This is a genomic window from Salipiger bermudensis HTCC2601, from assembly GCF_000153725.1.
Lineage (GTDB): Bacteria > Pseudomonadota > Alphaproteobacteria > Rhodobacterales > Rhodobacteraceae > Salipiger > Salipiger bermudensis.
Genome location: NZ_DS022276.1, coordinates 1902432 through 1957038 on the forward strand (window position 1 = coordinate 1902432; position 54607 = coordinate 1957038).

Sequence of the window (54607 nt, forward strand, 5' to 3'; positions counted from 1 at the left end):
CCGCCGGAGCCCGCGCCGATCACCAGAAGATCCGTCTTCATCACTATTTCCCCTTCAAATCTCGGTCTTGCCGCGCACCGCCTTGATCACCATCGGCAGCGCGGCCAGAGCCGCGAGGCCCAACAGCGGCAGGATGATATGCGGCGCCCAGAGCAGGCTCAGGTCCGGCGCTTCGCCGCGGTCGAAGACCTCGCCCACGCCGACCCCGATCGAGGTAAAGACCAGTGCGCCGGGGATGATTCCCAGCGCCGTGGTCAGCACGAAGTTGCGGAACTGTACGCCGACCAGCGCCGGCAGAAGGTTGGCCACGAAGAACGGCACCACCGGCACCAGCCGCAGCAGGAACATCACGCTGATCTCGTTCTCGCGCAGCCGTTCCCGCAGTTTCGAAAGCTTGCCCTCCGAGGCGTCCATCTTCTCCGAGAGCGTGGCGCCAAGCCCGGCCCGGGCGGCGAGGAAGATCAGCACCGCGCCCACGGTGGCGGCCAGCACGTTGAACACGGTGCCGGCGGCAAGCCCGAAGAGGAAGCCGCCGGTGACCGAGGCCACCGCGGCGCCGGGCAGAGAGAAGGCGACGATGGCGACATAGGCCAGCACGAATCCCCCGGCGATCAGCAGGTAATGCTGGTCTCGCAAGGCCAGCAGCGCCTCGCGATTGTCGCTCAGCGTGTCAAAGCTGAGGTAATCCCGCAGCGTGAAGAAGCCGGTGACGGCGACGATCAGGATGATCGCCAGCGGCAGGTGACGGGTCAGGCTGCGCTTCGGCGTCTCGGCCATGTCAGCCTCTCGGGTCTGGTGCGTGTCGGTCATGCCATCCAAGATGCGTCAGGCGTTCGCATCGCAACAGCCCTCTCACGTCGCCTTGATCGGCGGTGACGGGAAACCCGGGGTTTTGACCTCCCCCTGCCCAAACTGTAACATACGGTGAGGTCCCCGCCCTGCCCCGCGCCGGAATGTTGCAATCCTGCGAGATAGAGGTTTGACACGCGCCCCTCACCTCCCTATAGGACGGGCTTCGAATGACATGGCCCGGCGAATCCGTCCTGGGCTGCCCGAGAAACGGAGTAGAGCGCGATGAAACGCACCTTTCAGCCGTCGAACCTGGTTCGCAAGCGCCGTCACGGCTTCCGCGCCCGCATGGCGACCAAGGCCGGCCGTCAGATTCTGAACGCGCGCCGTGCCCGCGGCCGCAAGAAGCTGAGCGCCTGAGTCGCACGCTTCGCCTTGACGAAGCGGGACGCATGGATCGACAGAAAAGCCGCTTTGGATACGTCCGAAGCGGCTTTTCGTCGTGATCTGAGGGCGCTGGAATGAGCGAAGACATCAAGGTCAGGATCGAAACCCTGCGCAAGCGGCCCGAATTCCTCGCGGCCGCCCGCGCCCGGCGTCAGCCGGCCAACGCGATGCTGGTACAGGCGCGCGAGCGCGATGACGGCTCCGACACGGTGCGCGTGGGCTTCACCTGTTCCAAGAAGGTCGGCAACGCCGTGGCCCGCAACCGTGCCAAGCGCCGGATGCGCGAGGTGGCGCGGCTCACCCTGCCCACGAAGGGCGTTCCGGGTTGGGACTACGTGCTGATCGGCCGCCGCGATGCCACCGCCGAGCGGCCCTTCGAGCTGCTGATCAAGGATCTGGAATACGCCCTGCGCAAGATCCACGGCCCGTCGAAGTGAGTCCACTGGCCCATATCGTGGCCTTGCCGGTGCGATTCTACCGCCTCGTGTTCTCGCCTTGGGTCGGTCATGGCTGCCGATTCCAGCCGACCTGCTCGGCCTATGCGATGGAGGCGCTGGAAAAGCACGGCGCGTTCAAGGGCAGCTGGCTCGCCGCCTGTCGCATCCTGCGATGCCACCCGTGGGGCGGCTCGGGGATCGACAATGTCCCCGAACCGCGAAAGCGCGACTAGCGCCTCAGGATGCGGCCTCAACCACGCCGCAGGCGATGCGCGATCCGGCACCAGCTTCTTCTCCGTAGCTGTCGGGCCCTTCATGGATGATGAAGGCCGAGCCATCGTCGTCGAGGATCGGAGCGCTGTCGCCGTCGAGCGTCAGCGCGGTGCTCGTGACCTCTGCCGCGACGTCGCCATCTGCCGTCGCGTAGACGTTCGGCAGGTCGCCCGGATGCGGCTCATTGCCCGAAAGCATGCCATGCGCCTTGCCGTCCGGCGCATAGTGGCCGCCGGCCGAGGTGAAATCCGAGGCCGAACAGTCGCCGGTCTCGTGCAAGTGGAAGCCGTGCCAGCCTTCTGGGATCCCGTCGGCCTCGACATGGATCAGAACGCCCTCGGCGGTCTCGTAGATTTCGGCCATGCCGACGGTGGCGCCTTCGGCGTCCTTGAGCATGGCCATCGCGGCGGGCGACTGGCCGCCCATGGCGTCCTGGGCGTGGGCGCCCGCGGCGAGGCCGGTGGCGGTGACCGCTGCGAGAAGCAGGGATGCGGTTTTCATGGGATCCTCCTTGGCTGATCTCGTGCACAACGCCCGCCGCGCCCGCGGCGTTCCCGCAGAGCTCTTGCCTGACGCGCATTCCCCGCGTATCTGCCAGCGCATGTTCGATGAAGCCGACGATATTCACCCGCTGTTCTACGGCGCTCCCAAGAGCACCGAGTTCAAGAAGCTGCGCAAGCGCATCGTGCAGAACGCGCGCGAGGCGGTGGAGCAGTATGGCATGGTCGAACGCCGCGAGGATGGCGGCATGCCGAAGTGGCTGGTCTGCCTGTCCGGCGGCAAGGACAGCTACACCCTGCTCGCGGTGCTGCACGAGCTGAAATGGCGCGGCCTGCTGCCGGTCGAGCTTCTGGCCTGCAACCTCGACCAGGGCCAGCCGGGCTTTCCCGCGACAGTGCTGCCGAAGTTCCTCGAAGACATGCAGGTGCCGCACCGTATCGAGTACCAGGACACCTACTCGATCGTCGTCGACAAGGTGCCGCAGGGCCGCACCTTCTGCGCGCTGTGCTCACGCCTGCGCCGCGGCAACCTCTACCGAATCGCCCGCGAAGAGGGTTGCTCGGCGGTGGTGCTGGGCCACCACCGCGATGACATCCTCGAGACCTTCTTCATGAACCTGTTCCACGGCGGGCGGCTGGCCACCATGCCGCCGAAGCTGGTCAACGAAGAGGGCGACCTCTTCGTCTATCGCCCGCTGGCGCATGTGGCCGAGGTCGATTGCGAAAAGTTCGCCCGCGCGATGAATTACCCGATCATCCCCTGCGATCTCTGCGGCAGCCAGGACGGGCTGCAGCGCCAGCAGGTGAAGCAGATCCTCGACCAGTGGGAAAAGAACAGCCCCGGCCGCCGGCAGGTGATGTTCCGCTCGCTGATGAACATCCGGCCCTCGCACATGCTCGACCCCAAGCTCTTCGATTTCGCCGGGCTGATGCGCGATGCGGCCGAGCCGAGCGGCGACGATCCCGATATTCCCGATTTGCGTTGAGTCCGGAGTTACTTCCGTGCGCTAGTCCTGCCCCCGCCGTCCACGGCAAGAGGGAGGCTGGCCATGAGACCGATGCTCCGGGTCGCACTGATGCGGCACCACGCGCGGATCGCGCGCTGGCTTCATGGCAGCCACATGCTGGCCTTCCTGCCGGCGCTGGCACTGGCCGGCTTCTGGATCGGGGGCGAGGTCCTGCTGATCTTCATCGCCATCGGGGTGCCTTTGACCTACGCGCTGACCGGGCAGGATGCCCCCGGCACGCTCGACCCAGACCGGCCCCTGCCCGATCTCGTTGATCTGGCCACGGCCACCGCGCTGGCCGATCACATGATCGCTCGCGCCACCGGGGCAAAGCTCGGCACCGCCTGCTTCCTGGTCGAGGCCGAGGGGCTCGACGTCATCCGCCGCCGTGCCGGTGACATGGTCGCGCAGGACCTGCAGGAAACCCTGCTGCAGCGGCTGCGCGGCCAGCTGCGCCGCGGTGACAGGGTGGCGCGGATCGGCGACTCACGCTTCCTGGTGCTGCTCTCGCCCTCGCTGCGGCTCGACCTCGAAGCGCTGCTCCTGATGGCCAATCGCATGCAGCGCGCGCTCGAGGAACCTGCCGAAACCGAAGGCGGAACGCATTTCCTTTCGGTCGCCGTCGGCTTCTGCGCCTCGTCGCGCCTGCGCGACCATGCCGGCGGCGCCCAGCTGATTGATGCCGCAGCCACCGCCCTGACCGAGGCGCTGGCCAACGGCCCCTCCGCGGTGCGTGCCTGGTCCGAGAGCATGCGGGTCCAGCGCCGCGCCCGCAAGACGCTGCTCGAAGAGGTCGAGCGCGCGCTGGCCAAGGGCCAGATCCGGCCATGGTTCCAGCCCCAGCTCTGCACCTCCACCGGCGCGATCAGCGGCGTCGAGGCGCTGGCGCGCTGGCTGCACCCGGAACGCGGCATCGTACCGCCGGTCGAATTTCTCACTGCGCTCGAAGAGGCCGGCCAGCTCGACCGGCTGAGCGAGGTGATGCTCGACCACAGCCTCTCGGCGCTGCGCCGCTGGGACGAGACCGGGCTCGCCATCCCCCGGGTCAGCGTGAACTTTTCCGATGTCGAGCTGCGCAACCCCCGGCTGGTCACCCGCCTGAAATGGGAGCTCGACCGCTTCGGCCTGCCCGCCTCGCGGCTCGGGGTCGAGGTGCTGGAAACGGTGATCGCCGACGCGCCCGAAGGCGTGGTCGCCCGCAACATCACCGCGCTGTCGCAGCTTGGCTGCCAGATCGACCTCGACGATTTCGGCACCGGCCACGCCTCGATCACCGCGCTGCGCCGCTTTGCCGTGCACCGGCTCAAGATCGACCGCAGCTTCGTCACCCGGGTCGACCGCGACGAGGAACAGCGCCGGATGCTGGCCGCCGTGCTCGGCCTCGCAGACCGGCTCGGCCTCGAGACCGTGGCCGAAGGGGTCGAGAGCGTGGCCGAGCACGCGCTGCTGGCGCAGCTCGGCTGCGACCACGTGCAGGGCTTCGGCATCGCCCGCCCGATGCCCGCCGACCAGCTCGCCGACTGGGCCCGCGGCTATGCCGAGCGGGTCGCGGCGGCGCAGAACATCGGGCGCAGCACCGGCACCGCCTAGCCCTGCCCACCGTCGCGTATCTGGTCACAAAACCCGCCCCACACCCGGAATCGGCTTGACCTTTGGGGGTCCTGCCTGTTGAACCCGGCGTGACTTTTCCAAGGACAGGGCGGCGCCTTCGCATGGACGATCAGAACAAGAACCTGCTCATCGCAACCGGTCTGAGCTTCGTGGTGATCCTCGTCTGGTTCCTGCTCTTCCCACCCCCGGAAGAGCAGCTGCAGGACCAGGCCGGCCCCAACGCCGTCGAAACCGTCGAAGGCGACACCGCCACGACGCCGTCCGCCGCGCCGTCCGCGACCACCGGCGGCGGCGACACCGCTGCGGCACCCGCGCAGGCCGAAACCGTCGACGCGCCGCGCGTCGCGATCGACACCGACCGCCTCGGCGGCTCGATCTCGCTCACCGGCGGTCGCATCGACGAGCTGATCCTGAAGGACTACACCGTCACCCTCGACGAGGACTCGCCCAACGTGCAGATCCTCGAGCCGGTGGGCGGCGGCAACCCCTATTACGCACTTTACGGCTGGGCCCCGGGCTCGGGCCTCGGGCTCGACGACGTGCCCGGCGCCAACACCGCGTGGGAGCTCGAGAGCGGCGACAGCCTGAGCGTCGACAGCCCCGTGACCCTGCGCTGGGACAGCCCCGCCGGCCTCGTGTTCCGCCGCACCATCTCGATCGACGAGGACTTCATGTTCTCGGTCACCCAGTCTGTCGAGAATGCCGGCGAGGGCACCGTCTCGGCCGCGCCCTACGGCATCATCGCCCGCCATGGGGAGCCCGCGGACCTGAAGAACTTCTTCGTCCTGCACGAGGGCGTGGTGGCGATTGCCGACGGCAAGCTGTCCGAGATCGGCTATTCCGACATGCCCGACATGGACGTGAACCAGAGCGAAGGCGCCCGCGCCGAGGTCACGCAAGTGACCGAGAACGGCTGGATCGGCTTCACCGACCACTACTGGATGACCACGCTGATCCCCCAGCAGGGCGCGCCGTTCAAGCAGGCCGCCAAGTATGACGAGCGCCGCGACATCTACCAGACCGAGGCGGTGCTGCCGACCATGACCCTCGCCCCCGGCGAGACCCAGGAGGTCACCACCCAGCTCTTCGCCGGCGCCAAGGAATACGAGACCATCCGCGACTACGAGGATGCCGGCGTCGTGCGCTTCATTGACTCGATCGACTGGGGCTGGTTCTTCTTCCTCACCAAGCCGATCTTCTGGATGCTGCACCAGATCCACCTGCTGATCGGCAACATGGGTTGGTCGATCATCGGCCTGACGCTGATCATCAAGGCGATCCTGTTCCCGCTGGCCTACAAGTCCTACGTCTCGATGGCGAAGATGAAAGAGCTTCAGCCGGAGATGGAGAAGCTCAAGGAGAAGGCCGGCGACGACCGCCAGAAGCTCCAGCAGGAGATGATGGCGCTCTACAAGAAGGAAAAGGTCAACCCGGCCTCGGGCTGCCTGCCGATCCTGCTGCAGATCCCGATCTTCTTCTCGCTCTACAAGGTGATCTTCGTGGCGTTCGAGCTGCGCCATGCGCCCTGGTTCGGCCCGTTCCAGGATCTCTCCACGCCGGATCCGACCTCGCTGTTCAACCTCTTCGGCCTGCTGCCCTGGGCGGCCCCGGCCCCGGGCACCACGCTGGCGCTGGTGTTCATCGGCATCCTGCCGCTGCTGCTCGGCATCTCGATGTGGCTGCAGCAGAAGCTGAACCCGGCGCCCGCCGACCCGACGCAGAAGATGATCTTTGCCTGGATGCCGTGGGTCTTCATGTTCATGCTCGGCGGCTTCGCCAGCGGGCTCGTGGTCTACTGGATCACCAACAACACGATCACCTTCACCCAGCAGTACCTGATCATGCGTAGCCAGGGCTACAAGCCCGACGTGTTCGGCAACATCGTCTCGGGCTTCAAGCGCAAGCCCAAGGCCGACGGCGACGCCAAGGGCAAATGACCGCAAGGCTCGCCCAGATCGCGCGCTACCCTATCAAGGGGATCGGAACCGAACCCCTTGAGACGGTGATCCTGGACCAGGATGCGCCCATGCCCGGAGACCGGGCATGGGCGCTTCGCCACGAGACCGCCCCCGAAGAGCTCGGCTGGCTGCCGCGCAAGAACTTCCTGGTGGTCGCAAGCGGCCCGGCACTCGCCCCGGTCCGGGCCCGCACCGAGACCGACGGCCGCATCGCGCTCTCCCACCCCGACCGGCCGGACATCGCCATCGCGCCGAGCAGCGACGGCCCGGCGCTGATCGACTGGGTGCGCCCTCTCTGGCCGGACACCGCGCCGGCGCCGCGCCTGCTGGTCCCCGCCCCCCCGCAAGGGATGGGGGACAATGGCCGCGCCGAGCTGTCGATCCTCAGCCTTGCCAGCCTGCGCGCGCTCGAGGAGCGCATCGGCCAGCCACTGCAGATCGCGCGTTTCCGCGGCAACCTGATCCTCGACGGGCTCGCGCCATGGGCCGAGTTCGACTGGATCGGCCAGCGCCTGCGCATCGGCGATGTCGAGCTTGAGATCACCGAGCGCATCACCCGCTGCCGCGCCACCGAGGCCAGTCCCGAGACCGGCCAGCGCGATGCCGAGCCGGTGCGCGCGCTGCACACCGGCTGGGGGCATCGCGATTTCGGGGTCTATGCGCGGGTCACGAAGGGCGGCATGATCGCCACAGGCAACGAGGTTACCCCGATATGACATCGCTCCCCTTCCCGCTCGCCGAAGAGCCCGAGGACGACGCCCGCGAGGCCGCGCGCAAGCTGTTTGCCGGCGAGGTCGATTTCCTCAAGGGCGTGGTCGGCATGGACGGCCTGCCCCCGGACGACCGGGTCGAGGTCTGCTTCGCCGGCCGTTCCAATGTCGGCAAGTCGAGCCTGATCAACGCCCTGACCGGCCGGAAGGGGATTGCCCGGGCGTCGAACACGCCGGGCCGCACCCAGGAGATCAACTTCTTCACACTCGGCGAGGAGCGTTACCTCGTCGACCTGCCGGGTTACGGCTTTGCCAACGCGCCGGTGGCGGTGGTCGAGAAGTGGCAGCGGTTGCTCAAGCAGTATCTCTCGGGGAGGGTCTCGCTGCGACGGGCCTTCGTGCTGATCGACGCGCGCCACGGCGTCAAACCGGTCGACGAGGAGATCATGACCCTGCTTGATCGCTCGGCGGTGACCTTCCAGGCGGTGCTGACCAAGGCCGACAAGGTCAAGGAAAAGGGCCGCGAAAAGGTTCTGGCCCAGGTGCGCGAGAAGCTCGCCAAGCATCCGGCAGCGTTTCCCGAGCTGGTCCTGACAAGTTCCGAGAAAGGCGACGGCATCGCCCTTCTGCGCGCCATCATCGCAGGGCTCGACTGAGAAAACTCTTCGCAGAAGAGTTTTTGCCCGCCCGCCGCGCCCAGAGATTTTTCGTACGAAAAATCTTGCGTCCTGCGCGGTCATCCCGGACACAGGAAGGCAAATCGACCGCATCGGAAGGATGCCTTCTAGACATGAAGCAGCAAAAGATGAACCGAGACTGGATCGCCACAGCCCGCACGCTCAACGAAGCCCTCCCCTACATGCAGCGCTATACCGGTGCCGTGGTGGTGGTGAAATTCGGCGGAAACGCCATGGGCGACGACGAGGCCATGGCCGAGTTCGCCCGGGACATCGTGCTGATGCGGCAGGTCGGCGTGAACCCGGTGGTCGTGCATGGCGGCGGTCCGATGATCAACGACATGCTCAAGCGGCTCAACATCGAGAGCCGCTTCGTGCGCGGAAAGCGGGTCACCGACAAGGCCACCGTCGAGGTGGTCGAGATGGTGCTCACCGGGCTCGTCAACAAGCGCATCGTGCAGGCCATCATGGACGAGGGCGGCCGCGCGGTGGGCCTTTCGGGCAAGGATGACGATCTCATCGTCTGCGAACCCGACGATCCCGAACTGGGCTTTGTCGGTCGCCCGATCGAGATGAACGTGCAGGTGTTGCGCGACCTCTTCGACGCCGGGATCATCCCGGTTGTCGCTCCGGTGGCCACCGGCACCGAGGTCACCGAGACCTACAACGTCAACGGCGACACCGCCGCCGGCGCCATTGCCGGCGCTCTCAAGGCCGACCGGCTGCTGCTGCTCACCGACGTCTCGGGCGTCAAGAACGCCAGCGGCGAGGTCGTCACCGCCATGACCCCCGAGGACGTGCGCGCGATGACCGCCGATGGCACCATCGCCGGCGGCATGATCCCCAAGACCGAGACCGCGCTGAAGGCGATCGAGGAAGGCGTGCGCGCGGTGGTGATCCTCGATGGTCGGGTGCCCAATGCCTGCCTGCTGGAGCTTTTCACCGAGCACGGTGCCGGCTCGCTGATCCGCTCGGCCGACCTGCCACCGGTGCGCGAGCGCGAGTGAGCCTCGCGGCGCTGTCCGGCGCCGCCCGCGCCTGCGGCCTCGCCATGCGCGGGGCGTTTCACCCCCTGCCCGACGATCACGCCCCCGAGGGCACTGGCACGCTGGTGCTGCTTGGGCCCGACGAGCCGGGCCTCTGGACTCTGTTCGAGGCCTCGCCCGAGTACGAGGACGGTCGGCCAGACCCGCTTGACCGATGGTCGGCACGGGTTCTGGGCGGGCTGGCGCAGCGCTTCGGCGGCACAGCGGTGCTGCCATCGGACGGGCCGCCTTGGCCGCCCTTCCTGCGTTGGGCCGAGCGCAGCGGACAAGCCTTCCCCTCGCCCATCGGGCTCTCTGCGCACGCGGAGGTCGGGCTGATGATCAGCTATCGCGGCGCCATCGCCCTGCCCGAGCGTCTGCCCCTCCCGGCCGCCAGCCCCTCCCCGTGTGAGACCTGCGCCACCCGTCCCTGCACCACCGCCTGCCCGATCGGTGCGCTCGGCACCGGCGCACCCTACGACGTGCCCGCCTGCCAGCGCTTTCTGCATAGCGCGGAGGGTCAGAGCTGCCGGACGCGAGGCTGCCGCGCCCGCTGCGCCTGCCCGCTGTCGCAAAACCTTCAAAGGCAGAACCAACAGGCGGCTTTTCACATGGCCGCCTTCATGGGAAACTGGGACGACAACAAGGGAGAGAGCGCATGAAACGACTGATCCTCATGCGACATGCAAAGTCGGACTGGTCGACCGGCGGCGCCGATCATCAGCGTCCGCTCAACAAGCGCGGCCGCAACAGCGCCAAGGCGCTCGGGGACTGGCTGCGCGCGCAGGGACTGGCCCCGGATCAGGCGCTCTGTTCGAGCGCCACGCGCACCCGCGAAACCCTCGCCCTGCTCGACCTGGAGGTCGGGACGCGCTACGAGGACCGGCTCTATCACGCCGGCCCGGTGGCAATGCTCAAATGCCTTTCCGAGGCCGAAGGCGACACGGTGATCATGGTCGGCCACAACCCCGGCATCGCCGAGTTCGCCGACGAGCTGATGGCCACTCCGCCGCGCCACCCCCGCTTTGCCGACTACCCGACCGGCGCAACACTGGTGGCCGATTTCGAGATCGACGACTGGTCAGCGCTCGAACCCGGCACCGGCACCGCGACGGGCTTTGTCATCCCGCGCGAACTGCTCGAAGAAAGCGAGGCCTGAACAAGCGGGGCCGAAACGGCCTCACTTGCTCTCGTCGGTCATCTCGGGCGGGTGATCGTAAAGCGCCCAGCCGTACTCGCGGCCCGACTCCGGCAGGTCCTTGCGGCGGATCTTGTCCTGCATGTAGGTCTTGGCGATGAAATTCGCGGTGATCGGCGCGGTCAGGAACAGGAACAGCGTGATCAGCAGTTCGTGGAACGACAGCTGGTTCTCGATCAGCAGGAAATAGAGCATCGAGCTGATCAACGCACCGCCGACTCCCACGGTGGTCGCCTTGGTCGGCGCGTGCAGGCGCTGCATGGTGTCCTTCAGCCGGATCAGGCCAATCGAGCCCACCAGAGCGAAGAAGCCGCCGACAACGAGAAAGAAGGCCACCAGAAGCTCGGCCAGCAGGGACAGGTCTTGATCCATCGGATCCTCCTCACTCGATGATGTCGCCGCGCAGCACGAAGCGGCACAAGGCGACGGTTGAGACGAAGCCGACCATGGCGATCAGCATCGAAGCCTCGAAGTAGAGCGCGGTGCCCTGCCAGATGCCGTAGAGCACGATCAGCGCGATGAAGTTGATCACCATGGTGTCGAGGGCAAGGATGCGGTCGGCCTGGGTCGGCCCCACCAGCATGCGCCACATGGTCGAGAGCAGGCCGAAGCCGAAACAGGCGAAGGCGAAGATTAGGGCGTAGGTGACGATCATCGGAAGATCTCCATCAGGCGGCGCTCGTAGCGGGTCTTGATCTCATCCCGGACCGCGTCCGGGTCATCGGTGTCGAGCGCGTGCACCAGCAGGCTGCCGCCGTCGGCGGCCAGTGTCGCCGAGACGGTGCCCGGCGTCATTGTGATGGTGCCCGCGAGAACGGTGATCGCCTCGGGCGAACGCAGCTCGAGCGGCACGACGACCCATTGCGAGCGGATCTTGTCGTGGCGCTTGAAGAGCACGATCGCAGCAACCTCGAAATTGGCCACGATGATGTCCCAGAGCACCACGAGCGCATATTCGGCGGCCATCAGCGGTGCGCGCAAGGCCGGGCGATTGGGCCAGTAGGGCGCGGTCATCACCGGGATGACGATGCCGAACACCACGCCGAGGAACAGGTTGCCCGGCGTGACCTTGTTGACCAGCATGAGCCAGACGATCACCAGCGTCAGCGACAGAATCGGGTGCGGAAAGACGCGTCGCAACATGGTCAGTAGCCCTCCTCAGACGCTGCGCCGGTCTCGGCGCCATCCTCGTCATAGGCCCCCGCTTCAGTCTCATCGTCATAGGATGACTTGGACGACGGGTCCTTGGTGCCCTCCTGGTCGACCAGCACCGCGGTCACATAGGCGCTGGGATCGAAGAGCTGCTCGGCGGTGGCCTCCATGTGGCGCGAGACCGGTCCCGCAAAGATCGTCAGCGCCGCCAGCGAAGCCAGCGCAAGGATGCTCGGCGCGGCCAGCATCGGTCCGATGGTGTTGGCGGGCGGGCGCTCTTCCTCCGGCTCGGGCTCCGGCGCGGCGAATTCCGCCGAGGTCGATTTCCAAAACAGCAGGCTGCCGGCGCGGGCGAAGCCCACGATGGTCAGCAGCGAGCCCACCAGCACCACGGCCCAGACCAGCCAAGTGTAGTCCGACACCCGGAGCGCATCGAGCACCAGCAGCTTGCCGAGGAAGCCGCTCAGCGGCGGCATGCCGGCGATGCCGATGGCGGCGGCAAAGAACAGCGCCGCAAGGAAGCCGTTCTGAACCGTTGCGGGCGCCGCTTTGAGCAGGTCGCCGCTCTCGCGCCGCGCCAGCAGCAGATCGGCCACGAGGAACAGCGCCGCGGTCGCCATGGTCGAGTGCAGCAGGTAATAAAGCGCCGCAGTGGCGGCATAGGGCGTGAAGGCCGAGACCGCCAGCATCAGCGTGCCGGTCGAGCCCAGCACCGCGAAGGCGATGAGCGGCATCAGCCGCCGCGACCCCAGCACGCCGAAGCCACCGATGGCCACGGTGATCAGCGCCGCCGGCAGCAGCCAGTCCTGCGACAGGCTGCCGATGGCGTCGGCATCGGGTCCGAAGACCACGGTGTGCATGCGCAGGATGGCATAGGCGCCGACCTTGGTCATGATCGCGAACAGCGCCGCCACCGGAGCAGGAGCATTGGCATAGGTGCCCGGCAGCCAGAACTGCACCGGGAACATCGCCGCCTTCACCGCGAAGACGATCATCAGCAGCATCGCCGCCACCCGCACCAGCGCCGCCTCCTCGACCGGGATCTCGCGCACCTTCACCGACAGGTCGGCGATGTTGAGCGTGCCGGTGGTGGCGTAAAGCGTGCCGAGCGCGATCAAAAACAGGCTCGAGCCGGCGAGGTTCATGATGACGTATTGCAGGCCGGATTTCAGCCGCGCCTTGCCGCCGCTGTGGATCGCCAGCCCGTAGGAGGCGATGAGCAGGATCTCGAACAGCACGAAGAGGTTGAAGGCGTCGCCGGTCAGGAAAGCACCACAGATGCCCATCAGCTGGAACTGCATCAGGGCGTGGAAATGGCGGCCCCGCGTGTCCCAGCCGCTGGCGGCGGAGTGCATCAGCACGATCAGCCCCAGCACAGAGGTTAGCAGGATCAGCAGCGCCGACAGCCGGTCGAGCACCAGCACGATGCCAAAGGGCGCGGGCCACGCGCCGAGGCGGTAGACATGCACGCTGCCATCGGCCGAAAGCATGAACAGCCCCGCGGCGATGGCGGTCAGCATCACCGCCCCGGCCAGCGAGGCCGCGCGCTGCAGGGTGATGTCGTGCCGCATGACGAAGGCGATGATCGGCGCGAGAAGCGCCGGCAGCACCACGGGGGCGATGATCCAGTGATTCACGTGTCACCCTCCCCGTTCGCGTCCTCGGAGAGGTCGACCCGGTCATCGCCGGATTCCAGCGCCGCGCCCAGCGCGATCAGCACCAGCACCGCGGTCATGCCGAAGGAGATCACGATCGCCGTCAGCACCAGCGCCTGCGGCAGCGGATCGGTATAGGCCGAGGCGGCGTCGTTGAGGACCGGCGGCACGCCCACGGCCAGACGACCGGTGGCGAAGACGAAGACGTTGACCGCATAGGTCAGCAGCGTCAGTCCGAGGATGACGGGGAAGGCCCGCAGCCGCAGGATCAGGTAGACCCCTGCGGCGGTCAGGCCGCCAATCGTGGTTGCCACGACAAGTTCCATGTTATGCGTCGTCCTTCTTGTCGGCCTCGATCGCGGCATCGACGCGCCGCGACGGGTCGTAGTCCATCGGCTCGAGGTTCACCGTCTCGCCGGCATAGCGCGCCATCCGCGACAGGCTGTAGAGCATCAGCATCACCGCCCCGAGCACGGTCAGGAATACGCCGAGATCGAACAGCATGGCAGTGGCCAGCTCGAACTCCTCGAAGGGCGGGATGGTGAAATAGCCGAAGGCACTGGTCAGGAACGGCGCCCCGGCAAGCCAGGCCCCCGCACCGGTCAGCCCGGCGATAATCACGCCCCAGCCGATCATCGCGTGATACTCGAAACGCTTGCGCTCCTGCGTCCAGGCGAAGCCCGAGGCCATGTACTGCATCAGAAGCGCGATCGAAATCACCAGCCCCGAGACGAAGCCGCCGCCGGGCATGTTGTGGCCGCGCAGGAAGATGTAGACCCCGACCAGCGCCGCGATCGGCATCATCACCCTTGTCGCCACCACCATCATCAGCGGGTGCCGGTCGCGCGAACGGTCTGGCGGGAAGGTCCAGTTGCGCAGTCGGCGCGAAGCCGGCCCGTTGAGCAGCGCCTCCATCAGCGCGTAGAGCGTCAGGCCCGCGATGCCGAGCACCACGATCTCGCCATAGGTGTCGTAGCCCCGGAAGTCGACGAGGATCACGTTCACCACGTTGGTGCCGCCGCCGCCCTTGTAGGAATTGGCGAGGTGGTAGTCCGAGATCGAGCTCACGTCGGTCAGCAGGAAGCTGTAGGCCAGCGCCGCGACCGCCGCCCCCGCGATCACCGCGATGACGCCGTCGCGGATGCGCATCGAAAGCGGGCTCTCGAGCGGCGTGTACTTGGGCAGGAAGTGCAGCGCCAGGAGCATCAGCATCACCGTCACGGTGTCGACCGAGATCTGCGTCAGCGCGAGATCCGGCGCCGAGAGATAGACGAAGCCCGCAGAGACCATGAGCCCGACCACGCTCACAAGGATCAGGGTGCGGAAACGGTTGCGATGGGCAAAGACCGTGGCCAGCGTTGCCAGCATGGTCAGCACGAACCCCACGCCGACCAACGGCGGGACGGGGAGCATCTCGCGGGTCTGCGCCGGCAGCCCGCCGCCCTGGAAGGCCGCGAAGCCCAGCAGCACCGTCGCCACCACGAAGATCGCGAGATAGCGCGAGATGGCACCGTTATGGGTGCTTTCCACCAGCCAGCGCGCGCCCAGAACGGTGCGTGCCACGACCCGGTCGAACATCGCCTTGGCCTCGGGGCGCGGCGCGCGGATCCAGGCCTTGTCGAGCGGGCGATGCAGCCAGAGCAGGAAGGCGCCGCCGATCACCGCGACGATCGACATGAACAGCGCCGGGTTCACTCCGTGCCAGAGCTTGAGCGAATAGTACGGCAGTTCTCCGCCGCCGATCACCGCCGTGCTCGCCGCCGCCACGATGGGGCCGGCGATCAGCGACGGCGCGAGACCGATGGCCACCACCAGCACCGCGAGGAAGCCCGGCGCCAGCAGCATCCCGGTGGGCGGATCATGCGGGTGATGCGGGTAGTCGTCGCGCACCGGCCCAAAGAAGGTGTGGCCGATGAAGCGGAAGGAATAGGCCACCGAGAACAGCGCGCCGGTTGTGGCGAGGATGATGATCGGCCATTTGCCGCCCCACCAGTCGGTATGCGCCACTTCCTCGAGCATCATCTCCTTCGACATGAAGCCGTTGAGCGGCGGGATGCCCGCCATCGACAGCGCCGCCACAACGGCGATCAGCGCCGTGGCCGGCATCAGGCTGGCGAGCCCGCCAAGGCGCTTGATGTCGCGGGTGTGGGTCTCGTGATCGACGATGCCCGCGCTCATGAACAGCGCCGCCTTGAAGGTCAGGTGGTTGATGATGTGGAACACCGCCACCACCGCCGCAAGCTTGGTGCCAAGTCCCAGCAGCATGGTCAGCAGGCCGAGATGGCTGACCGTCGAGAACGCCAGCAGCGCCTTGAGATCATCCTTGAAAAGAGCGATCAGCGCGCCGATCACCATGGTGATCAGGCCCACGGTCGAGACAATGTAGAACCACTCGTCCGTACCGGCGAGCACCGGCCACATGCGCGCCATCAGGAACACGCCGGCCTTCACCATCGTGGCCGAGTGCAGGTAGGCCGACACCGGAGTCGGCGCCGCCATCGCGTGCGGCAGCCAGAAATGGAACGGGAACTGCGCCGACTTGGTGAACGCGCCGAGCAGGATCAGGATCAGCGCCGGAAGGTAGTATTCCGAGGCACGAATCTCGTCCCCGTGCTGCAGGATCACCGAAAGATCATAGCTGCCGACGATATTGCCGAGGATCAGCATCCCCGCGATCATCGCAAGCCCCCCTGCCCCGGTCACGGTGAGCGCCATGCGGGCACCTTGACGCCCCTCGGGCAGGTGCTTCCAGTAGCCGATCAGCAGGAAGGACGACAGCGAGGTCAGCTCCCAGAACACCAGCAGCAGCAGGATGTTGTCCGACACCGAGATGCCGAGCATCGCGCCCTGAAACAGCAGCAGATAAGTGTAGAACTGCCCCATCGGGTCGTCGCCCGACAGGTAGAACCGGGCGTAGAGCGTGATCAGCAGTCCCATGCCGAGGATCATCCCGGCAAACAGCAGCCCCAGCCCGTCGAGGAAGAAATTGGCGTTCAGGCCGAGCGCCGGCAGCCACTCGATCTTGGCGCTGACGGTGCCGCCCGCCATGACCTCGGGCGCAAGAACGCCAAGGAAGACCAGCGCCAGAATGGTCGGAACCGCGGTGAACATGGCGCATGCATCGCGCCCCGCACGGATCATAAGCCCCGGCACCAAGGCACCGATAAAGGGCAATATCACCATCACGGCCAAAAGTCCGCTGCCTGAAACCATCCCTGTTCCTTCGTCTTCTCCGCCGGGGCCTCTGCGGGCCGATGACGGTTTGCGTTCGCGTTTATTGTCGTACTTTTAGTAGGTATTCTTTCCCACTATTCAATATTTGCGCACAAAAATCGCCCCTTGCAGGGGCCAGTTTTGGCGATTGTTTCGCTTGACGAACCACACCCCTCCGTGATTGCCCGCCTCGTCCATTTGCTGCAGGGTATCGTCATGCGCCTTTTCGATAGAAAAACATGATCGCCAAGCTCGAGATGCTCATCGCCCTTGCCCGCGAGCAGCACTTTGGCCGCGCCGCCGAAAGCCTGGGCATCACCCAGCCGTCGCTCTCCACCGGCATCCGCCAGCTTGAGGAGCAGCTCGGCGTCAAGCTCGTCAGCCGCGGCTCGCGCTTCGGCGGGCTGACGCCCGAGGGTCAGCGCGCATTGATCCGCGCCCGGCAGATCGTCGGCGACACGCGGCGGCTGCGCGACGAGATGCGCGCCTCTCGCGAGGGGCTGGCCGGTCACCTGCGGCTGGCGGTGATCCCCACCGCGCTGACATGGGCCTCGAGGCTCGTTACCGGCTTTACCGCGCGCCATCCGAACGTGAGCTTCACCGTGCTGTCGCGCGCTTCGGCCGAGATCCTGTCGTTGCTTGATGATCTCGAGATCGACGTCGGCATCACCTATCTCGACAACGAGCCGCTGGGACGGGTCACCAGCCGCCCGCTCTATGCCGAGAGCTACACTCTGATCTGTCGCCCCGATCATCCCTTCGCGCAGGGCGGCCCGATCGGCTGGGACGCGCTTGGCGCGGCGCGGCTCTGCCTGCTGACGCCCGACATGCAGAACCGCCGCATCATCAACCGCCATTTCATGGAAGCCGGCATCGGCCCGGCGGCGCTGATCGAATCGAACTCGACGGTGGTGCTGGTGGCCAACGTGCTGCACGGCGACTGGGTCACGATCCTGCCCGATGACCTCGCCCGGTTTCTCTGCGAGGGCAAGCCGCTGGCGGTGGTGCCGCTCAAGAGCGAGGGCGCGGCGCCCGCCGTTGGCCTCATCGCGCCGCACCAGGAGCCCTATACCCCCGTCCTGCAAGCGCTTCTCGACGAGGCCGAGGGCCTGACACGGCCCTCGGCTTGATAGCCATGGCCTATCATTCGACGGAACAGCGATATTGATTCACCAATCGTGCATCTGGCAAAACCGGAGAAATCCAAGGGAGGAGAAGCCCGAATGCGCCACTCGCACCCGACATCGGAAGATTTGCAGGCCCTGATCGACGCGCAGATGCCGCTCGAAGGGCCTCTGCTGCCGATCCTGCACGCCATTCAGGAGGCCTATGGCCATGTGCCCGAGGCGGCACTGCCGCTGATCGCCGAGACGCTGAACCTGACGCAGGCCGAGGTGCATGGCGTGATGTCGTTCTACCACGATTTCCGCAAGGCTCCCGCCGGGCGTCACGTGGTCAAGATCTGCCGCGCCGAGGCCTGCCAATCGATGGGCGCGGGCGCGCTTTCCGATGCGGTTCTCGAGAAGCTCGGCATCGGCTGGGGCGGCACCACGGCAGACGGGCGGGTGACCGTCGAGGCGGTCTATTGCCTTGGGCTCTGTGCCTGCGCACCGGCGGCGATGATCGGAGACCGGCTCATCGGGCGCGCCGACGCCGCCCGCATCGACGCCGAGCTGGAGGGCGCCGCATGAAGATCTGGGTTCCCATGGACAGCGCCGCCAAGGCGCTTGGCGCCGAAGCCGTGGTCGCGGCGATCCGCGCCGAGGCCGACAAGCGCGGCATCGAGGTCGAGATCGCGCGCAACGGCTCGCGCGGGATGATCTGGCTCGAGCCGCTGGTCGAGGTCGAGACGCCGGAGGGCCGCATGGCCTTTGGCCCGATGACCCCGGCGGATGTCTCGGCACTGTTCGAGGACGGTCACGAGAAAGCGCTCGGCCTGACCGATGAGCTCGACTGGATGAAGCGCCAGACGCGCCTGACCTTTGCCCGCTGCGGTCTCACCGATCCGCTGTCGCTGGAACAGTACGAGGCGCATGGCGGCCTTGCGGGCCTGCGTCGCGCCATCGGCATGACGGCCGAGGCGATCATCGACGAGGTCAAGCTCTCGGGCCTGCGAGGCCGCGGGGGCGCGGGCTTCCCGACCGGCATCAAGTGGGACACGGTGCGCATGGCCCATGCGGACCGCAAGTACATCGTCTGCAACGCCGACGAAGGCGACAGCGGCACCTTCGCCGACCGCATGATCATGGAGGGCGACCCGTTCTGCCTGATCGAGGGCATGGCCATCGCCGGCCTCGGCTGCCACGCCGAGAAGGGCTTCGTCTACCTGCGCTCGGAATATCCCGACGCCATCGCGGTACTGAGCCGCGCCATCGAGATCGCCCGCGCCGCCGGTGTGCTGGGCGCGGATGTGCTGGGCTCGGGGCATGCCTTCGACATGGAGGTGCGCGTCGGCGCCGGGGCTTATGTCTGCGGCGAGGAGACCTCGCTGCTGAACTCGCTCGAGGGCAAGCGCGGCGTGGTCCGCGCCAAACCGCCGCTGCCGGCGCTCGAGGGCGCCTTCGGCAAGCCCACCGTGGTCAACAACGTCATCTCGCTCGCCACCGTGCCGGTGATCTTCGAGAAGGGCGCCGAGCATTACGCCAATTTCGGGCTCGGGCGCTCGAAGGGCACGATCCCGCTGCAGATCGCCGGCAACGTGCGCCACGGCGGGCTGTTCGAGACCGCCTTCGGCATGAGCCTCGGCCAGATCGTCGAGGATCTGGGCGGCGGCACCGCCTCGGGCCGCGCGGTCAAGGCGGTGCAGGTCGGCGGGCCTCTGGGCGCCTACCTGAGCCCGGACCAGTTCGACACGCCCTTCGGCTACGAGGAGTTCGACGGACAGGGCGCGCTGATCGGCCATGCGGGCCTCGTGGTGTTTGACGACAGCGCCGACATGCTGGGCATGGCGCGCTTCGCCATGGAGTTCTGCGCCGTGGAGAGCTGCGGCAAGTGCACGCCCTGCCGCATCGGCGCGGTGCGCGGTGTCGAGACGCTCGACCGCATCGCCGCCGGCGATGCCGAGGCGATCCCGCTGCTGATCGATCTCTGCGAGACCATGCAGGACGGCTCGCTCTGTGCGCTGGGGGGCTTCACGCCCTACCCCGTGATGTCGGCGCTGCGCCTGTTCCCCGAGGAATTCGGGGCGGTGCGGGAAGCGGCGGAATGAGCGGTTTCGCCTCGCCTTCGGCGAGACGACCGGTCGGGGGGCCAGCCCCCCCCGAACCCCCCGAGGTATTTATGAACCAAAGAAGATGCGGGAGGCGTTGAGATGAAGGACTTCATCATTCCCTGGGACGACCGGGACATGGGCACGCCCGCCAAGGCGGGCAAGCCGGTGCATCTGACCATCGACGGAATCGACGTCACCGTCCCCGCGGGGACCTCGGTGATGCGCGCCGCCATGGAGGCCGGGATCAAGGTTCCGAAGCTCTGCGCGACCGACTCCGTGGAGGCCTTCGGCTCATGCCGGCTCTGCGTGGTGGAGATCGAGGGGCGGCGCGGCACGCCGGCCTCCTGCACCACGCCGGTGCATGCCGGGATGAAGGTGCACACCCAGTCCTCCAAGGTGAAGAAGATCCGCAAGGGGGTGATGGAGCTCTATGTCTCGGATCACCCGCTCGACTGCCTGACCTGCGCCGCCAACGGCGATTGCGAGTTGCAGGACATGGCCGGCATGGTCGGTCTGCGCGACATGCGCTACACGCCCGGCGAGAACCATTACGATCCCTCCGGCACCGGCGCCCGCAGCCAGGCCGAGGCGCGGCTGCGCATGCCCGAGGGCGAGGCCAACCCGCGCTACCTGCCGAAGGACGAGAGCAACCCGTACTTCACCTACGATCCCTCCAAGTGCATCGTCTGCTCGCGCTGCGTGCGGGCCTGCGAAGAAGTGCAGGGCACCTTCGCGCTGACCATTGAAGGGCGCGGCTTCGAGAGCCGGGTCTCGGCCGGGGCCTCGGGGGACGATTTCCTGAGCTCCGATTGCGTCAGCTGCGGCGCCTGCGTGCAGGCCTGCCCCACCGCCACGCTGCAGGAGAAGAGCGTCGCCGAGCTTGGCACGCCCGACCGCGAGGTCGTCACCACCTGCGCCTATTGCGGCGTCGGCTGTTCGTTCAAGGCCGAGCTCAACGGCGACCAGCTGGTGCGCATGACGCCGTGGAAACACGGCAAGGCCAATCGCGGGCATTCCTGCGTCAAGGGCCGCTTTGCCTACGGCTATGCCGAGCACCCCGACCGCATCCTGAACCCGATGATCCGCGACAGCATCGACGAGCCGTGGCGCGAGGTGAGCTGGCCAGAGGCGCTTGCCTTTGCCGCCCAGCGCATGAACGGGATCCGTGAAAAATACGGCCGTCGCAGCCTCGGCGTCATCACCTCAAGCCGCTGCACCAACGAGGAGACCTACCTCGTGCAGAAGCTCACGCGGGCGGTGTTCCTCAACAACAACACCGACACCTGCGCGCGGGTCTGCCATTCGCCCACCGGCTACGGGCTGGGCCAGACCTTCGGCACCTCTGCCGGCACGCAGGATTTCGACAGCGTCGAGAAGGTGGACGTGGCGCTTGTCATCGGCGCCAACCCGACCGACGGCCACCCGGTCTTTGCCTCGCGACTGAAGAAGCGGCTGCGCGAGGGCGCCAAGCTCATCGTCATCGATCCGCGCCGCATCGACATGGTGAAGTCGGCCCACATTGAAGCCGCGCATCACCTGCCGCTGACCCCGGGCACCAACGTGGCCGTGGTCACCGCGCTGGGGCACGTGATCGTCACCGAAGGGCTCTATGACGAGGCCTTCATCCGCGAGCGCTGCGACTGGGACGAGTTCCAGGCCTATGCCGAGTTCGTCTCGGACAAGCGCCACGCCCCCGAGAGCACGGCGCTGCTCACCGGCGTCAACGCGCAGGAGCTGCGGGCGGCGGCGCGGCTCTTTGCCAAGGGCGGCAACGGGGCGATCTATTACGGGCTGGGTGTGACCGAGCACAGCCAGGGCTCGACCACCGTGATGGCGCTGGCCAACCTCGCCATGATGACCGGCAATATCGGCCGCGAGGGCGTGGGCGTGAACCCGCTGCGCGGCCAGAACAACGTGCAGGGCTCCTGCGACATGGGCTCCTTCCCGCACGAGCTGCCGGGCTATCGGCACGTCAAACTGCCTGAGGTCCGCAAGGTCTTTGAAGACGCCTGGGGCGTGGAGATCGACCCCGAGCCCGGCCTGCGCATTCCCAACATGCTCGATGCCGCGGTCGAGGGCACCTTCAAGGGGCTCTACTGCCAGGGCGAGGACATCCTGCAATCGGATCCCGACACCCGCCACGTGGCGGCCGGGCTCGCGGCGATGGAGTGTGTCATCGTGCATGACCTCTTCCTCAACGAGACTGCGAACTACGCCCATGTCTTCCTGCCGGGCTCGTCCTTCCTCGAGAAGAACGGCACCTTCACCAATGCCGAGCGCCGCATCAACCGCGTGCGCAAGGTGATGGCGCCCAAGAACGGCTACGAGGACTGGGAGGTGACCCAGCTGCTCGCCAATGCGATGGGCGCGGGCTGGGCCTATACCCATCCCGAGCAGATCATGGCCGAGATCGCCGCCACCACGCCGAGCTTTGCCGGGGTGACCTACGACCTGCTCGAGCAGAAGGGCTCGGTGCAGTGGCCCTGCAACGAGGAGCACCCCGAGGGCACGCCGATGATGCACGTGGATGGCTTCATGCGTGGCAAGGGCCGCTTCATCGTCACCGAGTACGTGGCCACCGCCGAGCGCTCGGGCCCGCGCTTTCCGCTGCTGCTCACCACCGGACGGATCCTGTCGCAGTACAACGTGGGCGCGCAGACCCGGCGCACCTCGAACAGCGTCTGGCACGAGCAGGACCTGCTCGAGATCCATCCCCACGATGCCGAGAACCGCGGTCTCAAGGATGGTGACTGGATCAAGCTCGCCAGCCGCTCGGGCGAGACGACGCTGAAGGCGTCGGTCACCGATAAGATGAGCCCGGGCGTGGTCTATACCACCTTCCACCACCCCGACACGCAGGCCAACGTGGTCACCACCGACTATTCCGACTGGGCGACCAACTGCCCGGAATACAAGGTGACCGCGGTGCAGGTCTCGCCCAGCAACGGCCCGACCGACTGGCAGGAGGATTACGCCGCGCAGGCCGAGCGCTCGCGGCGCATCCTTCCGGCGGCGGAATGAGCCGGCTGAGCGCCAGCAGGCCCGGCGTGGCGGTGCATCGCGAGGGGACGCGCTCGGTCGTGCGCTCCCTGCCAGAGGAGGTGCCGGTGGCGATGGTGTTCGACGGCACCACGCAGGCGGTGATGATGGCAACCCCGGCGGAGATCGCCGATTTCGCCTATGGCTTCGCGCTGAGCGAGGGCATCATCGCCCACCCCGGCGAGGTGGCCGAGTTCGAGGCGGTGACCCACGCGCGCGGCATCGAGGCGCGGTTCTGGCTGCACGAGGCGCCCGGGCGCGACCTCAGGGAGCGTCAGCGCAGCATGATGGGGCCGACGGGCTGCGGGCTCTGCGGAATCGACAGCCTCGATCAGGCGCTGCGCCCCCTGCCCCGGCTGCCCGAGGGCGGCCCGTGCCTTACCCGAGCCGAGGTGGCGCGCGCCACCGACGAGCTGCGCGGCCACCAGCCGCTGCACGATCAGACCCGGGCGGTGCACGCGGCGGGCTTCCTGCTACCGGGCAAGGGCATCGTCATGGCGCGCGAGGATGTCGGGCGGCACAACGCGCTCGACAAGCTGATCGGCGCGCTGGCGCGGCAGGACATGGACGCCTCTGAGGGCGCGGTGGTGCTGACGAGCCGGGTCTCGGTGGACATGGTGCAGAAGACCGTGCTGGCCCGCTGCCCGATCCTGATCGCCGTCTCAGCCCCCACCGCGCTGGCGCTGAGCATGGCCGAGGACGCCCACCTCACGCTGGCCGCCTTTGCCCGTGGTGGCGGCTTCGATCTTTACGCCGCGCCCGAGCGCATCGTCGATGGAGCATCCCATGTCGCCTGAAAAGATGGTCATGATGGCCAACCAGATCGCCACCTTCTTCGCCACCCAGCCGGGCGATGACGGCGCCACCGGCGTGGCGACCCACATCAACGATTTCTGGGAGCCCCGGATGCGCGCGCAACTGCTCGACCATGTCGAGGCCGGCGGCGCGGGCTTGCACGAGCTGGTCATCGCGGCGGTGCCGGAAATCCGGGTGCCGGCCGAGAAAGCTTGATCCGGCGCAAGTCACGGCTGCCGCAAAGCCGCTAGACTCGCGGCCATGGAGGATCCCCCATGGCCCAGCTCGCCTATCGCGCGGAGGCTCTGACACGCACCTATGGTGAGGGTGCCTCGGCGGTGCATGCGCTGCGCGGGGTCGATCTTGAACTGCCCGCAGGCGAGGTCGTGGTGCTGCTCGGCCCCTCGGGCAGCGGCAAGTCCACTTTGCTTAACATCCTCGGTGGGCTCGACCGGCCAAGCTCGGGCCGGGCGTGGTTCCGCGAGGCCGAGCTGACCGCGATGAGCGACCGCCAGCTCACCCGCTACCGGCGCGATCATCTCGGCTTCATCTTCCAGTTCTACAACCTCATGCCCTCGCTCACCGCCGAGGAGAATGTCGAGCTGGTGACCGAGATCGCCCGCGACCCGATGACCCCGGCCGAGGCGCTGGCGCTGGTCGGGCTCGAGGGCCGGCGCGGGCATTTCCCAAGCCAGATGTCGGGCGGCGAGCAGCAGCGCGTCGCCATCGCCCGCGCTGTCGCCAAGCAGCCAGACGTTCTGCTTTGCGACGAGCCCACCGGCGCGCTCGACAGCACCACAGGGCGCGAGGTGCTGGGCGTTCTGCAGCATCTCAACCAGAGCCTCGGCACCACGGTGATGATCGTCACCCACGCCGCCGCCACCGCCGCCATGGCCGACCGGGTGATCCGCTTCGCCGATGGCGCCATCCGCTCGGTCGAGACCAACGCCAGCAAGCTCAGGGCGGAGGAGATCGAATGGTAGGCCCGCTCGATCGCAAGCTGATCCGCGACCTGTGGCGGATGAAGGGGCAGGCCGTCGCCATTGCCGTGGTGATGGCGCTCGGCGTGATGATGCAGGTGATGATGTCGGGGCTGGTAAGCTCGCTCGACGAGACCCGGCGCGGCTATTACGAGCGCTACCGGCTGGCCGATATCGTGGCGCCTGTGACCCGCGCGCCGAACCACGTGCTGCACCAGATCGCGGCGCTTCCGGGAGTCGGCGCGGTCGAAGGCCGGGTCAGCGGCGCGGCGCTGATCGATCTGGCCGGACAGGCGGTGCCGCTGCAGGCGCAGGCACTGTCGTTGCCCTATGAGGGCGATACCGCGCTCAACGCCATCCGGCTCGAAGCCGGGCGGCTGTTCGAGCGCGGGCGGCCCGACGAGGCGGTGCTGCTCGACAGTTTCGCCGCCGCCCACGGGCTGCGGCCCGGCGACACGCTCAGTGCCACCATGAACGGCGCGCTGCGCGCGTTCCGCATCACCGGGCTCGCCCGCGCACCGGAGTTTCTCTACACCGCCGCGCCGGGCGAAATGGTCCCCGATGACAGCCGCTTCGGCGTGCTGTGGCTGTCGCCCGCCACCATGGAGGCGGCCTTCGACATGGACGGCGCCTTCAATCAGGCGCTGGTCGGGCTGGCGCGCGGCGCCGAAGAAGCCCCGGTGATCGACGCCATAGACCGGCTGCTCGACCGTTACGGCGCCACCGGAGCCTTCGGACGCGAGGACATGTTCTCGAACCGCTTCGTCTCGGAAGAGATCGACGGTCTGCGCGACAGCGCCCGCGCAATCCCGCCGATCTTCATGGCCGTCGCCGCCTTCCTGCTCAACATCGTCATCGCCCGCATGGTGCAGGCCGAGCGCGAGGAGATCGGCCTGCTGAAGGCGTTCGGCTACCGCTCCGGCGAGATCGGGCTGCACTACCTCAAGCTGGTGCTGGCCATCGCGCTGCTGGGGGCGCTGCTGGGCTGCCTGCTGGGGGTCGCGGCGGGGCGCGGGATGGTCGGGCTCTACCTGCAGTTCTTCAAGTTTCCCTTCCTCGTGTTCCGGCTGGAACCGGCGGCCTTCGCCATCGGCATCGCCGTGAGCGTGCTTGCCGCGACCGCCGGTGGCGCCATCGTGCTGCGCCGGATCTTCGCCCTCGACCCGGCCGAGGCGATGCGCCCGCCGGCGCCTGCCGACTATGCCAGCGCCGGGCGCTGGCGCGGGCTCACCGCCTGGCTCGACCAGCCCTCGCGCATGGTGCTGCGGCGCTTCACCCGGACGCCCTTCCGCATGGCCGGCGCCATCATCGGCATCACCTGCGGCATGGCGTTGTCGGTTGGGATGATCACCATCCACGCCGGTTTCGCCCATGCCATCGAGCTCAGCTTCGAGGTGATGGACCGGTCCGAGGCGCAGGTCACCTTCACCCACGCGGTCTCGGACAAGGTGCTGTTCGAGCTGCAAAGCCACCCCAGCATCACCCGCGTCGAGGGCCGCCGCGACGTGCCGGTGATCCTCCGCAACGGCCGCCAGAGCCATCGCGGCAGCATCACCGCCCTGCCCCACGACCCGGTGCTCTACCGCGCCCTGACGCCGGGCCTCGCGCCGATCCCGATGCGCGACGAGGGGCTGGTCCTGAGCCGGGCACTGGCCAACAAGCTCGACCTCGCCGTTGGCCAGAGCCTCACGGTCGAGGTGCGCGAGGGGGCGCAGCCGGTGCTCGACCTGCCGGTGGCGGCGATCTCGGACACGGTGCTGGGCGCGCCGGCCTACATGGCGCTCGACGGGCTCAACCGCGCGCTTGGCGAGCCCGGGCGGGTCTCGGGCGCGGCGCTACTGCTCGACGAGGCCGAGGCGGCTGCGGTCTATGTCTGGCTCAAGGATCTGCCGACCGTGGCGGGGGTGAGCCTGAAGCACGAGCAGCGCGTCGCCTTCGAGGAGCTGATGGATCAGGGCGCCGGCTGGACCCGGTTCATCATGTCGGCCATCGCCTTCGTGATCACCTTCGGCATCGTCTACAACGCCGCCCGAATCGCGCTGGCCGAGCGGCTGCGCGATCTCGCCTCGCTGCGGGTGATCGGCTTCTCGCGCGGTGAGGCGGCCTACGTGCTGCTGGGCGAGCTTGGCATCGTGACGCTGCTGGCGCTGCCGCTCGGCGCGGCGCTTGGCGCCGGACTCTCCCACCTGCTCGCCGCGGCCTATTCCTCCGAGATCTACACCATCCCGGTGGTGTTCCACGCCACCACCTTCGGCAGCGCCGCGCTGGTGGTGATCGGCGGCGCACTGGTCTCGGGACTTCTGGTGAAACGCGACGTCGACCGGGCCGACCTGGTCACGGCGCTCAAGACACGGGATTGATGACATGGCAGACACCCGCAACCGCACCCGCCGGATCCTGTGGAGCCTGATCGTGCTGTTGCTCGGCGGCGCGCTGGTGGCGGCGTTCTGGCCGCGCCCGGCGCTTGTCGACCTTGGCGAGGTCACGCGCGGGCCGCTCACCGTCACCATCGACGAGGAGGGCCGCACGCAGGTGCATGACGTCTACATCGTCTCGACCCCGGTGGCGGGCCGCCTGCTGCGGGTCGGCGCGATCGCCGGCGACGCGGTCGAGCAGGGCCAGACCGTGGCGCATATGCGCCCGGTGAACCCCGATGCGCTCGACGTGCGCACCCGCGAGCAGGCAATGGCGCTGCTCGACGCTGCCAAGGCGGCACTCAAGGTGGCCGAGGCCGAGGTCAACGCCGCCGCCGCCAATGCCGATCTCACCGCCGCCGATTTCCAGCGCAGCGAGGCGCTGGCGGCGCGCGGCGCGGTCAGCACCGCCGCGCTCGACCGGGCACGTTCGGAGGCGCGCTCCGCGGCGGCACAGCTCGAAACCGCCAAGGCCGCCGTTTCGATGCGCGAGGCCGAGCTGGCCAACGCCCGCGCCCAGCTCATCAGTTTCGAGGACCTCGGCCTTGCCGCGGCGGTGGCCGGCAACCACGCCAACGACATTTCTCTGGTGGCGCCGATCTCGGGGCGCATCCTGCGGGTGCTGCAACAGAGCGAGACCATCCTCGGCGCCGGCAGCGCGGTGCTCGAGATCGGCGATATCGCGACAGATCTAGAGATCGTTGTCGAGTTGATCTCGTCGGACGCGGTGCAGGTGAGCCTTGGCGACCGGGTGATGATCGACGACTGGGGCGGCGATGCGGTGCTCGATGGCGAGGTCACCCGGATCGCACCGCAGGGCCTTACCAAGGTCTCGGCGCTGGGGGTCGAGGAGCAGCGCGTCGAGGTCACGGTGCGCTTCAGCGGCCCCCCCGAGGAGCGCTCTGGCCTCGGGCACGGCTACCGCGTGGTGACGCGGATCGTGGTCTGGGAAGAGGCCGACACGTTGCAGCTGCCGCAGAGCGCGCTGTTCCGGCAGGACGGCGGCTGGGCGGTGCTGCGCGCCCGCGACGGGCGGGCCGAACAGGTGCCGGTGGACCTGGGGCCGGGAAATGGCAGTGCCGCGCAGGTGCTCTCTGGGCTCGACGCGGGCGACCAGGTGGTGCTCTACCCCGCCGCCGATCTGGCCGATGGCGCCCGGATCGCGCCCCGCAGCACCGAGTGAGGGATCAGCTCGCCAGCATCTTGAGGCCCTGCGTCACGTCCGAGCGCACCGCGAGCCGCAGCCCCGGCTCGTCGCCGGCCTTGAGGGCTGCGATGATCAGGCGATGGAACTGCGGCGCCTCGGAACGGCGCAAGCGTCCGTAAAGCGCGCGCATCGTGGGGCCGAGCTGCAGCCAGACGGTTTCGGCCATGGCCAGCATCGCCGGGGCCTGCGCCCGCAGGTAGAGGGTGCGGTGGAACTCGAGATTGGAGCGGATATAGCCCACCGCGTCGCGGTCGCGCACCACCTCGGCGATGGTGCCATTGATGGTCTGCAGCCGGTCGATCAGCGCGATGTGCGCGCGCGGCAGCGCCCGCGAGGCCAGCTCGACCTCGATCAGCGAGCGCAGCGCCGCCAGCTCCTCGATTCGCTCGTTCGACAGCTCCGGGGTCTGCACCCGGCCCGAGGAGGACATGCTGAGCGCGCCCTCGGCCACCAGCCGCCGCACCGCCTCGCGCGCCGGGGTCATCGAGACCTCGAACTCCTTGCCGATGCCGCGCAAGGTCAGCGCCTCGCCGGGCGCGATCTGGCCCAGCATGATGCGGGTGCGCAGGCCGCGGTAGACGCGGTCATGGGCGGAAGAGACGATTTCGGTGGGGCGGGTGGCTGGGTTCATGATCCGCGCAATGTGATCACAAATCGCGATGCCGTCAATCGCCCTCGTGCGCTGGCAGTCCGGTCAGTCGCCAAAGCGGTAGCGGTGCAGGCTGCCGCCCTCGTCGTGCAGCCAGCGCCGCTGCGGGCGCCAGTCGCCGTAGAGCGCCTCGACCGTGTTCCAGAATGCCTTGGAGTGGTTCATCTCGGCCAGGTGCGAGACCTCGTGCGCGGCGACGTAGTCGAGCACGTCGCGCGGCGCGAGAATGAGCCGCCAGCTGTACATCAGCGCGCCTTGCGAGGTGCACGAGCCCCAGCGCGAGCGCGTGTCGCGCAGGGTGAGTCGGGTATAGGGCCTCCCCAGCCTTGCGGCGTAGCGGTCCGAGGCCTCGGCCAGCCGCTCGCGCGCCAGCGTGCGCAGCCAGCCCTGCAGCCGCGCGGCGACGCGCTCCTCGGGGCCTGGCACTTCTACGCAGGTCTCGCCCAGAATCACGCTGCGCCCGCCGCCGGGACGGATCTCGCGCATAACGCCCTCGATGGGCAGCACTGCGCCAAGCTCGATACGAGCGTCGTCGCCGCGCGCCGCGAGATGGCCCCTGAGCCACGCCTCCTTCTCGCGCAGGAAGCCCACCGCCTCGCGCTCGGGGACCCGGCGCGGAAGCGTCAGCGTGACCCGTCCGTCGATCTGACTGAGCCGCAGCGACAGGCGCCGTGCCTGCGCCGAACGGCGCAGGGTCACCGCGATCGGCGGGTTGCCAGGAAGTGTGATCTGCCCCATATGCTCTGCCTCGGATGCAATACGGCCAAAGCCTTTGACACCGCTTCCCTGATATGGCAGAGGGCGCGGATTGTCGACATGACCGGACAGGATGAAAGGGATCTCCCATGCCCAAGGAAGAATGGGGTACGAAGCGCGTGTGCCCGACCACCGGCAAGCGTTTCTACGACCTGAACAAGGACCCGATCGTCAGCCCCTATACGGGCGAGGTGCTCGAGCTGGACACCGGCAAGCGCACGATGCTCGTCGCGGACGCGGCCGATGGCGCGAAGCGCAAGCCCGACGCTGAGAACGACGAAAGCGATGACCTGCTGGATGATGATGTCGAGGTCGATCTCGACGATGATGATGTGCTCGAGGACGACGATGACGACAACGTCTCGCTCGACGACATCACCGATGTGGCCAGCGAAGACGACGAGAGCTGAGGCTCGAAAGTTTTTCGTCGCGGGCGGTGATTTTTTCCCTTGAACCCGCCCGCGGCTTTGCGTAGATCACGCCGCACGACGCCGAGAGCGTCACACAAGATGGGGCCTTAGCTCAGCTGGGAGAGCGCTTGCATGGCATGCAAGAGGTCAGGGGTTCGATCCCCCTAGGCTCCACCATCTACCTTTGGAAAGCACCAGATAGTTCTGCCTTTTTCGTCAGAGGATTTGCCTCTGCCGCGCAGACCGATGCTGTTTTCCCTACAAAAATCCATGCTGCCGTGATCCGCGCCTTTTCGGCGTGTCGATCTCGTCGCGGCCCTCCCTTTTGTCAAAGCCGAGGATGGCTCATGAGCGACCAGTTCCCCGTCGTAGCGGGCGGCCTTGGGTCGCGGGCAAGGCCAGCCTCGTCAAGGAGCGCGCCCGCGGCAGCTCCTCCGCCGCATCCGGCAGCGAGAGTTTCGGTCGCGATCGCCGGCTGTGCCGATCGGGTGGGCTGAGGAGGATCTGATCCGCGGTGTCGCGGCACGTCGGTGGACCTGCGCTCACCTGTTGATCTGCGCAACAGCGCCGCTTCGCATCGCTCTCACAGGCCCGCGGGATGGCGAGAGCGACGACGGTTTCCAGGATGTCATCCGGCCGATCGAAATCGATTAACGCCACATCCCGTAGGTGTCCTGAAAATACGAGACGGCTCTGCGATTGGAGGCATCCCGATCACTCTCGTTGAACACGCTCGTCAGCAAGGCCTCGATGGGAGCGTTCGCAGCACGCCGGCAGATTTCTTGCCGCCTCGGGACCCAGATCGGGATGTTGCGCCGCGCCAAGTGGCCGGAGAGCCAGATGTCATCAACCATCCAGATGTCGTCCGGGATGTCATAGAAGGCTTCATCCACGAAGTCCGGAAGCATGACCGCCCCGGCGTAGCCCTGCAAAAGATCGACATACCCCGCTCGCAGCACGGTGCGTCGAGGCGGCTTCTCGCCCGCGGTTCGAAAGCTCCGTTCGCTCCATTGCTGACGTAAACGTCGCATGCGGTAGTAGGGGTCGAAGCGCTGCTTGCCCACCTCCGCTCGAGGGAGCCTTTTTGCGGAAGCGGCGCTTGGGACAACTTCGGACAGATGGCGACCAATCGCCGCGACGCACTCAAAGCCTCGCCTTGCATGCGCGGCGAGAAGGCCGCTGGCCCAGGTCCTCGGGTAAATCCGGTCATCATCGCAGAACAGGATCGGAACACCGCTGCCAGACAAATCTCGGGCGGCATGCAGGAGCTTGGATGCAGGTCCCAAATCATCGTCGACGACGACAAGCCTGACACCGTCCGGGAGATCGGGCCGTTGTCCCGACCATGCGGGACAACGGCGATACCTCTTTGGAATGTAGACACGGATCTCATCGATACGTGCGGTCTGATCGAGCAAGCTCTTCAGTACCGGAGCAAGCCCGCCAAAACGCGGCGGAATCGAGGTCAGGGAAATGATCGTCATTCGGGGGCCTTAACCAAGGTTGCGATGTCTCGATAGAGGCCACCATGACGGCCGTCCAGAAAAGCAGCGACGTCATTCAGCAGGACGCAGGCAGGCATCGACGTCGACGCCCACCGGCCCCTAGCCGCCGGAGGCCGGCCCGAGCACCCCCTCCTACTGAATCTCGCGCGTCGGGCCATAGGCGGCACGAAAGCGCGTGTAGGCATCGTCGAACGCCGGGGTGAGGGCCGTGTCCGGCGCAATCTCCTCGCTGATCGCCGGGGCGGTCATCACCTCCCCGACCGATGCGTCGCCCGACGCCACCATGCCCAGCCGCGCAGCCCCCAGCGCCGCGCCGAACTCGCCGCCCGCGGGCAGCTCGAGGGTCACGTCGAGAGCCGTGGCGATGAGCTTCAGCCAGTAGCGCGAGCGCGCGCCGCCGCCGATCGCCATCAGACGTTCGAGCCGCAGCCCGGTGGCGCCCAGCGCGCGCTGGCTGTCGCGCAGCCCGAAGGCCACGCCCTCGAGCACCGCGCGGGCCATGTCGTCGCGCGTGGTGTCGGCGCCGAGCCCGGTGAAGCTGCCGCGAATCCCGGCATCGTTGTGCGGCGTGCGCTCGCCCGAGAGATAGGGCAGGAAGCGCACTCGCCCCGGCGCCTGCAGGCTCTCGCCCAGCGGCGCGGTGAGCTCGGCCGGCTTGGCGCCGGTGATCCGCGCCAGCCAGTTCAGGCTGTCGGTGGCCGAGAGCATCACGCCCATCTGGTACCAGCGCGACGGCACCGCGTGGCAGAAGGTGTGCAGCGCCGTCTCGGGCGCCGGGTGATAGCCGTCACGCGCCGCAAGCAGCACCCCCGAGGTGCCCAGCGAGACAAAGCCCTGCCCCTCGTTCATCGTGCCGATGCCACAGGCCGCGGCGGCGTTGTCGCCGGCACCGCCGGCCACCACCACCGACGCATTCACACCCCAGCGCGCCGCAAGATCCGGGCGCAACGTGCCGCCGGCCTCGGAGCCCTCCACGAGCGCCGGCATCTGGTCGCGGCGCATGTGCCCCGCCTCGAGCAGCATCTCGGACCAGTCGCGCGCGCCGGTGTCGAGCCACGACGTGCCAGCGCTGTCGGACATGTCGGCGAAAGTTTCGCCGGTCAGGTAGTGGTTGAGATAGGCGGTCGGCAGCAACACCTTGTCGATGCGCGCAAAATTCTCGGGCTCATGGGTTCGCACCCAGTCGAGCTTGGGCGCTGTGAAGCCGGGGAACACGATGTTGCCCGAAAGCGCACGGACGCCCTCGGTGGCATCGAGCCGTGCCGCTTCGGCGTGGCTGCGGGTGTCGTTCCAGAGGATGCAGGGCCGGATCACCGCGCCGGAGGCATCGAGCAGTGTCGCCCCGTGCATGTGCCCGGAGATGCCGATACCACGGAGCCCGGCGAACTCGGGATGCGCCGCGCGCAACTCCTCCGCCGCGCCTTCGAGCGCCGCGACCCAGTCGGCGGGGTCCTGCTCGGACCAGCCCGATTGCGGATGCGCCGCCGCATAGTGCCGCTCGGTCGAACCGAGAGGCGTGCCGGTGTCGCTGACCAGCAGGGCGCGCAGCCCCGAGGTGCCCAGATCGATGCCAAGATAGGCCATGAACTCTCCCTTCTGCCGGACGGTCTCCGTCGGGCCGACGCTTGCGCGCGGACGCCCCGCCCCTCCTCCGGTCCTGATGCCTGCGCCAGCGCGGCGCTCTCTTCCCGCCGAGTTCTGCCCGCCGATGGTCGCGCTGGTCAAGCGGCGATGCGCACATCGCGGTGGCGCTACCATACCCTGCCCTGTTTCGCGCCGACCCGAGATCTCCCCCCTTCCTACGCCTGCCCCGATCAGCTACCCATTGGCAAAGGCCGACGCGGACGAGCGGCCATGCGAGGGCGCGAGCAGACATGAAACCCATTCGCCTGATCTCGGGCATCCTCACCGTCGGCTTCTGGACGCTGGCCAGCCGCGTGCTCGGCGTCGCGCGCGAGATCCTGATCCTCGCCTATATCGGGCCCGGCCCGGTGATGGACGCTTTCGTCGCGGCCTTCCGCCTGCCCAACATGTTCCGCCGGTTCTTTGCCGAGGGCGCCTTCAATGCCGCCTTCGTGCCGATCTTCTCGAAGAAATACGAAGGCGAGGAAGACCCGCTGCGCTTCGCCCGCGACGCGCTGAACGGGCTGGCCTTCGTGCTGCTGCTCCTGAGCGCGCTGGCGTTGATCTTCATGCCGGCGCTGGTCTGGGCCACCGCCGGAGGCTTTGCCGGCGACGCGCGCTTCGAGCTGACCGTGGGTTATGGCCGGATCATCTTTCCCTACATCCTGTTCATCTCGCTGGCGGCGCTGTTTTCCGGCGCCCTGAACGCCACCGGGCATTTCGCCGCCGCCGCCGCCGCGCCGGTGCTGCTGAATATCTTCGTCATCATCGCCATGGTCGTGGCTGCGGTGATTGGCGGCGACGTGATCCAGTGGCTGGTCTGGACCATTCCGTTTGCCGGCGTGGCGCAGCTGGCGCTGGTCTGGGTCGCGGCCGAGCGCGCCGGGGTGAAGGTGCGCCCGGGCATGCCGCGGCTCACCCCCGACATGAAGCGGCTGGTGCGCGTGGCGGTGCCGGCGGCGCTCGCTGGCGGGGTCATGCAGATCAACCTGCTCGTCGGTCAGCAGGTGGCCTCGCAGTTCGACAAGGCGGTGGGCTGGCTCTACGCCGCGGACCGGCTCTACCAGCTGCCGCTGGGCGTGGTCGGAATCGCGGTGGGCATCGTGCTGCTGCCGGACCTGTCGCGTCGGCTCAAGGCCGAGGACGACGGTGGCGCACGGCACGCCTTTTCGCGCGCCGGAGAGATGGCACTGGCGCTGACGATCCCGGCAGCGGTGGCCCTGATGGTGATCCCGCTGCCAATGGTCTCGGTGCTGTTCGAGCGAGGTGCGACCTCGGCCGATGACAGCGCCGCCATCGCTTTGGCGGTGGCGATCTACGGGCTCGGCTTGCCGGCCTTCGTGCTGCAGAAGGTGCTGCAGCCGCTGTTCTTCGCCCGCGAGGACACCCGCACGCCGTTCCGCTACGCGGTCTGGTCGATGGTGGTGAACGCGGTGATCGCGGTGGGGCTCGCGCCGCTGATCGGCTGGATTGCCCCCGCGATCGCCACCACCGTCGCGGGCTGGGTCATGGTGCTGATGCTGGGCATCGGCGGGCGCCGCATTGGCGACACGGCGCGCTTTGACCAGCGCTTCCGCCGGCGCATCTGGGGCATCCTCGCCGCCTCTTTTGTGATGGGTGCGATTCTGTGGGGAACCTATCTGCTGCTCGGCCCGTTGCTGAACAGAGACTACTGGCGCTACCCTGCGCTCGTGCTGCTGCTTGCTGTCGGACTCGTGTCCTACGGCGCGGCCGGTCAGGCGCTGGGGGCCTTTCGGCTGTCCGACTTCAAGGCGGCCCTAAGACGCAAACGGACCTGACACGGACGGACCATGACACTGACCTCGCTGATCACCGCCGCCGAAGGCTTCCCCGCACTGGAGAGGCTCGCGGCCTCGGCGCAGGAGGAGTTGGTCATGTCGTTCCGTATCCTTGATCCACAGACCCGGCTGCGCACGCCCGAACTGAAGGAGCGTGGCCTCGAGACATGGGCAGACCTGCTGGCCATGCTGTCTCAGAGGGGCGTGAAGATCCGCATGGTGCTGTCGGATTTCGACCCGATCTTCGCCTCCGATCTGCACCGTCTGGCCTGGCGTTCGGCCAGCGGCTTCGCCTCTGCCATGAAGGGCGACGTGCAGATCGTCTGCGCCCCGCACGGACAGATGGCCGGCCCGCTTTGGCGGTTGTTCATGCGGGGACGCATCGCCCGGATGATGAACAAGCTGCGCTCGGAAGAGAGCGGCAAGCTCACGCCGGTGCAGCGCGCGCTTCTCAAGGGGCCGGCACGTCTGCGCCCGGTGACGATCCACCAGAAATTCGCCGTCGCCGACAATGCCCGCTGCATCATCGGCGGGCTCGACATCAACGAGCGCCGCTACGACACCCACGAGCACGACCGCCCGCCGGAAGAGACCTGGCACGATGTCTCGATGCAGGTCGACGACCCGGATTTCTCCGCCGCGCTGCGGGTGCATTTCTCCGACACCTGGAACGATGCGCTGGCCTGCGGCGTGTCCTGCATCGGTGACGGTGCCGAGGAAATGCCGGCCAAGACCCGCCCGCAGCCACCCGCCGACCTGCGGCTGATCCGCACCGTCTCGGCCCCCTGCCCCGGCCCCGCCCGGCTGGCGCCGCGCGCCAAGGTGCAGGATCACGAGAAGGCGCTGATCGCGATGATCGGCGAGGCGCAGCACCACATCTACATCGAGACCCAGTTCCTGCGCCACCGGCCCATCGTCGATGCGCTGGTCAAGGCGGCCGAGCGCGCACCCGAGCTGCAGCTGGTGATCATCCTGCCGCCCGCCGCCGAGCGGGTGCTGTTCAGCAGCGACATGGGCTGGGACGCGCGCCACGGCCACGGGCTTCAGACCGAAGCCGCGCACCGGCTGACCAAGGCCTATGCCGAGAACCTCGCGATGATCTCGCCCGGCCAGTCGAAGCCTGCCAAGGACGGCGAGGCCGACGTGCTTGAGGCCGGGCCGATCTACGTGCATTCCAAGGTGACGCTGGTCGATGACCGTGTGGGGCTGGTGGGATCGGCCAACCTCAACGGACGCTCGCTGCGCTGGGACACCGAGGCCTCGGTGATGTTCCGCCGCCCGGAGGACGTGAAGGCGCTGCGCGAACGGCTGGCGAAGATCTGGCTCGGACCGCGGCTCGGGGCGCAGAGCACCACATCGGCCCGCACCTGGCGGCAGGCGGCGCTGGCCAATGCGGCTCTGGAGCCCGCCGACCGCGAGGGGTTCGTGCTGCCCTACCCTTCGGCCAGCGGCAAGGATTTCTCGCGCCGGGTGCCGGTGCTGCCCGACGACATGTTCTGAACCGCTCAGTCCCGGCGCAGCTTGTCGATCAGTCGCGCCCAGCCGCCGGGCACCAGCAGCAGCGTCAGCGTGAAGCCGGTGGCGAAGCCCGCGAGATCAGCCACCCAGTCCTTGCTGCCGCCGAAGATCAGCCCGAACACCAGCTGGATCGCCAGAAGCATCCCGATCAGCGAGAACGCCCGCACCTGTTGCGCCCCCAACTGCCCCAGTCGCAGCCAGAGCAGATAGGTGAAGCCGCCGATCAGGCCGTAGACCGCCGGGAAAGCACCGATCAGCGGCACCTGTGTCTCGACGATCAGCCCGTAGGCCAGCGCGCCGGCAAAGGTCGACGTGAAGAAGATCACCACGGTGCGCACCGAGCCCAGCGCCTCGGCCACCATCTTGCCCATCGCCAGCAGCATGACCCCGGCAAAGAGCGCGTGGGTGAAGCTCGCATGCACGAAGGGATAGCTGAAGAAGCGCACCAGATGCTCGGCGGGGAACTGCCCCGTCGCCAGCATCCAGCGCAGCACCTGCCCGAAGAACGCAAAGCGCTCCATCGCCTCGAGCCGCCAGCCCAGCGCCGAGGGCCCGCCGATCAGCCCGTAGCCCCCAAGCGAGAAGGCGGCCTCGACGCCCACGATGACGATGAACAGGGCCATGACCACCGGCGGCATCGGATTCAGGGGCGGTTCGTTATGCGGATGCACCATTGGCAGGGCTCTTTCTTGACGGCATGTCGGGGCATGGGTAAGCCAGCCCCACCCGAATTTCCAGACGGAGTTGAGCCCATGTCCGAGGCGGCCCAGAACAATCCCGCCTTCACCCCGCGCGTGTTTTCCGGAATCCAGCCTTCCGGAGGCCTGACGCTCGGCAATTATCTCGGCGCGATGAAGCGCTTCGTGGACATGCAGGGAAGCGGCATCGAGACGATCTACTGCGTCGTCGACATGCACGCGATCACCGTCTGGCAGGATCCGCAGGCGCTGCAGAAACAGACCCGCGAACTGACCGCAGGCTATCTCGCCGCCGGGCTCGACCCGACGAAATCGATCCTGTTCAACCAGAGCCAGGTGCCCGAGCACGCGCAGCTGGCCTGGATCTTCAACTGCGTCGCGCGTCTGGGCTGGATGAACCGGATGACCCAATTCAAGGACAAGGCCGGCAAGAATGCCGAGAAGGCCTCGTTGGGCCTCTATGCCTATCCCGCGTTGATGGCCGCCGATATCCTGGTCTACCACGCCACGCAGGTGCCGGTGGGCGAGGACCAGAAACAGCACGTGGAGCTGACCCGCGACATCGCGGCGAAGTTCAACCATGACTACGGCACCGAGTTCTTTCCGATGACCGACCCGGTGATCGAAGGGGCGGCGACGCGGGTGATGAGCCTGCGCGACGGCTCGAAGAAGATGTCGAAATCCGACCCTTCGGATGCAAGCCGGATCAACATGACCGACGATGCCGACGCCATCGCCAAGAAGATCCGCAAGGCCAAGACCGACCCAGAGCCGCTGCCCTCTGAGACCGCGGGCCTCGCCGAACGCCCCGAGGCGCGCAACCTCGTCAACATCTACGCGGCCCTCTCCGAGCAGTCAGTCGATGCGGTGATGGCGGATGTGGGCGGCAAGCCGTTCTCTGAGTTCAAGCCGATGCTGGCGGATCTTGCCGTGGCCAAGCTGGCGCCGATCTCGACCGAGATGGCGCGCTACATGGAGGATCCGGCCGAGATTGACCGCATCCTCGCCGATGGTGCCGGCCGGGCGCGCAAGATCGCCTCGCCGATCCTGAAGAAGACCTATGAGATCGTCGGTATGGTGGGCGCCTGAGCCCAGCTGACCGCGCGAAGATTTTTCCTGCGAAAAATCTTCATTCCGGCTTGATGCGAAGAGTTTTCGGACGAAAACTCTTCGTGCCCCGCCCTCAGCCCTTAACCCCGATCCGGGCAGAGAGCCGCAGCGCATGACTGGCATCGCTCGCCTGCGCCGGCATCACCGGATCATAGGCCGCGCGCAGGAGCGCCCCGATCTCGGGGCGCAACACCACGCGGCCATCCTCGAGCACGCCCAGCGCCGAGCGCTCGGCAAAGGCACGCTCCGACCAGAGCAGCATCACCTGAACCACCTGCGCCAGCGCCAGCTCCTCGGCGGGCTGCGCGGCCAGCGCCTCGTCGACCCGCAGGAACACGAAAGCCGCCTTGATCGCGCCCTGCTGGTCGAAGCGGAAGGCGCGGTACTGGTTGGCATCCGCTGCCTGCAGCTTCGCCACCAGCGGCTCGAGATCCTCGATCAGCCGCCCGAGGTCGGGCACCTCGAGCAGCTCGGCCCAGTCACGGAAGAAGAACACCATGACGTTGGCGCCGAGCTCGGGATCGGTCTCGGCCATCTTGGCGCCTGCAAGCGAACAGACCGCCTCGAACGCACCCTTGATCACCGAAAGCGTCTCGTCCTCGACCCCGAAAACGATCGGCACCAGCGGCCGCCCCCAGCGGGCGCAGAGGTAGCTGCCGTCATTGCGGGTGAAGAGTGGTTCGATCTCCTGCGGCTGCATGGGGTCTCCTTGGATGGCATTGGCGATGGCACTGGGCGCCGCGCTTATAGGGCAAGCGGGACGGCGGTTGAAGCCGGCTCAGCGCCGGCCCCAGAGCCTGCGCCGTCCGGGCGCCGGGCTATCCTTCTTGCGCTCGCGCAGGAAAACGAAGAGCCCGGCCCCCACGATCAGCGCACAGCCGACCCAGACATTCGCCCCCGGCCATTCCCCGAAGATCAGCCAGCCCCAGAGAATCGCCAGCGGCAGGCCGACATATTCGAACGGCGCGATGGTCGCCGCCGCCGCCAGCCGGTAGGCGGCGCTCAGCGCGTAACCCACGAAGCCCGAGAGCGTGCCCAGCGCCAGCAGCACCAGCGCATCGCGCCCGCTCGGCATCACCCAGGGGCGCAGCAGGAAGCGCAACGCCTCGCTCTCGACGCTGTCGGCATAGCGCCCGTCGCCCGCCACCAGCCAGAAGCCGAACGCGACCACGAGGAAGGTCGCCTGCAGGTAGACGGCCAGTGCCGAGGCCCGCGTGGTCAGCCCCAGCCGCCGCGTCAACACCTGCAACATGGCGTAGAAGAATGCCGCGATCACCGGCAGCAGAAGCACCACGCGCGAGACCTCGAGATCATCCTTCCACGGCTGCTGCATCACCAGCGCACCGAGAAAGCCCACCACCACGGCGCCCAGCCGCATCGGACCGACCTTTTCGCCGAGGAAGGGGATCGAAAGCAACGTGATGAACAGCGGGGCCACGAAGAACAGCGCCGTGACCTGCGCCAGAGACAGCACCGCGAAGGCGGCGTAGAAGGTCATGTTGGCGAGCACCACGAGCAGGCCGCGCAGCATGTGCAGCACCGGCGTCTCGGTGCGCAGCAGGTGCCAGCCACCCTCGACCTTCACCAGCGCCAGCGTGATCACCAGCCCCATGCAGGCGCGCGCGGCGACGATCTCGTGCAGCGGGTAGCCGCCCGAGAGCAGCTTGATCAGCATGTCGTTGACCGAGATCGCGGCCACGCCGAGACAGATGAAGAGGATGCCCAGCCCGGGGCGGTCGGAAAGCGTGTTCATGGCCATCTTGCTAGTCCCGCGTGGCTGGCGGCACCAGCGCAAAGCGCAACTCATCCCGCGGGGATCTGCGCCCGCTCCGCGCAATGCGCAGCGCTCGTGTAGCGCACAAGGGGCCCTGCGCGCGCGCACGTTGCGTTTCGACGCTAACAGGCTAGGTTCCGGCACCAAGACGACAGGACGGAAGGGACCGCGATGGCGATGGTCGAACTGCGGCAGGTCCGCAAGGTCTATGACAGCGGGTTCGAGGCTTTGAAGGGCGTCGACCTCGAGATCGAGAAGGGCGAGATCCTCGCATTGCTCGGTCCCAACGGCGCCGGCAAGACGACGCTGATCTCCATCGTCTGCGGGCTGGTGATGCCAAGCTCGGGCAGCCTCATGGTGGGCGGGCACGACGTGGTGGGCGAATATCGCGCGGCGCGCTCGCTGATCGGGCTGGTGCCGCAGGAAATCAGCCTCGAGCCCTTCGAAAAGGTCGGCAACGCGGTGCGCCTGTCGCGTGGGCTGTTCGGCAAGCCCCGCAACGACGCGCTGATCGAGGAGATCCTCCGCCGCCTGTCGCTCTGGGACAAGCGCGACACGCCGATCCGCGCGCTCTCGGGCGGCATGAAGCGCCGGGTGCTGATCGCCAAGGCTCTGAGCCACGAGCCCGAGGTGCTGTTTCTCGACGAGCCAACGGCAGGCGTCGACGTGGAGCTGCGCCGCGACATGTGGGAGATCGTCGCCGATCTCAAGGCGCGCGGCGTCACCATTATCCTGACCACCCATTACATCGAAGAGGCCGAGGCCATCGCCGACCGCATCGGCGTCATCAACCAGGGCGAGATCCTGCTGGTCGAGGAGAAAGCCAGCCTGATGAAGCGGCTGGGCCGCAAGGAGCTGCGCATCGAGCTGGCGGAGCCGGTCACGGCGCTGCCCGAGACGCTCTCGGACCGCAGCCTGCGTCTCGAGGAGGAGGGCCGCATGCTGGTCTATGATTACGACACCTCGGCCGAGCGCACCGGACTGGCGAAGCTGATGGCCGAGCTCAGCGCCGCGGGCCTCAGCGTGCGCGATGTCGACACCCGAAAGAGCACGCTCGAGGACATCTTCGTCGATCTCGTCAAGCAACAGGAGGGCGCGGCATGAGCGGCATGAACTGGCGCGGCATCTGGGCGATCTACCAGTTCGAGATGATGCGGTTTTTCCGCACCCTGCTGCAGAGCTTCGTCTCTCCGGTGATCTCGACCTCGCTCTATTTCGTCGTTTTCGGCACCGCCATTGGCGGCCGCATCGACCAGGTCGAGGGGGTGAGCTATGGCGCCTTCATCGTGCCCGGCCTGATCATGCTGTCGGTGATCACCCAGGCGATCTCCAACGCCTCCTTCGGGATCTATTTCCCCAAGTTCATCGGCACGATCTACGAGCTGCTCTCAGCGCCGCTGAACTTCCTCGAGATCGTCATCGGCTATGTCGGCGCGGCGGCCACCAAGGCGCTGTTCATCGGCACCGTGATCCTTCTGACCGCCTCGTTCTTCGTCGAGATCCAGATCCTGCACCCGCTGGCGATGGTGGCCTTCCTGCTGCTCACCTGTCTGAGCTTCGCGCTCCTGGGCTTCATCCTCGGGCTCTGGGCGGGCAATTTCGAGCAGCTGCAGCTGGTGCCGCTGCTGGTGGTGACGCCTCTGGTCTTCCTTGGCGGCTCGTTCTACTCGATCTCGATGCTGCCCTCGGCGTGGCAAACGGTGGCGCTGTTCAATCCAGTGGTATACCTGATCTCGGGCTTCCGCTGGGCCTTCTTCGGCATCGCCGACGTGCCGGTGGGGCTGAGCCTTCTGGCCATCGCGGGCTTCACCCTGCTCTGCCTCGGGGTGATCTGGTGGATTTTCCGCACCGGCTGGCGGCTGCGCTCCTGAGCCATCAGGCCGGCGCGCAGCTGCGCCGGCCGCCCATCAGCAGATCGGTCGTCATGCCGCCGATCCACATGCAAAACAGCGCCAGCCAGGCGGTGCCCATGAAGATCGACCCGCCGGTGACGCCGGCCCCGATGGCACAGCCCCCGGCCAACATGCCGCCAAACCCCATCAGCGCCGCCCCGAACATGGCGTTGCGCAGCGGTGTCGGCCCGTCGAAGCCCTGAACCTTCAGCTCGCGGCTCCAGGCGGCGGCAAGGAAGGCACCGAGGAACACTCCCGGCACCAGCCCGATGTCGAACTCCAGCACCGCGTTGCGGTCGAGGAAAAACATCAACGTGTGCGCCGATGGCCCGGTGAAGGTGGCGCTCTCGACCTGCACCGGGTCGAAGGCCACGTTGGAGAGCGCGTAGGTCAGCACCCAACCCAAAGCCACGGCAAAGCCAACACCCGAGGCAAAGACCAGCCGCCGCGCCCCGATGCGGTTGCGCCGCGACAGCTCGAGCGCCAGCACCGCGATGGCGAGCCCGATCACCAGCCCGGCCTCGCGCGGCAGATGCGCCGCCGCCAGCAGATCCATGTTGCGCCCGCCGGAGGTCACCCAGAGCGCCGCGATACGGTCGCGCCACGGCGCCAGCAGCCCGCCAAGGCTCATCTGCGCCACAACCGCGAAGATCAGCCCCGAGATCACCGAGCGCAGGTTGCCCGTCGCCGCCATCACCAAGAGCCGCCCGGAGCAGCCATTGGCCAGCACCATGCCGGCACCGAACATCAGCCCGCCGATGATCGCGCCGGACCAGCTTCCGGGCACTGCCATCATGCGCGCGTTCGAGGCATCGAACACCCCTAGCAGCTGCGCCCCCTGCACCCAGACCAGCGCCGTCGAGAAGGTCAGCAGCCAAACCGCCACCTTGTCCTTCATCTCGCCGCGCGCGAACTCGACCACCGCCGCGCGCAGGCAGAAGCGCGAGCGCTGCGCCGCGATGCCGAACACCACGCCGGTGATCAGCCCGAACAGTGCCGCTGTGGGGCTTTCGCCCAGACGGTCGACCAGCGAGACCAGGTCCATGACAGCGTCCTCCCTTTCGCTTGGCGGAAACTCATGCCCGCATGCGAATATGTTGTCCTTGATTCAGGTCATGAGAGCGCATGCGCGATGCCGGCCGCACCGGCCAATGTGCGCTGGCGCGCAACGACACGTCTCGCCAAGACCACACAAAGCGCCTAAGCCTGTGCCATGCCCCGTATCGTGCCCCTTGCCGCGGCGGGCGCCCTGCCGGTCTGGCGGCGGCCCGTGACGCTTCTCTTCCTGATGGCCATCGCCATGCCGCTGAGCTTTGCCACGTGGTCGGCGCTGCTCAACAACTTCGTCATCGACGCGGCAGAGTTCGACGGCTCCGACATCGGCTGGCTGCACACGGTGCGCGAGATCCCCGGCTTTCTGGCCATCGGGGTGATCCTCGTGCTCCTGGTGATGCGCGAGCAAGTGCTGGCGCTCTCGGCCCTCACGCTTCTGGGGGCCGCCACCGCCGCCACAGCGTGGTTCCCCTCTATGAGCGGCATCCTGATCATCACCATGCTGAGCTCGATCGGCTTCCACTACTACGAGACGGTGAACCAGAGCCTGCAACTGCAGTGGTTGCCAAGGGACCGGGCGCCGCAGATGCTGGGCTGGCTGCTTGCGGCGGCCAGCGGCGCCACCTTCGTGGCCTACGTGGTCATCGTGATGACCTGGGAGGCGCTCGGCCTGTCCTACAACAGCGTCTACATGGCCTCGGGCGGGCTGACGCTGGTGATCGTGGCCTATTGTGCCTTCGCCTTCCCGCAGTTCGAAAGCCCCAACCCCCAACGCAAGCGCTTCATTCTGCGCCGGCGCTACTGGCTCTACTACGCGCTGCAGTTCATGTCCGGCGCGCGGCGGCAGATCTTCGTGGTCTTCGCCGGCTTCATGATGGTCGAGCGCTTCGGCTTCGCGGTGCACGAGGTCACCGGGCTCTACCTGATCAACCTAATGGTCAACCTCGTGGCCGCGCCGCTGCTCGGCAAGGCGGTGCAGCACTTCGGCGAGCGGCGGGTGCTGATCTTCGAGTATGTCGGCCTGACCCTGGTCTTCCTCGCCTATGGCGGGCTCTACTGGTTCGGCTGGGGCGTGCTCTTGGCCTCGATCCTCTACGTCATCGACCATATCTTCTTCGGCCTCGCGCTGGCGCTGAAGACCTATTTCCAGAAGATCGCCGACCCGGGTGACATCGCCCCCACCGCCGCCGTGGCCTTCACCATCAACCACATCGCCGCCGTGGTCCTGCCCTTCCTGCTGGGCTATCTCTGGCTGGTCTCGCCCGGCGCCGTCTTCGGCCTCGCCGCCGGCATGGCGCTGATCTCGCTCAGCCTTGCGCTGATGATCCCGCGCCACCCCGAGCCGGGCCATGAGACGGTCTTCGCCTCCCTCGCCCCCGCCCCGGCGGAATAACCAGGCCGCCAGCGCCGCGCGCTGCCCTTCTCTGGTTCGGCAAATACCTCGGGGGTGAATTGGCCGCAGGCCAAGAGGGGGCTGGCCCCCGTCCTGCGCCGTGGCCCGGGCGAGACGGTCCGAGGCGGCGCAAATGCCCCGGTAACGGGCTTGAAGCCGTTTGCAGACATATAATCCTTCGATCCTGCTGGCCTTTCCGGGTTTTGCCCGTCAAAGCTGCGCGCATGGACCTCTGGATCGCCGTCACGCTCTCTGCCGCCTTCTTCCAGACCTTGCGCTTCATGCTGCACAAGGTGCTGAGCATGGGTGCGCTGAGTTCAACCGGCAGCACCTTCGCGCGCTTCGCCTACGCGCTGCCCGCGGCGCTGCTCTTCACCGCCGCCTATCTCTACGCCACCGGGCAGGGCTGGCCGCGCCTCACCCTTGCCTTCTGGCTCTACGCCTGGATCGGGGCGCTGGGGCAGATCCTCGCCACGATCTGCGTGGTGGCGCTGTTCCGGCAGCGCAATTTCGCCGTCGGCATCACCTTCAAGAAGACCGAGGTCATCCAGACCGCTATCGTCGGCTTCGTGCTGCTGGGCGAGGCGATCTCCCCCGCCGGCTGGGGCGCCATCCTGATCGGGCTCGTGGGGGTGCTGCTGCTCTCCGACACGCCCGATGTCGACGGCTCGTTCCTGCGCCGGATCGCCAATCGGGCGGTGGCGCTTGGGCTCGCCTCGGGGTTCTTCTTCGCTTTCTCCGCCGTCGGCTACCGTGCGGCCTCGCTCGAGATCAGTGTCGACGATCCGATCCTGCGCGCCTCGGTCACGCTGAGTTGCGTGGTGCTGTCGCAATGCCTAGCCATGGCGGTCTGGCTGAAGCGCTTCGAGCCCGGACAGATCACCGCCGTCTGGCAGGCCCGCAAGGTGGCGCTCTGGCTCGGCCTCACCTCGATGGCCGGCAGCCTGTCATGGTTTACCGCCTTCACGCTGCAGACCGCCGCCTACGTGCAGGCGCTGGGGCAGGTCGAGCTGATCTTCTCGCTGCTGGCCTCGGTGCTGTTCTTCCACGAACGCGTGACCCGCAGGGAACTGGCAGGGATCGGCTTCCTCGCGCTCTCGATCCTCGTGCTCGTGGCGGTGCTCTGAGGCGGCGCGCACGGGGCCTGCGGTCAGTCGAACAGGCTCGACTGTCCCGAGGGCTGCGGCGCTGCGAGGCCGAGATGGGTCCAGGCGCGCTGCGCCAGCATCCGGCCGCGCGGGGTACGCTGGATCAGCCCCTGCTGGAGCAGGTAGGGCTCGATCACTTCCTCGATGGCGTCGCGGCTTTCCGACAGCGCCGCGGCGATGGTCTCGATGCCCACCGGGCCGCCGCCGTAATGCTCGGCGATGAGACCGAGATACCGTCGGTCGGCGCCGTCAAGCCCGAGCCCGTCGACCCCCAGCCGGGTGAGCGCGCCGTCGGCCAGTTCGCGCGTCACCACGCCATTGCCCTCGACCACCGCGAAATCCACCACCCTGCGCAGCAGCCGCCCGGCGATGCGCGGCGTGCCGCGGGCGCGTCGGGCGATCTCGCGCGCGCCATCGGGTTCGGCCCGAACGCCGAGCTTCTCGGCGTTGCGGGTGACGATGCTGTTGAGTTCCTCGACGGTGTAGAACTGCAGCCGCGTCGGAATGCCGAAACGATCCCGCAGCGGCGTGGTCAGCAGGCCGAGCCGGGTCGTGGCACCGACCAGCGTGAAGGGCTGCAGCTCGATGCGCACGGTGCGTGCCGCCGGGCCCTCACCGATCACAAGGTCGAGTTCGTAATCCTCCATCGCCGGGTAGAGCACCTCTTCCACCGCGGCGTTCAGGCGGTGGATCTCGTCGATGAAGAGCACATCGTTGCGCTCAAGATTCGTCAGGATCGCCGCGAGATCGCCGGCCTTCGCCAGCACCGGGCCGGAGGTCATGCGGAAGTTCACCCCCAGCTCGCGCGCCATGATCTGCGCCAGCGTGGTCTTGCCAAGGCCGGGAGGGCCGTGGAACAGCGTGTGGTCCATCGCCTCACTGCGCTGCCGGGCGGACTGAATGAAGACCCTCAGGTTGGCGCGCGCCTCGGCCTGCCCGACGAAATCCCCGAGCATCTGCGGCCGCAGGGCGCGGTCGCGATCCTCGGGCATGGGCTCGGGGCGCAGGGTGGGATCCGGATCGGTCATATCCATTCCTTACCGCCTCAGCCCTTCGGCGCCAGCAGTTTCAGCGCCGCGCGGATCAGCTCGGCGGTCGTGGCCTCGGGCAGATCGCCGGCCGCCTGCGCCACCGCGCCTGCCGCCTCGCCCGGAGCGTAGCCGAGATTGGAGAGCGCCGAGAGCGCCTCGGACTGGGCCGGTGCCGCGGCGGGCGCAGGGCGCGGAGCGGGAGCACGGCGGGCGGCGGGTGCGGGAGACGGGTCCTCGAGCACGTCGTCGCCGGGGCTGGCCGTCGGGCCGGCGCCCATCGCCATGACCATGGGCGCCTTGTCCTTCAGCTCGTTGACCACGCGCTGCGCGGTCTTCGGGCCGATGCCCTTGGCGGCCTTGATCGCGGTACCGTCGCCGAGCGCGATGGCGCGGCTGACGCCGTCGGGACCGAGCGTGCCGAGAATCGCCAGCGACGCCTTGGCGCCGACGCCCTGAACCGTCATCAGCAGCCGGAACCACTCTTTCTCGACCAGCGTCGGGAAGCCGTAGAGTTGCAGCAGGTCCTCGCGCACCATGAGGTCGGTATAAAGCGCTGCCGCCTCACCGGGGCCGGGCAGGCCCGCGAGCACCCGGTCGGAGCAATAGACCACGTAGCCCACGCCGCGCACGTCGATCAGCAGGTGATCTTCGCCCTTGTACTCGATGCGTCCCGCGATGCGCCCGATCATGCCCGTATCCTTGCTTGCTGCGGCCCCACGTGATGCGCGTGGCAGATCGCGATGGCCAGCGCGTCGGCGGCGTCGGGCCCGGCGATCTGCACGCCCGGAAGCTGCATCTTCACCATGTGGTCGATCTGGCGCTTGTCGGCGTGGCCGACCCCCACCACGGTCTTCTTCACCTTGTTGGGGGCGTATTCACCCACCGGCAGGCCGAACTGCGCCGGCACCAAGAGCGCCACGCCGCGCGCCTGCCCAAGCTTCAGCGTGCCGACCGCGTCCTTGTTGACGAAGGTCTGCTCGACGGCAGCGATCTGCGGCACGAAGCGGGTCAGTACCTCGGTGAGCTGCCGGTGAAGCGCAAGCAGGCGCGTGGCGAGATCGTCGCCGCCCTCCGACTCGCAAACACCGTTGGCGACATGCCTCAGGCGGCTGCCTTCGGCGTCGATGATTCCCCATCCCAGCCGTCTCAGACCCGGATCAATGCCGAGAACCCTCATTCCTGCCCGCCTTTATGTTGCCTGTTTGCCATCGAGTAGCACGAAACGCGAACATTCGCCAAGCAAGAAGCGCGAACCTCCCTATTTGCGTGGCGCCTCTTGCGAGGGCGGTGCAGCCCGTTTGCGACATCCAGAGGTTTGCGCGCGACTTCGGAGTGATGGAAAAATGGGCGAAATTACCTGCGGTTAACTTATTTCATGAGCCATTCGCAAAACGCATAAGGACCATGCATTTTCTGCGAGTTGTCGTCTGACGAGCGCTTCACTAGATGCCTCGCATAGAAATCAGGCACTCTGAAAACATCAAGTCAAGGACACTGACCCATGTCGGCATATGACTCCTTCCGCCAGAACGCTGGTGCCGCCGGTATGGCCGGCCGCATCGGCACTGTCTTCCTCAATGGCTACGGCGCAACGCCGGAGCGTGGCGTTTCCGCCTCCTACGAGATCGCAGCCTCGGTGAGCCGCTTCTTTGCGACCCTCACCGACGCGATCGTCGACTGGAACGACGCGCGTCTGACCCGCAAGAGCCTCGAGGCCCTGACCGATCGCGAACTCGACGATATCGGTCTGACCCGCGCAGACATCTACGCCGTCGCACGCGGCGACTTCTAATACTACGGCCCCTCTCCGAGGGGCCACCCCCGCCACTCACGGCCAAGACGAGAAAGCCGCGCCCTTCCGAGGAAGGCGCGGCTTTCTTCATGTCTGGACATGATATCTGGCGGTGGGACAGGCGTCAGGACGCGTGCCCCTGCACCCTCAGCCGAAAAGCGGTTGCAGCAGGGAGGCCACCCACTGGCTGGCCGGGTCGGCGCCCATCAACCAGGCGCCGGCGCGCTCGAGCGCGCTGCCTTGGGACAGATGCGCGAGCCGCGCGACGTATTCCTCGATGCCGAGGCTGGCGCAGAGAAGGCCCTTGAAGACGAGAAAGCCAAGCACCGCGGTCAGCAGCCCCTTCAGCGAGAAGAACGGAACCCGGCGGATCGGCTTGTGCTCGATAATGCCATTGCGGTTCAGCTTGGTGGTGTATCCGCTGGCGAGCTTGTGGTGCTTCTGGACAACCGCACGCTGGCGCTTGTCGAAGTCGTATAGAGCCTTATCCATGGCAACCTCTTACACTCCGGCCCCCACCGGATGGGCCGCGTATGCGCTTCCAATGGGGCAAAAATGTGACTTTTGCCCCAGCATTTCCGCAAATCGGCGCGTTATGCGCCGCCGTTCTGCAGTGTCAGCGTCACCCAGTCACCAATCTCTTCGCGATGAATCTGATTGATGCCGTTCTGTGCATAAACCTCGACAACCTCGTCCGCCTGCCGGGTCAGGATGCCCGAGAGAATCGCGTAGCCGCCGGGCTGCAGATGCGCGGCCATGTGCGGCGCGAGATCGATCAACGGCTGCTTGAGGATGTTGGCGAAGACCAGGTCGAAGGGCGCGCGGGCGGCAAGCTCGGGATTGTCGAACCCGGCGGCCTCGACGCAGGACACCTTGCCCTCGAGCCCGTTGGCGCGCACGTTGGCCTCGGCCACCTCGACGGCGACCTCGTCGATATCCGATGCCATCACCGGGTCGGGCCAGATCCGCGCCGCGCCCATCGCGAGCACCGCGGTGCCGCACCCGATATCGGCCACGTTCCTGCCGGTGAACCCGCCGGTGGCGAGCCGGTCGAGCGCGCGCAGGCAACCCAGGGTGGTGCCGTGGTGGCCGGTGCCGAAGGCCATCGCGGCTTCGATCAGCAGCGGCTCAGCGCCTGCGGGGATCTTGTCGGCGTCGTGGCTGCCGTAGACGAAGAAACGCCCGGCCTCGACCGGGGTCAGCTCGCGGCGCACCTTGTCGACCCAGTCCTGGTCCGGAACCTCGGAAACGACGAAGTCCTGCGCCCCGAAAGCCGCCGCCAGCAGCGCCAGCTCGATGTCGTCGGGCGCTTCGGTGAAGTAGCCGCCCACCTCCCAGGTACCGCTGCCGTCCTCGATCTCGAACACGCCGATGCCGGAGGGCGCCGGCTCGAGCTCTTCCATCGCCTCGCCGAGCGCCTCGGCAGGGTCCTTGGCGGGAAGCTTGGTGAAGGCGGTCCAGGTCTTGGGCATGGGAAGGGCTCCGGGATTGACTGTGGGGCCGGATAGCGCGTTTGCGCCGCGGTGGGAAGGTTGGATCGATCGCTGCGCGCGAGGCTCGTGGTTGCGCAGGCGCTGTTCGGCCCGGCCCTGCGCTCGTGTCAGACGCGGGAGGGGGGCCAGCCCCCTCTTGGCGCTGTGCGCCAATTCACCCCCGAGGTATTTTAGAACCAGAGAAGCCAATAGCGCCGCGCCCCTGGCTTCTCTTCGTCAAAAATACTCCCGCCGGAGGCATCCGGCCTTGTTGCCGCGCGCAGGTGCCGGGACCGGTGCGCAGCGGCACATCAGATGTTGCGCCATTCCCCCGGCGCAAGGCCTTCGACCGACCAGTCGCCGATCGACCAGCGCACCAGCCGCAGGCAAGGCAGCCCGACATGGGCGGTCATCCGGCGCACCTGCCGGTTGCGGCCCTCGGTGATGGTCATCTCGAGCCAGGCGTCGGGCACCGATTTGCGGAAGCGGACCGGCGGCACGCGGGGCCAGAGATCCGGCGGCGGCAGCCGGCGGACCTGCGCCGGCCGGGTCGGGCCGTCCTTCAGCGTCACGCCGCGGCGAAGCCGGGCGATCTGCTCGTCGGAGGGATCGCCCTCGACCTGCACGAGGTAAGTTTTGGGCTTTTTGAACTTCGGATGCGCGATGCGCGCCTGCAGGCGGCCGTCATCGGTCAGCAGCAACAGCCCCTCGCTGTCGCGGTCGAGCCGGCCCGCCGGGTAGACCTTCGGCACATCGACATAGTCCGACAGCGTCGCGCGGGGGCTGTCCGCGGTGCCCTTGTCGGTGAATTGCGACAGCACGCCGTAAGGCTTGTTGAGCAGGATCAGCATCGGCGGCGCTCCGCGAAAAAGCGCTTCAGCAGCGCCTCCGAGGGCGCGGCGGAGATGCCATCATAGACCTCGGGCACGTGGTGGCATTGGGCATGGGCGTAGACCCGGGCCCCGTGATCGACGCCGCCCGACTTGGGATCGGCGGCCCCATAATAAAGCCGCGCGATGCGGGCGAAGGAGATTGCCGCGGCGCACATCGGGCAGGGCTCCAGCGTGACGTAGAGATCATGCCCCGGCAGCCGCTCGGACCCGGCGGCGCGGCAGGCGGCGCGCAGGGCGAGGATCTCGGCATGCGCCGTGGGATCGTCGAGCTCGCGGGTGCGGTTGCCGGCGCAGGCCACCACCGCGCCCGAGGGCGCCACCACGACGGCGCCCACCGGCACCTCGCCGCGGGCGGCGGCGGCGCGGGCCTCCGAGAGGGCCTGATCCATGTGACTGCGAAAGCTCATGGCGCCGGGTGATAGCCGAGCCGCACCGCTTTGGCGAGACGCTTCCCCCGGGCGCGGCTTTGCAGTATGGCTCGGCGCATGAAAAAGCCCCCTGCCCGCCCCTCCGCGCCCTCCAAGACCCCGACCGACACGCCGCCCGGCGACCGCATCGCCAAGGTGCTGTCGCGCGCCGGCATCGCCAGCCGGCGCGAGGCCGAGCGGATGATCGAGGAAGGCCGCGTCACGGTGAATGGCGAGACCATCGCCAGCCCGGCGCTCAACGTCACCGACAAGGACCGCATCACCGTCGACGGCAAACCGCTCGAGGCGCCCGAAGCCCCGCGCATGTGGATGTATCACAAGCCCGCCGGGCTGGTGACCACCACCAAGGACGAGCAGGGCCGCGAGACGATCTTCGACAAGCTGCCCGAGGACCTGCCGCGGGTGATGACCGTGGGCCGGCTCGATCTCAACTCCGAGGGGCTCTTGCTGCTGACCAATGACGGCGGCATCAAGCGCAAGCTCGAGCTGCCCTCGACCGGCTGGCTGCGGCGCTACCGGGTGCGGGTCAACGGCAAGCCCACCGAGGAGATGCTGAAACCGCTGCGCGACGGCATCACCGTCGATGGCCAGACATTCCAGCCCATGCAGGTCGAGCTCGATCGCCAGCAGGGCTCCAACGCCTGGCTCACCGTGGGTCTGCGCGAGGGCAAGAACCGCGAGATCCGCCGCGCCATGAGCGATATCGGTCTGACCGTGAATCGGCTGATCCGGATCTCCTACGGGCCGTTCCAGCTCGGCCAGATGAAGGTCGGGGAAGTTGTCGAACTGCGCGGTCGAATCGTCCGGGATCAACTTGGGCTAGAAGGTGCAAAAACCACTCGCCCAGAGCCAAGCCGTCGCCGCAAACCCCGCCCAATTCCGGACAAATCTCGGCGAACCCGCAATTAACCAATTGTTAACTTTGTCATAAATTCGCTTTTAATTCCCGTTTCACGCCGTTTTTTTGCCGATTTCAATCGCCATCATGAAGCCATGATGACGACGATCCTCGCCTTTGCGATTCTCTGTGTGAGCACCCTTCTGGTGCTGGGAAACCTGCGCATGGTCGCACACGACACCTATGTGGCCGTGACCGAAGCCGCAGGGCGTCTGCGGCGCAGCGGCAACCCCGGCGCGAAGCTCGCCTTCGCGGCGCTCTGGGTGCTGATTTTCGCCCTGAGCTTTCTTCTCTGACGGGATCGGCGCAGGGAATGATCGACATGACGGAACGACATCGGACAGAACAGACGGACGACGGGCTCGGGCCGCTCGACTCGGGCCTCAGCGTGCTGTTCCTCGCCGCGTTCCCCATCGTGCTGCTGCTGTTTCAGGGCAGCGCCACATCCGCCTTCACTGCCGTGCTCGAGCTGGCGCTCTTCATCGCGGCCCTGCGGCTGATCCATCGCGGGCAGAAGCTGAAGAACGCCTATGACGAAGCCGACGCAGCGCGCGCCCCGCGCCTGCCGCGCAAGATCATCGGCGCGCTGCTGATCGGCGTGATGGTGATGATCCTGGCGGGCCATCACTTCTTCTCGCTGATCCTGCCCCTCGCGTTCGGAGCGCTCGCCACCGCGCTGAGCCTCGCCGCCTTCGGCCTCGACCCGCTGCGGGACAAGGGCGCGAGCGACAGCGAACCCGAGCCGCTGGCCACCGCGCGCCGCCCCCGCCCCGACACGCAGGCGGCGCTCGACCGCATCGACGCCACGCTCGACGGCATGGTCTGCGAGATCGCCGCGCTCGGCGATGCACAGCTCACGCGCCACACCGAGGCGCTGAAAGGGGCCGTGATGGGGCTGATCCGCGCCCTTGGCGAGGACCCCGACGGCATGGAGCGCATGCACAAGCCGGTGGTGAAATTCGTCAAGCTGCTGAGGCGCGAGAACGACGACCTGCTCGCCGCATGGAACACCGATGAGCGCGAGCGGGCCCGGAGACGGTATCGCACCCGCATCACCGCGCTTGGCCAGACCTTCGAGGAATTCGCGCGCAAATCGGGCAAGAAGGCCGGTCGCGACGCGTTCGAACTGGAAGCGGACCTGCTGTGGAACCGCAAACCGCTGGAGCGCGCCGCATAAGCGGAGCCCCGCCGAGCACCCCCCCTAGCAACTTGCCCCCTTTGCCCCTAAGTTTTCCTTGAACCGCGGAAATACTGGAGGCGGCATGTCCGGCACGGCCCTGCAAAAAGTGGCCTACGTACTCCTGATCGTGCTCCTGTTCGGGATCACGTCGGGATGGCTCGGAGGGCTCTGAGATGGCGCAGCGCTACGGGGGCAAATACAGCCCCGACGCCGCCCCCGAACAGACCGAGGATCCGATTCGTCCCAGTCATTACAGGGGCGCACGGGTCGATCCGGTGGGGGCACGCTCGAACGTGCTTTTCGTCCCGCCCATCGTGCTTGCCGCGACCTCGCTGGGAGACGGCGCCGCCGGTCTCGTGACCGGCCTGATCGGCGCCGGCGCCCTTCTGGCGGGGGCCTGGCTGCTGCGCGACGGGCTGCGCGCACAGGCCGCCTATGATGAGCGCCGCGTGGCGCGGCGCCCGGCCATCCCGCGCAAGATATTCGCCGCCGGGCTCGCCGGGATCGGGGTCGCCATTGCCGCCTTCAAGTCCGAGCCCGGGCTGGTGGCACCGGCGCTCTACGGTCTCTCGGCCGTGGCTCTGCACCTTGGCGCCTTCGGAATCGACCCGCTGCAGAGCAAGGGCATGGAGGGCATCGACAGCTTCCAGCAGGACCGCGTCGCCAAGGTCGTCGACGAGGCCGAGACCTATCTTTCCGAGATGCAGGACGCGGTGCGCCGCGCCGGCGACCGCGAAGTCGAGGCGCGGGTCGAGCGCTTCCGCCAGAAGGCCGCCCAGCTGATCCGCACCGTCGAGGAAGACCCGCGCGACCTGACGGCGGCGCGGCGCTATCTGGGCGTCTACCTGATGGGGGCCCGCGACGCGGCGGTGAAGTTCGCAGACATCTACAGCCGCACGCAGGATCGCGGCGCGAGAGACGATTTCATGATGCTGCTGACCGATCTCGAGGACAGCTTCGGCCAGAAGAACGAGAAACTCCTGCTCGACAACAATTCCGATCTCACGGTCGAGATCGACGTTTTGCGGGATCGATTGAAACGCGATGGCGTGCGGCTGAGTTGAGCCTGTGCCGGGTCAGAACAGAACTGGGGGATATCCGATGTCCGAGAAGGTGAAAGCAGAGGCGGAGCAGACCGTCGCCATGGTCGACGAGGTCAATGCCGTGGTGCTGCCCGAGCCGGGCGAGGCGCGGGCGGTGGTTTCGCTCGAAGAGGCGTCTTCCGAGGTTGGCGAAGAGATCCGCTCGCGCATGGACGAGATCGACATGAGCGACACCAACTCGATC

The 54607-nt window shown here is 67.5% G+C and carries 57 protein-coding genes and 1 tRNA gene (1 of these 58 running past the window's edge); 35 read left to right on the forward strand and 23 right to left on the reverse strand.

All coding sequences use genetic code 11. The features are described 5' to 3' along the window. Positions 1–54: 54 nt before the first annotated feature. Positions 55–810, reverse strand: a complete 756-nt coding sequence (locus tag R2601_RS09075; RefSeq protein ID WP_007796913.1) for a TVP38/TMEM64 family protein — start codon at positions 808–810, stop codon at positions 55–57. A gap of 264 nt (positions 811–1074) precedes the next feature. Here R2601_RS09075 and rpmH point away from each other — a divergent pair, with 264 nt between their 5' ends. From rpmH to yidD, 3 genes are all read left to right on the forward strand, one after another. Continuing rightward, entirely contained in the window at positions 1075–1209 is a 135-nt protein-coding gene (rpmH, locus tag R2601_RS09080) for a 50S ribosomal protein L34 (RefSeq protein ID WP_007796915.1), read from the forward strand. Positions 1210–1310: 101 nt separating this feature from the next. Next, entirely contained in the window at positions 1311–1673 is a 363-nt protein-coding gene (gene rnpA / locus R2601_RS09085) for a ribonuclease P protein component (RefSeq protein WP_007796917.1), read from the forward strand. Next, the gene (yidD, locus tag R2601_RS09090) at positions 1670–1906 is read left to right on the forward strand and encodes a membrane protein insertion efficiency factor YidD (protein WP_040544540.1); all 237 of its coding nucleotides are present in this window, start codon (positions 1670–1672) and stop codon (positions 1904–1906) included. Before rnpA ends, yidD begins: the two co-directional genes overlap by 4 nt. A 4-nt stretch (positions 1907–1910) precedes the next feature. On the opposite strand, the gene R2601_RS09095 is transcribed toward yidD, so the two are convergent. Beyond that, positions 1911–2447, reverse strand: a complete 537-nt coding sequence (locus R2601_RS09095) for a superoxide dismutase family protein (RefSeq protein ID WP_007796923.1) — start codon at positions 2445–2447, stop codon at positions 1911–1913. A gap of 100 nt (positions 2448–2547) precedes the next feature. Between R2601_RS09095 and ttcA the strand changes: the two genes are divergently transcribed. From ttcA to R2601_RS09135, 8 genes are all read left to right on the forward strand, one after another. Further along, complete coding sequence (gene ttcA, locus R2601_RS09100; RefSeq protein WP_040545256.1) at positions 2548–3432, forward strand: tRNA 2-thiocytidine(32) synthetase TtcA; 885 nt, start codon at positions 2548–2550, stop codon at positions 3430–3432. 63 nt (positions 3433–3495) lie between these two features. Next, positions 3496–5043: a GGDEF domain-containing phosphodiesterase gene (locus tag R2601_RS09105; RefSeq protein WP_007796928.1), complete on the forward strand. Its 1548-nt coding sequence runs from the start codon at positions 3496–3498 to the stop codon at positions 5041–5043. A 122-nt stretch (positions 5044–5165) separates the two neighbouring features. Next, positions 5166–7001 (forward strand): membrane protein insertase YidC, encoded by a 1836-nt coding sequence (gene yidC / locus R2601_RS09110; protein WP_007796931.1) that lies wholly within the window; start codon positions 5166–5168, stop codon positions 6999–7001. After that, on the forward strand, positions 6998–7738 hold the full coding sequence (locus tag R2601_RS09115) for an MOSC domain-containing protein (protein WP_007796933.1): 741 nt from the start codon (positions 6998–7000) through the stop codon (positions 7736–7738). The genes yidC and R2601_RS09115 overlap by 4 nt, the downstream gene beginning before the upstream one ends. Further along, on the forward strand, positions 7735–8388 hold the full coding sequence (gene yihA, locus R2601_RS09120; RefSeq protein WP_007796935.1) for a ribosome biogenesis GTP-binding protein YihA/YsxC: 654 nt from the start codon (positions 7735–7737) through the stop codon (positions 8386–8388). The genes R2601_RS09115 and yihA overlap by 4 nt, the downstream gene beginning before the upstream one ends. Before the next feature lie 134 nt (positions 8389–8522). Continuing rightward, a complete protein-coding gene (gene argB, locus R2601_RS09125; RefSeq protein ID WP_007796939.1) occupies positions 8523–9416 on the forward strand; it encodes an acetylglutamate kinase in 894 nt (297 codons plus the stop codon). Next, positions 9413–10096: a hypothetical protein gene (locus R2601_RS09130; protein ID WP_007796942.1), complete on the forward strand. Its 684-nt coding sequence runs from the start codon at positions 9413–9415 to the stop codon at positions 10094–10096. Before argB ends, R2601_RS09130 begins: the two co-directional genes overlap by 4 nt. After that, positions 10093–10593, forward strand: a complete 501-nt coding sequence (locus tag R2601_RS09135) for a SixA phosphatase family protein (RefSeq protein ID WP_007796944.1) — start codon at positions 10093–10095, stop codon at positions 10591–10593. The genes R2601_RS09130 and R2601_RS09135 overlap by 4 nt, the downstream gene beginning before the upstream one ends. 21 nt (positions 10594–10614) lie before the next feature. Here R2601_RS09135 and R2601_RS09140 read toward each other — a convergent pair whose 3' ends face one another. Genes R2601_RS09140 through R2601_RS09165 form a run of 6 tightly spaced genes read right to left on the reverse strand, consistent with a single transcriptional unit; the run spans position 10615 to position 16652 of the window. Next, complete coding sequence (locus R2601_RS09140) at positions 10615–11004, reverse strand: Na+/H+ antiporter subunit G (protein WP_007796946.1); 390 nt, start codon at positions 11002–11004, stop codon at positions 10615–10617. Between the two features lie 10 nt (positions 11005–11014). Continuing rightward, positions 11015–11284: a K+/H+ antiporter subunit F gene (locus R2601_RS09145; RefSeq protein WP_040545258.1), complete on the reverse strand. Its 270-nt coding sequence runs from the start codon at positions 11282–11284 to the stop codon at positions 11015–11017. After that, entirely contained in the window at positions 11284–11775 is a 492-nt protein-coding gene (locus tag R2601_RS09150) for a Na+/H+ antiporter subunit E (protein ID WP_007796950.1), read from the reverse strand. The genes R2601_RS09145 and R2601_RS09150 overlap by 1 nt, the downstream gene beginning before the upstream one ends. A gap of 2 nt (positions 11776–11777) precedes the next feature. Continuing rightward, positions 11778–13421 (reverse strand): monovalent cation/H+ antiporter subunit D, encoded by a 1644-nt coding sequence (locus R2601_RS09155; RefSeq protein WP_007796953.1) that lies wholly within the window; start codon positions 13419–13421, stop codon positions 11778–11780. After that, positions 13418–13765 (reverse strand): Na+/H+ antiporter subunit C, encoded by a 348-nt coding sequence (locus tag R2601_RS09160; protein WP_007796956.1) that lies wholly within the window; start codon positions 13763–13765, stop codon positions 13418–13420. The genes R2601_RS09155 and R2601_RS09160 overlap by 4 nt, the downstream gene beginning before the upstream one ends. Position 13766: 1 nt before the next feature. Then, positions 13767–16652: a monovalent cation/H+ antiporter subunit A gene (locus tag R2601_RS09165; protein WP_040544543.1), complete on the reverse strand. Its 2886-nt coding sequence runs from the start codon at positions 16650–16652 to the stop codon at positions 13767–13769. Positions 16653–16891: 239 nt separating this feature from the next. Here R2601_RS09165 and R2601_RS09170 point away from each other — a divergent pair, with 239 nt between their 5' ends. The 9 genes from R2601_RS09170 (at position 16892) to R2601_RS09210 (ending at position 28274) form a co-directional block, all read left to right on the forward strand. After that, positions 16892–17782: a LysR family transcriptional regulator gene (locus R2601_RS09170; protein WP_007796963.1), complete on the forward strand. Its 891-nt coding sequence runs from the start codon at positions 16892–16894 to the stop codon at positions 17780–17782. Positions 17783–17875: 93 nt separating this feature from the next. After that, positions 17876–18343 carry a formate dehydrogenase subunit gamma gene (locus tag R2601_RS09175; protein WP_007796966.1) on the forward strand — a complete coding sequence of 156 codons (468 nt, stop codon included), beginning with the start codon at positions 17876–17878 and terminating at the stop codon, positions 18341–18343. Beyond that, positions 18340–19860, forward strand: coding sequence for a formate dehydrogenase beta subunit (locus R2601_RS09180; RefSeq protein ID WP_007796968.1), 1521 nt, complete (start codon positions 18340–18342; stop codon positions 19858–19860). The genes R2601_RS09175 and R2601_RS09180 overlap by 4 nt, the downstream gene beginning before the upstream one ends. A gap of 102 nt (positions 19861–19962) precedes the next feature. After that, positions 19963–22884 (forward strand): formate dehydrogenase subunit alpha, encoded by a 2922-nt coding sequence (gene fdhF, locus R2601_RS09185; protein ID WP_007796970.1) that lies wholly within the window; start codon positions 19963–19965, stop codon positions 22882–22884. Further along, entirely contained in the window at positions 22881–23699 is an 819-nt protein-coding gene (fdhD, locus tag R2601_RS09190) for a formate dehydrogenase accessory sulfurtransferase FdhD (RefSeq protein ID WP_007796973.1), read from the forward strand. Before fdhF ends, fdhD begins: the two co-directional genes overlap by 4 nt. Beyond that, complete coding sequence (locus R2601_RS09195; RefSeq protein ID WP_007796975.1) at positions 23689–23913, forward strand: formate dehydrogenase subunit delta; 225 nt, start codon at positions 23689–23691, stop codon at positions 23911–23913. The genes fdhD and R2601_RS09195 overlap by 11 nt, the downstream gene beginning before the upstream one ends. A 59-nt stretch (positions 23914–23972) precedes the next feature. Beyond that, entirely contained in the window at positions 23973–24680 is a 708-nt protein-coding gene (locus R2601_RS09200) for an ABC transporter ATP-binding protein (protein ID WP_007796978.1), read from the forward strand. After that, entirely contained in the window at positions 24674–27037 is a 2364-nt protein-coding gene (locus tag R2601_RS09205) for an ABC transporter permease (RefSeq protein ID WP_007796981.1), read from the forward strand. Before R2601_RS09200 ends, R2601_RS09205 begins: the two co-directional genes overlap by 7 nt. A gap of 4 nt (positions 27038–27041) precedes the next feature. After that, positions 27042–28274: an efflux RND transporter periplasmic adaptor subunit gene (locus R2601_RS09210; RefSeq protein ID WP_007796985.1), complete on the forward strand. Its 1233-nt coding sequence runs from the start codon at positions 27042–27044 to the stop codon at positions 28272–28274. Between the two features lie 4 nt (positions 28275–28278). Here R2601_RS09210 and R2601_RS09215 read toward each other — a convergent pair whose 3' ends face one another. Both R2601_RS09215 and R2601_RS09220 read right to left on the reverse strand, forming a co-directional pair. Beyond that, the gene (locus tag R2601_RS09215; protein ID WP_007796988.1) at positions 28279–28929 is read right to left on the reverse strand and encodes a GntR family transcriptional regulator; all 651 of its coding nucleotides are present in this window, start codon (positions 28927–28929) and stop codon (positions 28279–28281) included. A gap of 63 nt (positions 28930–28992) precedes the next feature. Further along, positions 28993–29685: a M48 family metallopeptidase gene (locus R2601_RS09220; protein WP_007796990.1), complete on the reverse strand. Its 693-nt coding sequence runs from the start codon at positions 29683–29685 to the stop codon at positions 28993–28995. A 107-nt stretch (positions 29686–29792) separates the two neighbouring features. Between R2601_RS09220 and R2601_RS09225 the strand changes: the two genes are divergently transcribed. Both R2601_RS09225 and R2601_RS09230 read left to right on the forward strand, forming a co-directional pair. Beyond that, a complete protein-coding gene (locus tag R2601_RS09225; protein ID WP_007796995.1) occupies positions 29793–30113 on the forward strand; it encodes a TIGR02300 family protein in 321 nt (106 codons plus the stop codon). Between the two features lie 101 nt (positions 30114–30214). Further along, positions 30215–30290, forward strand: a tRNA-Ala gene (locus R2601_RS09230). 473 nt (positions 30291–30763) lie between these two features. On the opposite strand, the gene R2601_RS09235 is transcribed toward R2601_RS09230, so the two are convergent. Next, positions 30764–31597 (reverse strand): hypothetical protein, encoded by an 834-nt coding sequence (locus tag R2601_RS09235; RefSeq protein ID WP_040544548.1) that lies wholly within the window; start codon positions 31595–31597, stop codon positions 30764–30766. Positions 31598–31750: 153 nt separating this feature from the next. Next, complete coding sequence (gene xylB / locus R2601_RS09240) at positions 31751–33202, reverse strand: xylulokinase (RefSeq protein ID WP_007797000.1); 1452 nt, start codon at positions 33200–33202, stop codon at positions 31751–31753. A 290-nt stretch (positions 33203–33492) separates the two neighbouring features. On the opposite strand from xylB, the gene murJ reads away from it, so the two are divergent. Together murJ and R2601_RS09250 are read left to right on the forward strand one after the other, a co-directional pair. Next, positions 33493–35040 (forward strand): murein biosynthesis integral membrane protein MurJ, encoded by a 1548-nt coding sequence (murJ, locus tag R2601_RS09245; protein ID WP_007797003.1) that lies wholly within the window; start codon positions 33493–33495, stop codon positions 35038–35040. Between the two features lie 12 nt (positions 35041–35052). Further along, positions 35053–36540 carry a phospholipase D-like domain-containing protein gene (locus R2601_RS09250; RefSeq protein ID WP_007797006.1) on the forward strand — a complete coding sequence of 496 codons (1488 nt, stop codon included), beginning with the start codon at positions 35053–35055 and terminating at the stop codon, positions 36538–36540. A gap of 5 nt (positions 36541–36545) precedes the next feature. On the opposite strand, the gene R2601_RS09255 is transcribed toward R2601_RS09250, so the two are convergent. After that, the gene (locus R2601_RS09255) at positions 36546–37232 is read right to left on the reverse strand and encodes a rhomboid family intramembrane serine protease (RefSeq protein WP_007797008.1); all 687 of its coding nucleotides are present in this window, start codon (positions 37230–37232) and stop codon (positions 36546–36548) included. Positions 37233–37310: 78 nt separating this feature from the next. On the opposite strand from R2601_RS09255, the gene trpS reads away from it, so the two are divergent. Then, entirely contained in the window at positions 37311–38345 is a 1035-nt protein-coding gene (trpS, locus tag R2601_RS09260) for a tryptophan--tRNA ligase (protein WP_007797009.1), read from the forward strand. A 94-nt stretch (positions 38346–38439) separates the two neighbouring features. On the opposite strand, the gene R2601_RS09265 is transcribed toward trpS, so the two are convergent. Continuing rightward, complete coding sequence (locus R2601_RS09265; RefSeq protein ID WP_007797011.1) at positions 38440–39066, reverse strand: hypothetical protein; 627 nt, start codon at positions 39064–39066, stop codon at positions 38440–38442. A gap of 78 nt (positions 39067–39144) precedes the next feature. Beyond that, the gene (locus R2601_RS09270; protein WP_007797013.1) at positions 39145–40119 is read right to left on the reverse strand and encodes a DMT family transporter; all 975 of its coding nucleotides are present in this window, start codon (positions 40117–40119) and stop codon (positions 39145–39147) included. A 192-nt stretch (positions 40120–40311) separates the two neighbouring features. Here R2601_RS09270 and R2601_RS09275 point away from each other — a divergent pair, with 192 nt between their 5' ends. Both R2601_RS09275 and R2601_RS09280 read left to right on the forward strand, forming a co-directional pair. Then, positions 40312–41244 (forward strand): ABC transporter ATP-binding protein, encoded by a 933-nt coding sequence (locus R2601_RS09275; protein ID WP_007797015.1) that lies wholly within the window; start codon positions 40312–40314, stop codon positions 41242–41244. A 5-nt stretch (positions 41245–41249) separates the two neighbouring features. Beyond that, on the forward strand, positions 41250–42011 hold the full coding sequence (locus R2601_RS09280; protein ID WP_040545260.1) for an ABC transporter permease: 762 nt from the start codon (positions 41250–41252) through the stop codon (positions 42009–42011). A gap of 4 nt (positions 42012–42015) precedes the next feature. Here the strand turns inward: R2601_RS09280 and R2601_RS09285 are convergent, their stop codons facing one another. Then, positions 42016–43077 carry a YeeE/YedE family protein gene (locus R2601_RS09285; protein WP_007797020.1) on the reverse strand — a complete coding sequence of 354 codons (1062 nt, stop codon included), beginning with the start codon at positions 43075–43077 and terminating at the stop codon, positions 42016–42018. Between the two features lie 168 nt (positions 43078–43245). Between R2601_RS09285 and R2601_RS09290 the strand changes: the two genes are divergently transcribed. After that, a complete protein-coding gene (locus R2601_RS09290) occupies positions 43246–44478 on the forward strand; it encodes an MFS transporter (protein ID WP_007797023.1) in 1233 nt (410 codons plus the stop codon). Between the two features lie 224 nt (positions 44479–44702). After that, entirely contained in the window at positions 44703–45605 is a 903-nt protein-coding gene (locus R2601_RS09295; protein WP_007797026.1) for an EamA family transporter, read from the forward strand. 23 nt (positions 45606–45628) lie between these two features. Here R2601_RS09295 and ruvB read toward each other — a convergent pair whose 3' ends face one another. The 3 genes from ruvB to ruvC are packed head-to-tail and all read right to left on the reverse strand — an operon-like array spanning position 45629 to position 47834. Continuing rightward, positions 45629–46654: a Holliday junction branch migration DNA helicase RuvB gene (gene ruvB / locus R2601_RS09300; RefSeq protein ID WP_007797028.1), complete on the reverse strand. Its 1026-nt coding sequence runs from the start codon at positions 46652–46654 to the stop codon at positions 45629–45631. Between the two features lie 17 nt (positions 46655–46671). Continuing rightward, on the reverse strand, positions 46672–47346 hold the full coding sequence (gene ruvA / locus R2601_RS09305; protein WP_007797031.1) for a Holliday junction branch migration protein RuvA: 675 nt from the start codon (positions 47344–47346) through the stop codon (positions 46672–46674). Then, on the reverse strand, positions 47343–47834 hold the full coding sequence (ruvC, locus tag R2601_RS09310; protein ID WP_007797035.1) for a crossover junction endodeoxyribonuclease RuvC: 492 nt from the start codon (positions 47832–47834) through the stop codon (positions 47343–47345). The genes ruvA and ruvC overlap by 4 nt, the downstream gene beginning before the upstream one ends. Positions 47835–48158: 324 nt before the next feature. Here ruvC and R2601_RS09315 point away from each other — a divergent pair, with 324 nt between their 5' ends. Continuing rightward, positions 48159–48449 carry a DUF1127 domain-containing protein gene (locus R2601_RS09315; RefSeq protein ID WP_007797038.1) on the forward strand — a complete coding sequence of 97 codons (291 nt, stop codon included), beginning with the start codon at positions 48159–48161 and terminating at the stop codon, positions 48447–48449. Positions 48450–48596: 147 nt separating this feature from the next. Here R2601_RS09315 and R2601_RS09320 read toward each other — a convergent pair whose 3' ends face one another. The 4 genes from R2601_RS09320 to R2601_RS09335 all read right to left on the reverse strand — a co-directional run bounded on the left by R2601_RS09320 (position 48597) and on the right by R2601_RS09335 (position 51221). Beyond that, entirely contained in the window at positions 48597–48941 is a 345-nt protein-coding gene (locus R2601_RS09320; RefSeq protein ID WP_007797040.1) for a hypothetical protein, read from the reverse strand. A 101-nt stretch (positions 48942–49042) separates the two neighbouring features. Further along, entirely contained in the window at positions 49043–49921 is an 879-nt protein-coding gene (locus R2601_RS09325; protein ID WP_007797047.1) for a 50S ribosomal protein L11 methyltransferase, read from the reverse strand. Positions 49922–50232: 311 nt separating this feature from the next. Then, a complete protein-coding gene (locus tag R2601_RS09330; RefSeq protein ID WP_007797049.1) occupies positions 50233–50772 on the reverse strand; it encodes a pseudouridine synthase in 540 nt (179 codons plus the stop codon). Further along, positions 50766–51221: a nucleoside deaminase gene (locus R2601_RS09335; RefSeq protein ID WP_040544551.1), complete on the reverse strand. Its 456-nt coding sequence runs from the start codon at positions 51219–51221 to the stop codon at positions 50766–50768. Before R2601_RS09335 ends, R2601_RS09330 begins: the two co-directional genes overlap by 7 nt. Positions 51222–51299: 78 nt before the next feature. On the opposite strand from R2601_RS09335, the gene R2601_RS09340 reads away from it, so the two are divergent. From R2601_RS09340 to R2601_RS09360, 5 genes are all read left to right on the forward strand, one after another. Next, positions 51300–52151, forward strand: a complete 852-nt coding sequence (locus R2601_RS09340) for a pseudouridine synthase (protein WP_007797055.1) — start codon at positions 51300–51302, stop codon at positions 52149–52151. Between the two features lie 87 nt (positions 52152–52238). After that, positions 52239–52436 (forward strand): hypothetical protein, encoded by a 198-nt coding sequence (locus R2601_RS09345; RefSeq protein ID WP_224887387.1) that lies wholly within the window; start codon positions 52239–52241, stop codon positions 52434–52436. A gap of 26 nt (positions 52437–52462) precedes the next feature. Beyond that, entirely contained in the window at positions 52463–53317 is an 855-nt protein-coding gene (locus tag R2601_RS09350) for a hypothetical protein (RefSeq protein WP_110740062.1), read from the forward strand. A gap of 176 nt (positions 53318–53493) precedes the next feature. Then, positions 53494–54384, forward strand: coding sequence for a 5-bromo-4-chloroindolyl phosphate hydrolysis family protein (locus R2601_RS09355; protein WP_007797067.1), 891 nt, complete (start codon positions 53494–53496; stop codon positions 54382–54384). Positions 54385–54421: 37 nt separating this feature from the next. After that, positions 54422–54607 carry the 5' portion of a toxic anion resistance protein gene (locus R2601_RS09360; protein ID WP_007797069.1) on the forward strand. It continues 1017 nt past the right edge of the window, so the window shows 186 of its 1203 coding nt (coding positions 1–186); its start codon is at positions 54422–54424; its stop codon lies beyond the right edge, outside the window.

What these genes read in the sequence shown, in the direction of transcription:
- R2601_RS09075 (WP_007796913.1), bottom strand. Translation starts at nt 810, where the DNA reads ATGACCGACACGCACCAGACCCGAGAGGCTGACATGGCCGAGACGCCG.
- rpmH (WP_007796915.1), top strand. Translation starts at nt 1,075, where the DNA reads ATGAAACGCACCTTTCAGCCGTCGAACCTGGTTCGCAAGCGCCGTCAC.
- rnpA (WP_007796917.1), top strand. Translation starts at nt 1,311, where the DNA reads ATGAGCGAAGACATCAAGGTCAGGATCGAAACCCTGCGCAAGCGGCCC.
- R2601_RS09095 (WP_007796923.1), bottom strand. Translation starts at nt 2,447, where the DNA reads ATGAAAACCGCATCCCTGCTTCTCGCAGCGGTCACCGCCACCGGCCTC.
- ttcA (WP_040545256.1), top strand. Translation starts at nt 2,548, where the DNA reads ATGTTCGATGAAGCCGACGATATTCACCCGCTGTTCTACGGCGCTCCC.
- R2601_RS09105 (WP_007796928.1), top strand. Translation starts at nt 3,496, where the DNA reads ATGAGACCGATGCTCCGGGTCGCACTGATGCGGCACCACGCGCGGATC.
- yidC (WP_007796931.1), top strand. Translation starts at nt 5,166, where the DNA reads ATGGACGATCAGAACAAGAACCTGCTCATCGCAACCGGTCTGAGCTTC.
- R2601_RS09115 (WP_007796933.1), top strand. Translation starts at nt 6,998, where the DNA reads ATGACCGCAAGGCTCGCCCAGATCGCGCGCTACCCTATCAAGGGGATC.
- yihA (WP_007796935.1), top strand. Translation starts at nt 7,735, where the DNA reads ATGACATCGCTCCCCTTCCCGCTCGCCGAAGAGCCCGAGGACGACGCC.
- argB (WP_007796939.1), top strand. Translation starts at nt 8,523, where the DNA reads ATGAAGCAGCAAAAGATGAACCGAGACTGGATCGCCACAGCCCGCACG.
- R2601_RS09135 (WP_007796944.1), top strand. Translation starts at nt 10,093, where the DNA reads ATGAAACGACTGATCCTCATGCGACATGCAAAGTCGGACTGGTCGACC.
- R2601_RS09140 (WP_007796946.1), bottom strand. Translation starts at nt 11,004, where the DNA reads ATGGATCAAGACCTGTCCCTGCTGGCCGAGCTTCTGGTGGCCTTCTTT.
- R2601_RS09150 (WP_007796950.1), bottom strand. Translation starts at nt 11,775, where the DNA reads ATGTTGCGACGCGTCTTTCCGCACCCGATTCTGTCGCTGACGCTGGTG.
- R2601_RS09160 (WP_007796956.1), bottom strand. Translation starts at nt 13,765, where the DNA reads ATGGAACTTGTCGTGGCAACCACGATTGGCGGCCTGACCGCCGCAGGG.
- R2601_RS09165 (WP_040544543.1), bottom strand. Translation starts at nt 16,652, where the DNA reads ATGGTTTCAGGCAGCGGACTTTTGGCCGTGATGGTGATATTGCCCTTT.
- R2601_RS09170 (WP_007796963.1), top strand. Translation starts at nt 16,892, where the DNA reads ATGATCGCCAAGCTCGAGATGCTCATCGCCCTTGCCCGCGAGCAGCAC.
- R2601_RS09175 (WP_007796966.1), top strand. Translation starts at nt 17,876, where the DNA reads ATGCGCCACTCGCACCCGACATCGGAAGATTTGCAGGCCCTGATCGAC.
- R2601_RS09180 (WP_007796968.1), top strand. Translation starts at nt 18,340, where the DNA reads ATGAAGATCTGGGTTCCCATGGACAGCGCCGCCAAGGCGCTTGGCGCC.
- fdhF (WP_007796970.1), top strand. Translation starts at nt 19,963, where the DNA reads ATGAAGGACTTCATCATTCCCTGGGACGACCGGGACATGGGCACGCCC.
- fdhD (WP_007796973.1), top strand. Translation starts at nt 22,881, where the DNA reads ATGAGCCGGCTGAGCGCCAGCAGGCCCGGCGTGGCGGTGCATCGCGAG.
- R2601_RS09195 (WP_007796975.1), top strand. Translation starts at nt 23,689, where the DNA reads ATGTCGCCTGAAAAGATGGTCATGATGGCCAACCAGATCGCCACCTTC.
- R2601_RS09200 (WP_007796978.1), top strand. Translation starts at nt 23,973, where the DNA reads ATGGCCCAGCTCGCCTATCGCGCGGAGGCTCTGACACGCACCTATGGT.
- R2601_RS09205 (WP_007796981.1), top strand. Translation starts at nt 24,674, where the DNA reads ATGGTAGGCCCGCTCGATCGCAAGCTGATCCGCGACCTGTGGCGGATG.
- R2601_RS09210 (WP_007796985.1), top strand. Translation starts at nt 27,042, where the DNA reads ATGGCAGACACCCGCAACCGCACCCGCCGGATCCTGTGGAGCCTGATC.
- R2601_RS09215 (WP_007796988.1), bottom strand. Translation starts at nt 28,929, where the DNA reads ATGAACCCAGCCACCCGCCCCACCGAAATCGTCTCTTCCGCCCATGAC.
- R2601_RS09220 (WP_007796990.1), bottom strand. Translation starts at nt 29,685, where the DNA reads ATGGGGCAGATCACACTTCCTGGCAACCCGCCGATCGCGGTGACCCTG.
- R2601_RS09225 (WP_007796995.1), top strand. Translation starts at nt 29,793, where the DNA reads ATGCCCAAGGAAGAATGGGGTACGAAGCGCGTGTGCCCGACCACCGGC.
- R2601_RS09235 (WP_040544548.1), bottom strand. Translation starts at nt 31,597, where the DNA reads ATGACGATCATTTCCCTGACCTCGATTCCGCCGCGTTTTGGCGGGCTT.
- xylB (WP_007797000.1), bottom strand. Translation starts at nt 33,202, where the DNA reads ATGGCCTATCTTGGCATCGATCTGGGCACCTCGGGGCTGCGCGCCCTG.
- murJ (WP_007797003.1), top strand. Translation starts at nt 33,493, where the DNA reads ATGAAACCCATTCGCCTGATCTCGGGCATCCTCACCGTCGGCTTCTGG.
- R2601_RS09250 (WP_007797006.1), top strand. Translation starts at nt 35,053, where the DNA reads ATGACACTGACCTCGCTGATCACCGCCGCCGAAGGCTTCCCCGCACTG.
- R2601_RS09255 (WP_007797008.1), bottom strand. Translation starts at nt 37,232, where the DNA reads ATGGTGCATCCGCATAACGAACCGCCCCTGAATCCGATGCCGCCGGTG.
- trpS (WP_007797009.1), top strand. Translation starts at nt 37,311, where the DNA reads ATGTCCGAGGCGGCCCAGAACAATCCCGCCTTCACCCCGCGCGTGTTT.
- R2601_RS09265 (WP_007797011.1), bottom strand. Translation starts at nt 39,066, where the DNA reads ATGCAGCCGCAGGAGATCGAACCACTCTTCACCCGCAATGACGGCAGC.
- R2601_RS09270 (WP_007797013.1), bottom strand. Translation starts at nt 40,119, where the DNA reads ATGAACACGCTTTCCGACCGCCCCGGGCTGGGCATCCTCTTCATCTGT.
- R2601_RS09275 (WP_007797015.1), top strand. Translation starts at nt 40,312, where the DNA reads ATGGCGATGGTCGAACTGCGGCAGGTCCGCAAGGTCTATGACAGCGGG.
- R2601_RS09280 (WP_040545260.1), top strand. Translation starts at nt 41,250, where the DNA reads ATGAACTGGCGCGGCATCTGGGCGATCTACCAGTTCGAGATGATGCGG.
- R2601_RS09285 (WP_007797020.1), bottom strand. Translation starts at nt 43,077, where the DNA reads ATGGACCTGGTCTCGCTGGTCGACCGTCTGGGCGAAAGCCCCACAGCG.
- R2601_RS09290 (WP_007797023.1), top strand. Translation starts at nt 43,246, where the DNA reads ATGCCCCGTATCGTGCCCCTTGCCGCGGCGGGCGCCCTGCCGGTCTGG.
- R2601_RS09295 (WP_007797026.1), top strand. Translation starts at nt 44,703, where the DNA reads ATGGACCTCTGGATCGCCGTCACGCTCTCTGCCGCCTTCTTCCAGACC.
- ruvB (WP_007797028.1), bottom strand. Translation starts at nt 46,654, where the DNA reads ATGACCGATCCGGATCCCACCCTGCGCCCCGAGCCCATGCCCGAGGAT.
- ruvA (WP_007797031.1), bottom strand. Translation starts at nt 47,346, where the DNA reads ATGATCGGGCGCATCGCGGGACGCATCGAGTACAAGGGCGAAGATCAC.
- ruvC (WP_007797035.1), bottom strand. Translation starts at nt 47,834, where the DNA reads ATGAGGGTTCTCGGCATTGATCCGGGTCTGAGACGGCTGGGATGGGGA.
- R2601_RS09315 (WP_007797038.1), top strand. Translation starts at nt 48,159, where the DNA reads ATGTCGGCATATGACTCCTTCCGCCAGAACGCTGGTGCCGCCGGTATG.
- R2601_RS09320 (WP_007797040.1), bottom strand. Translation starts at nt 48,941, where the DNA reads ATGGATAAGGCTCTATACGACTTCGACAAGCGCCAGCGTGCGGTTGTC.
- R2601_RS09325 (WP_007797047.1), bottom strand. Translation starts at nt 49,921, where the DNA reads ATGCCCAAGACCTGGACCGCCTTCACCAAGCTTCCCGCCAAGGACCCT.
- R2601_RS09330 (WP_007797049.1), bottom strand. Translation starts at nt 50,772, where the DNA reads ATGCTGATCCTGCTCAACAAGCCTTACGGCGTGCTGTCGCAATTCACC.
- R2601_RS09335 (WP_040544551.1), bottom strand. Translation starts at nt 51,221, where the DNA reads ATGAGCTTTCGCAGTCACATGGATCAGGCCCTCTCGGAGGCCCGCGCC.
- R2601_RS09340 (WP_007797055.1), top strand. Translation starts at nt 51,300, where the DNA reads ATGAAAAAGCCCCCTGCCCGCCCCTCCGCGCCCTCCAAGACCCCGACC.
- R2601_RS09345 (WP_224887387.1), top strand. Translation starts at nt 52,239, where the DNA reads ATGACGACGATCCTCGCCTTTGCGATTCTCTGTGTGAGCACCCTTCTG.
- R2601_RS09350 (WP_110740062.1), top strand. Translation starts at nt 52,463, where the DNA reads ATGACGGAACGACATCGGACAGAACAGACGGACGACGGGCTCGGGCCG.
- R2601_RS09355 (WP_007797067.1), top strand. Translation starts at nt 53,494, where the DNA reads ATGGCGCAGCGCTACGGGGGCAAATACAGCCCCGACGCCGCCCCCGAA.